The sequence below is a fragment of the Streptomyces sp. HUAS TT11 genome (assembly GCF_051553595.1).
In the GTDB taxonomy this organism is placed as follows: Bacteria; Actinomycetota; Actinomycetes; order Streptomycetales; family Streptomycetaceae; genus Streptomyces.
Window position 1 is genome coordinate 115,343 of the sequence record NZ_CP196187.1, and the last position, 47,076, is coordinate 162,418.

At 67.5% G+C, this 47,076-nt stretch carries 44 protein-coding genes, 1 tRNA gene and 3 pseudogenes (1 of these 48 running past the window's edge); 28 read left to right on the forward strand and 20 right to left on the reverse strand.

Annotated features, from left to right (window positions below):
* Positions 1 to 1,078, reverse strand: the 5' portion of a protein-coding gene (locus tag ACSHXN_RS47310; RefSeq protein WP_438307069.1) for a helix-turn-helix domain-containing protein. The gene continues 134 nt to the left of window position 1, outside the view; the window shows 1,078 of its 1,212 coding nt (coding positions 1-1,078); the start codon lies at positions 1,076 to 1,078; the stop codon falls past the left edge of the window.
* 113 nt (positions 1,079 to 1,191) lie between these two features.
* Here ACSHXN_RS47310 and ACSHXN_RS47315 point away from each other — a divergent pair, with 113 nt between their 5' ends.
* From ACSHXN_RS47315 to ACSHXN_RS47380, 14 genes are all read left to right on the forward strand, one after another.
* Positions 1,192 to 1,869, forward strand: a complete 678-nt coding sequence (locus tag ACSHXN_RS47315; protein WP_438307070.1) for an HAD family hydrolase — start codon at positions 1,192 to 1,194, stop codon at positions 1,867 to 1,869.
* A gap of 786 nt (positions 1,870 to 2,655) precedes the next feature.
* Complete coding sequence (locus tag ACSHXN_RS47320) at positions 2,656 to 3,258, forward strand: hypothetical protein (RefSeq protein ID WP_438307071.1); 603 nt, start codon at positions 2,656 to 2,658, stop codon at positions 3,256 to 3,258.
* Positions 3,255 to 4,103, forward strand: a complete 849-nt coding sequence (locus ACSHXN_RS47325) for an ATP/GTP-binding protein (protein WP_438307072.1) — start codon at positions 3,255 to 3,257, stop codon at positions 4,101 to 4,103. Before ACSHXN_RS47320 ends, ACSHXN_RS47325 begins: the two co-directional genes overlap by 4 nt.
* Positions 4,104 to 4,124: 21 nt before the next feature.
* Positions 4,125 to 4,829 carry an SAF domain-containing protein gene (locus ACSHXN_RS47330; RefSeq protein WP_438307073.1) on the forward strand — a complete coding sequence of 235 codons (705 nt, stop codon included), beginning with the start codon at positions 4,125 to 4,127 and terminating at the stop codon, positions 4,827 to 4,829.
* Positions 4,829 to 5,656: a hypothetical protein gene (locus tag ACSHXN_RS47335; RefSeq protein WP_438307074.1), complete on the forward strand. Its 828-nt coding sequence runs from the start codon at positions 4,829 to 4,831 to the stop codon at positions 5,654 to 5,656. The genes ACSHXN_RS47330 and ACSHXN_RS47335 overlap by 1 nt, the downstream gene beginning before the upstream one ends.
* On the forward strand, positions 5,646 to 7,115 hold the full coding sequence (locus ACSHXN_RS47340) for a CpaF family protein (RefSeq protein ID WP_438307075.1): 1,470 nt from the start codon (positions 5,646 to 5,648) through the stop codon (positions 7,113 to 7,115). The genes ACSHXN_RS47335 and ACSHXN_RS47340 overlap by 11 nt, the downstream gene beginning before the upstream one ends.
* Positions 7,112 to 8,065 carry a type II secretion system F family protein gene (locus tag ACSHXN_RS47345; RefSeq protein WP_438307076.1) on the forward strand — a complete coding sequence of 318 codons (954 nt, stop codon included), beginning with the start codon at positions 7,112 to 7,114 and terminating at the stop codon, positions 8,063 to 8,065. Before ACSHXN_RS47340 ends, ACSHXN_RS47345 begins: the two co-directional genes overlap by 4 nt.
* Positions 8,062 to 8,946, forward strand: coding sequence for a type II secretion system F family protein (locus tag ACSHXN_RS47350; RefSeq protein ID WP_438307077.1), 885 nt, complete (start codon positions 8,062 to 8,064; stop codon positions 8,944 to 8,946). The genes ACSHXN_RS47345 and ACSHXN_RS47350 overlap by 4 nt, the downstream gene beginning before the upstream one ends.
* A 40-nt stretch (positions 8,947 to 8,986) precedes the next feature.
* Positions 8,987 to 9,214: a hypothetical protein gene (locus tag ACSHXN_RS47355; protein WP_438307078.1), complete on the forward strand. Its 228-nt coding sequence runs from the start codon at positions 8,987 to 8,989 to the stop codon at positions 9,212 to 9,214.
* Positions 9,214 to 9,642, forward strand: coding sequence for a TadE family protein (locus ACSHXN_RS47360; protein ID WP_438307079.1), 429 nt, complete (start codon positions 9,214 to 9,216; stop codon positions 9,640 to 9,642). Before ACSHXN_RS47355 ends, ACSHXN_RS47360 begins: the two co-directional genes overlap by 1 nt.
* A 1-nt stretch (position 9,643) precedes the next feature.
* Complete coding sequence (locus ACSHXN_RS47365; protein ID WP_438307080.1) at positions 9,644 to 10,096, forward strand: TadE/TadG family type IV pilus assembly protein; 453 nt, start codon at positions 9,644 to 9,646, stop codon at positions 10,094 to 10,096.
* On the forward strand, positions 10,096 to 10,542 hold the full coding sequence (locus tag ACSHXN_RS47370) for a TadE/TadG family type IV pilus assembly protein (protein WP_438307081.1): 447 nt from the start codon (positions 10,096 to 10,098) through the stop codon (positions 10,540 to 10,542). Before ACSHXN_RS47365 ends, ACSHXN_RS47370 begins: the two co-directional genes overlap by 1 nt.
* On the forward strand, positions 10,542 to 14,018 hold the full coding sequence (locus tag ACSHXN_RS47375; protein ID WP_438307082.1) for a LysM peptidoglycan-binding domain-containing protein: 3,477 nt from the start codon (positions 10,542 to 10,544) through the stop codon (positions 14,016 to 14,018). The genes ACSHXN_RS47370 and ACSHXN_RS47375 overlap by 1 nt, the downstream gene beginning before the upstream one ends.
* Positions 14,019 to 14,158: 140 nt before the next feature.
* Complete coding sequence (locus tag ACSHXN_RS47380; protein WP_438307083.1) at positions 14,159 to 15,796, forward strand: DUF2637 domain-containing protein; 1,638 nt, start codon at positions 14,159 to 14,161, stop codon at positions 15,794 to 15,796.
* A 618-nt stretch (positions 15,797 to 16,414) separates the two neighbouring features.
* Here the strand turns inward: ACSHXN_RS47380 and ACSHXN_RS47385 are convergent.
* Complete coding sequence (locus ACSHXN_RS47385; RefSeq protein ID WP_438307084.1) at positions 16,415 to 16,843, reverse strand: MarR family winged helix-turn-helix transcriptional regulator; 429 nt, start codon at positions 16,841 to 16,843, stop codon at positions 16,415 to 16,417.
* 364 nt (positions 16,844 to 17,207) lie between these two features.
* Here ACSHXN_RS47385 and ACSHXN_RS47390 point away from each other — a divergent pair, with 364 nt between their 5' ends.
* The 6 genes from ACSHXN_RS47390 to ACSHXN_RS47415 all read left to right on the forward strand — a co-directional run bounded on the left by ACSHXN_RS47390 (position 17,208) and on the right by ACSHXN_RS47415 (position 22,340).
* Positions 17,208 to 18,101: an NmrA family NAD(P)-binding protein gene (locus ACSHXN_RS47390; protein ID WP_438307085.1), complete on the forward strand. Its 894-nt coding sequence runs from the start codon at positions 17,208 to 17,210 to the stop codon at positions 18,099 to 18,101.
* Between the two features lie 83 nt (positions 18,102 to 18,184).
* Positions 18,185 to 18,589 (forward strand): hypothetical protein, encoded by a 405-nt coding sequence (locus ACSHXN_RS47395; RefSeq protein WP_356297009.1) that lies wholly within the window; start codon positions 18,185 to 18,187, stop codon positions 18,587 to 18,589.
* Positions 18,492 to 18,833, forward strand: coding sequence for a hypothetical protein (locus ACSHXN_RS47400; RefSeq protein WP_438307086.1), 342 nt, complete (start codon positions 18,492 to 18,494; stop codon positions 18,831 to 18,833). The genes ACSHXN_RS47395 and ACSHXN_RS47400 overlap by 98 nt, the downstream gene beginning before the upstream one ends.
* Positions 18,834 to 19,135: 302 nt before the next feature.
* Entirely contained in the window at positions 19,136 to 20,131 is a 996-nt protein-coding gene (locus ACSHXN_RS47405; RefSeq protein WP_438307087.1) for an aldo/keto reductase, read from the forward strand.
* Between the two features lie 7 nt (positions 20,132 to 20,138).
* Positions 20,139 to 20,978, forward strand: a complete 840-nt coding sequence (locus ACSHXN_RS47410) for a helix-turn-helix transcriptional regulator (RefSeq protein ID WP_438307088.1) — start codon at positions 20,139 to 20,141, stop codon at positions 20,976 to 20,978.
* A 553-nt stretch (positions 20,979 to 21,531) separates the two neighbouring features.
* Positions 21,532 to 22,340, forward strand: a protein-coding gene (locus tag ACSHXN_RS47415; protein ID WP_438307089.1) for an IS5 family transposase whose coding sequence is annotated in 2 segments (ribosomal slippage) — positions 21,532 to 21,871 and positions 21,871 to 22,340 — 810 coding nt in all. Because the reading frame shifts where the segments join, the coding sequence is not laid out codon by codon here.
* Between the two features lie 5 nt (positions 22,341 to 22,345).
* On the opposite strand, the gene ACSHXN_RS47420 is transcribed toward ACSHXN_RS47415, so the two are convergent.
* The 5 genes from ACSHXN_RS47420 to ACSHXN_RS47440 all read right to left on the reverse strand — a co-directional run bounded on the left by ACSHXN_RS47420 (position 22,346) and on the right by ACSHXN_RS47440 (position 27,202).
* The gene (locus ACSHXN_RS47420) at positions 22,346 to 22,747 is read right to left on the reverse strand and encodes a DUF6896 domain-containing protein (RefSeq protein ID WP_059131993.1); all 402 of its coding nucleotides are present in this window, start codon (positions 22,745 to 22,747) and stop codon (positions 22,346 to 22,348) included.
* Positions 22,748 to 22,850: 103 nt separating this feature from the next.
* Positions 22,851 to 23,405: a hypothetical protein gene (locus tag ACSHXN_RS47425; RefSeq protein ID WP_438307090.1), complete on the reverse strand. Its 555-nt coding sequence runs from the start codon at positions 23,403 to 23,405 to the stop codon at positions 22,851 to 22,853.
* 287 nt (positions 23,406 to 23,692) lie between these two features.
* Positions 23,693 to 24,766 (reverse strand): PP2C family protein-serine/threonine phosphatase, encoded by a 1,074-nt coding sequence (locus ACSHXN_RS47430; RefSeq protein WP_355140523.1) that lies wholly within the window; start codon positions 24,764 to 24,766, stop codon positions 23,693 to 23,695.
* 250 nt (positions 24,767 to 25,016) lie between these two features.
* Positions 25,017 to 26,687, reverse strand: coding sequence for a SpoIIE family protein phosphatase (locus tag ACSHXN_RS47435; RefSeq protein ID WP_438307091.1), 1,671 nt, complete (start codon positions 26,685 to 26,687; stop codon positions 25,017 to 25,019).
* Positions 26,688 to 26,764: 77 nt separating this feature from the next.
* Positions 26,765 to 27,202, reverse strand: a complete 438-nt coding sequence (locus ACSHXN_RS47440; protein WP_356296993.1) for a Fur family transcriptional regulator — start codon at positions 27,200 to 27,202, stop codon at positions 26,765 to 26,767.
* A gap of 976 nt (positions 27,203 to 28,178) precedes the next feature.
* On the opposite strand from ACSHXN_RS47440, the pseudogene ACSHXN_RS47445 reads away from it, so the two are divergent.
* Positions 28,179 to 28,332 (forward strand): annotated as a pseudogene (locus tag ACSHXN_RS47445) (carbohydrate ABC transporter permease); the annotation flags it as partial.
* Positions 28,333 to 28,404: 72 nt separating this feature from the next.
* Here ACSHXN_RS47445 and ACSHXN_RS47450 read toward each other — a convergent pair.
* The 3 genes from ACSHXN_RS47450 to ACSHXN_RS47460 are packed head-to-tail and all read right to left on the reverse strand — an operon-like array spanning position 28,405 to position 33,124.
* Positions 28,405 to 31,098, reverse strand: a complete 2,694-nt coding sequence (locus ACSHXN_RS47450) for a hypothetical protein (protein ID WP_438307092.1) — start codon at positions 31,096 to 31,098, stop codon at positions 28,405 to 28,407.
* A complete protein-coding gene (locus ACSHXN_RS47455) occupies positions 31,095 to 31,271 on the reverse strand; it encodes a hypothetical protein (RefSeq protein WP_356296997.1) in 177 nt (58 codons plus the stop codon). Before ACSHXN_RS47455 ends, ACSHXN_RS47450 begins: the two co-directional genes overlap by 4 nt.
* Entirely contained in the window at positions 31,268 to 33,124 is a 1,857-nt protein-coding gene (locus ACSHXN_RS47460) for an amidase (protein WP_438307093.1), read from the reverse strand. The genes ACSHXN_RS47455 and ACSHXN_RS47460 overlap by 4 nt, the downstream gene beginning before the upstream one ends.
* Before the next feature lie 671 nt (positions 33,125 to 33,795).
* Here ACSHXN_RS47460 and ACSHXN_RS47465 point away from each other — a divergent pair.
* The gene (locus tag ACSHXN_RS47465; protein ID WP_438307094.1) at positions 33,796 to 34,062 is read left to right on the forward strand and encodes a hypothetical protein; all 267 of its coding nucleotides are present in this window, start codon (positions 33,796 to 33,798) and stop codon (positions 34,060 to 34,062) included.
* A 92-nt stretch (positions 34,063 to 34,154) separates the two neighbouring features.
* On the opposite strand, the gene ACSHXN_RS47470 is transcribed toward ACSHXN_RS47465, so the two are convergent.
* Positions 34,155 to 34,670 (reverse strand): hypothetical protein, encoded by a 516-nt coding sequence (locus ACSHXN_RS47470; protein WP_356297006.1) that lies wholly within the window; start codon positions 34,668 to 34,670, stop codon positions 34,155 to 34,157.
* 808 nt (positions 34,671 to 35,478) lie between these two features.
* Here ACSHXN_RS47470 and ACSHXN_RS47475 point away from each other — a divergent pair.
* Positions 35,479 to 36,210, forward strand: coding sequence for a hypothetical protein (locus ACSHXN_RS47475; RefSeq protein ID WP_438307095.1), 732 nt, complete (start codon positions 35,479 to 35,481; stop codon positions 36,208 to 36,210).
* On the opposite strand, the gene ACSHXN_RS47480 is transcribed toward ACSHXN_RS47475, so the two are convergent.
* The 6 genes from ACSHXN_RS47480 to ACSHXN_RS47505 form a co-directional block, all read right to left on the reverse strand.
* Entirely contained in the window at positions 36,119 to 36,454 is a 336-nt protein-coding gene (locus tag ACSHXN_RS47480; RefSeq protein WP_438307096.1) for a hypothetical protein, read from the reverse strand. The genes ACSHXN_RS47475 and ACSHXN_RS47480 overlap by 92 nt on opposite strands.
* A 24-nt stretch (positions 36,455 to 36,478) precedes the next feature.
* Positions 36,479 to 36,652: a hypothetical protein gene (locus ACSHXN_RS47485; RefSeq protein ID WP_438307097.1), complete on the reverse strand. Its 174-nt coding sequence runs from the start codon at positions 36,650 to 36,652 to the stop codon at positions 36,479 to 36,481.
* Positions 36,653 to 36,701: 49 nt separating this feature from the next.
* Positions 36,702 to 37,295, reverse strand: coding sequence for an Imm1 family immunity protein (locus ACSHXN_RS47490; RefSeq protein WP_438307099.1), 594 nt, complete (start codon positions 37,293 to 37,295; stop codon positions 36,702 to 36,704).
* Between the two features lie 307 nt (positions 37,296 to 37,602).
* Positions 37,603 to 38,055 (reverse strand): hypothetical protein, encoded by a 453-nt coding sequence (locus ACSHXN_RS47495; protein WP_359461628.1) that lies wholly within the window; start codon positions 38,053 to 38,055, stop codon positions 37,603 to 37,605.
* A 521-nt stretch (positions 38,056 to 38,576) separates the two neighbouring features.
* Positions 38,577 to 38,653, reverse strand: a tRNA-Asp gene (locus ACSHXN_RS47500).
* Positions 38,654 to 39,170: 517 nt separating this feature from the next.
* Positions 39,171 to 39,641, reverse strand: a complete 471-nt coding sequence (locus ACSHXN_RS47505; protein WP_438307100.1) for a zinc finger domain-containing protein — start codon at positions 39,639 to 39,641, stop codon at positions 39,171 to 39,173.
* A gap of 113 nt (positions 39,642 to 39,754) precedes the next feature.
* Here ACSHXN_RS47505 and ACSHXN_RS47510 point away from each other — a divergent pair.
* Positions 39,755 to 40,120: pseudogene (locus ACSHXN_RS47510) on the forward strand (NAD-dependent epimerase/dehydratase family protein); the annotation flags it as partial.
* Between the two features lie 203 nt (positions 40,121 to 40,323).
* On the opposite strand, the gene ACSHXN_RS47515 reads toward ACSHXN_RS47510, so the two are convergent.
* The 3 genes and pseudogenes from ACSHXN_RS47515 to ACSHXN_RS47525 all read right to left on the reverse strand — a co-directional run bounded on the left by ACSHXN_RS47515 (position 40,324) and on the right by ACSHXN_RS47525 (position 43,759).
* Positions 40,324 to 41,208 carry an aldo/keto reductase gene (locus ACSHXN_RS47515; RefSeq protein WP_438307101.1) on the reverse strand — a complete coding sequence of 295 codons (885 nt, stop codon included), beginning with the start codon at positions 41,206 to 41,208 and terminating at the stop codon, positions 40,324 to 40,326.
* The gene (locus ACSHXN_RS47520; protein ID WP_438307102.1) at positions 41,208 to 42,647 is read right to left on the reverse strand and encodes an MFS transporter; all 1,440 of its coding nucleotides are present in this window, start codon (positions 42,645 to 42,647) and stop codon (positions 41,208 to 41,210) included. Before ACSHXN_RS47520 ends, ACSHXN_RS47515 begins: the two co-directional genes overlap by 1 nt.
* 91 nt (positions 42,648 to 42,738) lie before the next feature.
* Positions 42,739 to 43,759 (reverse strand): annotated as a pseudogene (locus ACSHXN_RS47525) (alcohol dehydrogenase catalytic domain-containing protein).
* A 197-nt stretch (positions 43,760 to 43,956) separates the two neighbouring features.
* On the opposite strand from ACSHXN_RS47525, the gene ACSHXN_RS47530 reads away from it, so the two are divergent.
* From ACSHXN_RS47530 to ACSHXN_RS47545, 4 genes are read left to right on the forward strand one after another with little or no spacing between them, the layout of a single operon-like run.
* A complete protein-coding gene (locus ACSHXN_RS47530) occupies positions 43,957 to 44,280 on the forward strand; it encodes a carboxymuconolactone decarboxylase family protein (RefSeq protein WP_359461636.1) in 324 nt (107 codons plus the stop codon).
* Positions 44,281 to 44,282: 2 nt separating this feature from the next.
* Entirely contained in the window at positions 44,283 to 45,179 is an 897-nt protein-coding gene (locus ACSHXN_RS47535; protein ID WP_359461638.1) for a helix-turn-helix transcriptional regulator, read from the forward strand.
* A gap of 25 nt (positions 45,180 to 45,204) precedes the next feature.
* Positions 45,205 to 46,224, forward strand: coding sequence for an aldo/keto reductase (locus ACSHXN_RS47540; protein ID WP_355804409.1), 1,020 nt, complete (start codon positions 45,205 to 45,207; stop codon positions 46,222 to 46,224).
* A gap of 51 nt (positions 46,225 to 46,275) precedes the next feature.
* Positions 46,276 to 46,647, forward strand: coding sequence for a DUF2255 family protein (locus ACSHXN_RS47545; protein WP_438307103.1), 372 nt, complete (start codon positions 46,276 to 46,278; stop codon positions 46,645 to 46,647).
* The last annotated feature ends 429 nt before the right edge of the window (positions 46,648 to 47,076 follow it).

A 47,076-nucleotide genomic window follows, 5' to 3' on the forward strand; every position in this document is an offset into this window, starting at 1 on the left:
GGTCCAAGAGGTGCACAAGGACCGCAGCGTCGTCACGCCGCAGGTCGTAGCAACGAGCGAGTTCAAGGGTGAACGTAAACTGCCGTTCCCTGCTGGGCAGGCGGAAAGCGTCCACTTCATCGGCCAGACGAAGGCCTTCCGTACTGTCTCCCGCCAGCATCTCGATGCTCAGCGCATGCAGATGGATGTTCGTCGGGCCGAATACCGTCCAGTGGGTGTTGGACTCACCGACTCGTTCTCCAAGAGGGGTAGCCTGCTCAACAAGGCGCTTCCGGGCTTCCCACCAATCCTTACGCTGGGCGGCGGCCACGACTTGGACAAGCTCCAATGCGCCTTGCATCGCCAACTTCTCAGCACTATCGGGGAGATCTCGTAACTGCTCGGCTGCCTGCCGCGCTACCTCGCTGGCTTCCTGCGCCCCGCCTTCTTGGGAGAGGAGGCAGTGGCCCAGGTTCCAGTGGGCTGCTGCCAGGCGGATGGGATCGTCCGCATCCTCTGCAGCGCGGCGGGCTCGGTCAGCGACCATGAGCGCAAGATCGAGGCGCCCGGTACGTCGGCAGTAGGAGCGCAGCAGACCGTAGAGGTCAGCCGCTGCGCGCAGAACCTCACGGCGAGCCAGGGGATCCTCACTTGTGCGGAACGCCCGGACGGCGTGTTCGACATCCGCAATGAGAACTGGGAGAAGTGGCTCAACATCGGTGAATCGTTCCTCGCTTGTCTGCCAGGTACGCCAGGCGTCTTCGACGCGTTCGCGCAGTTCAAAAGGCGTCACAGCAGGATCGCCGCGGTCTGAGCCGCACCCCATCAAGGCTCGAGCGATGTCCGGCGCCGTAGCGAGCGAGATGGCTTCCTTGGCAGGTGGCTCATCGGCCAGAAGGGCAGCAACAGGAACACTCAGCTCGGCAGCCAGTCGGCTCAACAGCTCTGGTGAGGGAGTTCGCTTCCCGGTTTCGATCAGCGAGAGGTACCGCTCGGTAATACCGCATAGGCCCGCAATGGCAGCCTGCGATCGGTTACCGTGCTTGCGTCGGTAGTACCTGATCCGCGCCCCGATTGGCAGCTTTGGTGATTCGGACATCCATCCTCCCGTGTACTCCAGGGTAAGACGATGCACCAGCACCGCAGGGGGTTCTGCCACGATCGGGGGACTTGCTGCATCTGGATAGACACTCGGTTTCAGAAGGGCTCGGCATGCCTCACCTCGTTCTGTGGGACATCGACCACACGTTGATCGACACTCGGGGGGTCGGACGCGAGCTGTCCGCAGCGGCGTTCGAGGAAGTGACGGGGCAGCCGATGCAGCAGCAAGCGCAGATCGACGGCATCACGGAGGCTGTGATCTTCCGTGAAACCGCCAAGTTGCACGGCATCAACACCGATCGAACCGACTTCGAACGTTTCGCGGAGGCCCTCACCAGACAGCACGCCAAGCGCGCGGCCGAGCTGAAAAATCGGGGCCGTGCCCTCCCCGGTGCAGCTGTCGCGCTCGAGGCTCTCTCCACTGCGAGCGTACGACAGACCGTCGTCACCGGGAACGTCCGCGCCGTTGCAAGGATCAAATTGAGCGTCTTCGGCCTGGACATGCACATTCAATGGGAAGATGGAGCATACGGCGAGGACGCAGATCTCCGGCCAACCCTGGTCGAATTGGCCCTCAATCGGTCATCCGCGGCAGCATCAGACGTCGCACTGATCGGCGACACGCCCGCCGATGTTGAAGGCGGCAGGACAGCTGGCGTCCGGGTCATCGCTGTGGCGACGGGTCGCACTCCAGCAGAGGCGCTGCGTGATGCGGGCGCCGACGCCGTAATACAGGACCTCACCGACGTGAACGCACTTATCAAGCTCGTCGTTGCAGACCGCCTATAGACGCACGGTCGCTACTAGGTTCATCACCGCGGTAGAGAAGCCGTGCGGGCCTGGACGTCCGCTGCGCTACACATCGCTTGCCCGCTAGCCACTCTAAACTCGCCAACCTTGTCCTTCCGACTCCGGCACCGCGGCCTGGCCGCCAGACGCAGCTCGCTGGGGCCACGACGGGGGGATCTGAGGGAGATAGGCGAGCACTAACCTGCCGCGTCGCGGAGCTTGGCCTTGCAATGCCTCGCGAACGAGCGAGTGCGCAGGTGAGCGGTCGGCACGCAGCCGGCCGGGATCGACGCCGAGGACGTCGACTGACCTGGCCCGCGAGACGCTCCTGGACGACCTTGATAGGCGCGCGGCCCCACCTCCTGTCGTTCGGATTCCAACTAGCCGGCGACATGCCTCCTCCGCAGACGAAGCTGTGACACCACGTCAGCTGTGAAAGTGGTGGTCACAGCCTTGCGTCCGCGCCGCTGAGCGGCCTAGCTCTCATCGACCTCCCCAAAGAGCGCTGCTACGTGTTGCGCCAAGCAGCGGTACAAAGCCCTGAACGTTGCGGACGCGATGAGCGAAGACACAGAACGACAAATCGATATCTGGTTCCGAAAGTGACCGGGTAAGTCCCGAGTTATGCGAGCGAACTAAGTTATCGGGCTGGGAAGTTGCCTGGCATATGCGTAGTCTTACGATCACGCAAACGCATCACCGCAGCTGGACCAGGCTGCGGTCTCGGGTCGCCGCATTTCGGAGCGCGGGTGGCGGTCGGCCACGCCAGCCGTACGGGGAGACAACGTGACAGCTACACGTCGACGCCCATCAGGGCTCAACGCCGCTGCTATTCGCACAAGGAACCACGCCACCGCACTACTCCTCGCCGGAAGTCTGCTGGTCCTAGCCGGATGTAGTGACAGGGGCTCGGACACGTCGTCGTCTAAGCCCAGTAATGCCCCGCCTGCCGCGTCGACGTCCCCAAGTTCCACCGTCACTGCCCAGGACGCCGCTGTTCTCGTTGCGTACACCCGCTCATGGGACGCGAAGACAGAGGCCTACCAGCGGGCCTCTTCTGCGGGCACCGACGTGCGGAAGTACACGACTTTCAAGGCCCTGGCGGACATCGAGCGCAACCTTTCAGCCATGAAGAAAGCCGGGCAGGTGACAACCGGGAAGCCCGTGATCCACCCGAAGGTCGTCAAGGTGACCGATGCAAAGATCCCCAAGGCTACGGTCGCGGACTGCGTGGACACCACGCACTGGATGCTGATCGACAAGGCCAAGAAGAAGCCAGTCCCCCTGCCAACGGAACGACTCATCAAATACGTCAGCACCGCAACGCTTGAAAAGTGGGGGACGAAGTGGATGGTCACCGAGTGGACCGCTCAAGATCAAGCTTGTTGACCTGGCACCTCATCTTACTCGCTGGTGCCCTGGTCCTGGCCATAGCAAGCGTCGCGTACGCCGACAACAGTCCCAAGGTCGAAGCTGGCAAGTGCCACGTCGTCGAGTTTTGCGTCAGCGTCGGCGCCAGTGACGACACCGCTGGCAGTGCTGGGCAGGCCGACGTCTCACAAGGCGGTGCCGACGACAATCCCAGCAAGGTGAAGTGCACGTACACCAAGGTTGATCAGAAGCCTCCAGCCGATCATCCGGTCTGGAAGGGTACAGATCCGAAAAGGAACGACCTGTACTTCAGGTCCTGTTCTGATGGTGGTGAGGACAACCCGGCGGGTTTTGTCGTTGTCCCAATAGGCCAGCCTCCCGCTCCGCAGGTCGACCCGCAGGAGCTGGCGCAGCGCGCGGTTGACTCCATGACGCTGCTTGGGCCAACTGTCGCCAGTCCGCGCGCGGTCGGGAAGTACACCGTGGGTGTCCCGATGTGGATGTGGGTCCATCAGAGCGCCACGACCTACGGGCCGAATACCGCGACCGCATCGGCGGGCGGGGTCACGGTCACCGCGAGCGCGAAGGTGTCGAAGATCGTGTGGTCGATGGGTGACGGTGCCTCCGTGACGTGCAATGGCCCCGGCACGGCCTACACGTCGTCCGCAGGCATGGCCCAGTCGCCGACCTGCGGACACGTGTACTCCAAGACCTCGGCCGGGGCCCAGAACAGCAAGTTTCCAGTGACAGCGACCTCAACATGGACCATCAACTGGCAGGGCGGCGGACAGGCCGGCCAGCTTACCGAGGTGCGGCAGACCAATGTGCAGGTGGCAGTCGGTGAAGTACAGGTCGTCAGGTAACGCCGCCGGAAGGACAGAACGGTGAGCCAGACCCAAGAAAGTGCATACACAGCCTCCAACGGCGTTCCCTATCAGGGAGGCGTGGCTGCCCCGGTGGCGCCGCCTCGGGTGTCGGCTCGTAGGCGACGGCCAGGTGTCATTGCCCTGTCAGTCGCGCTGATCGCCGCCGGTGGTGCGGGGGTTGCCGTGCTGCTGCTCCAGGTGGGGGATCGCACGGATGTGGTGACCGTGGTCCGCGATGTCCAGGTTGGCCAGGTCCTTACGGAGGACGACCTGGGTAAGGCGTCCGTTGCCCTGGATCCTGCCGTCAAGGCGGTGCGCGCTGACGACTTGGAGTCGGTGGTGGGCAAGCGGGCGGCGGTGGAGCTGAAGCCCGGCTCCTTGCTCGCTCCGTCTCAGGTGACGAAGGACTCGCTGGTGAAGGCGGGCGAGCAGTTGGTGCCGATCGGTTTGGAGCCGAAGCAGATCCCGGCTACCGCTCTGGTGCCGGGCCAGAAGGTGGAGTTGGTGCAGGTCCCGGCTCAGGGCGCCGCTGACGCGGGCAAGGCGTCCGATGGGGCGCCGCAGACGATTGATGGTCGGGTGGTGAAGGCGTCCGAGGCTGCTCCTGGCACGGGGATCGTGGTCGTCGACGTCGCCACTGCTGCCGCCGACGGTCCCACGGCCGCCGCTTGGGAGGCGGCCGGCACGTTGCGTCTGGTCCTTGCTGCCCCGGGCGGTAACTGATGGCGGTGATCGCGCTTGCAGGCTGCAGCGGTGCGCCCGGTGTGACCACGAGCGCGCTGGCTCTGCTGTTGTCGTGGCCTCTGCAGGCGGGCCGGCGGATGATTCTGGCCGAGTGCGACCCGGACGGTGGAGCCGTGCTGCACGGGTTACTGCAGGCCTCGCTCGGCGACCGGTACGGGCTGCGGAACCTGTCGGTCGCTGCCCGCAAAGGCGAGTTCAGTGAGGCTTTCTGGCGGCAGCTGATCGACTTGAGTGGTGAGGACGGCGCGCGGGAGTCGCCGCGCGACCGGCTGCTGTTGCCGGGCATCACCGATCCCACGCAGGCGGCGAGTCTCGGCCCGGTGTGGAAGATCCTGGCGCAGATGTTCCGCGGCATCGATGCGGAGAGCGGCCACGATGTCCTGATCGACCTCGGCCGTCGCGGGGCCTACGGGTCTTCCGGGGTCCTGGCCGAGCAGGCCGACGCCGTAGTCGTGGTGGTGCGTAACACCTTGCGCTGCCTGCAGGCAGCGGAGAGCCGGGTGCGCGCACTGGAAGAACGGGTCGGCGACATCAGCGTGCTGCTGATCAACGAGGGCCCTTATCCCGCGGGCGAGGTGCAGCGCGTCCTTCAGGTGCCGGTGCTCGCCACGTTGCCGTACGCGCCGGACGACGCCCGCGTGCTGTCCGACGGCGCGGAACAGCCTCGCCGGTTCACCAATTCGCCGCTGATGAAGGCCGCCCGCACGAGTAGCTCGCTGCTCTTCCAGCGGGCCGCCATGCGGCGGGCCCGCCTCGATCCACGCGGCCTGCACACCGCGGGTGGGGAGGTGACCCATGCACGCTAGGCCCCTCCACCCCGACCCCACGGTGGCCCCGTTGCCTCAGGAGCGGGCGCACCAGACAGCCGGTGCTGCGTCCAGTACACGGATGCTGGGTACGGCGGCCCCGCACATCAGCCTCGACTACCGGGTGGCGCGGGAGATCGCGTCCCAGGTCGCCAAACAGCGCGAGGAACTCCTCAAGACCAAGCCCGGCATGGACCGGGCCGGCGAGGAGCAGCGCTGCCTGAACTGGATCGCTGAGGCGGTCGCGCTGTGGTCGGACGCCCAGGCGATGTCGCCGCAGGAAGATGAGGCGCTGCGGCGCGCCGTGTACGACTTGCTGTTCCGGGCCGGCCGGTTGCAGCCGTATCTGGACGACGAGCGGGTCGAGGACATCATCATCCAGGGCCCGCACGAGGTGTGGCTGGACTACGGCGACGGTCAGCGCCGCCGGGTCGGCCCGATAGCGGACTCCGAGGAGGAACTGCTGGAGTTGCTGCGGGAGTTGGCCCGGGGATCTGGGCACAGCGAGCGCACCATCTCCACCGCCAACCCGACCCTCGCCCTGTCCTTACAGGACGGCTCCCGCCTTCAGGCGATCACCGGGCTCGGCCCGATGACGTATGCCGTGATCCGCCGGCACCGGGTATCCCACTCTGATCTCGACGACCTGGTACGGCTGGGCACCATCGACCCGATCCTGCGCGCGTTCCTCGGGGCGTGCGTGCGCGCCGAGAAGAACATCATGATCGCGGGGAAGCAGAAGGCCGGGAAGACCACGCTGATGCGGGCGATGCTGAAGGAGTTCGACCCGGAGTGCCGCTTCGCCACCATCCAGACCGAGGATGAGCTGTTCGCCCACACCAACGGCTACCACAAGCAGGTCGTGTCCCTGGTGGGGCGCGAGTCCAACGGGGAGAAGGACGTCACCGGGCGCGGCGCCGGTGAGGTCACGCTCCTGGATCTGATGCACCCTGCGCTGCGGATGTCGCTGGAGCGGATTGTGGTCGGCGAGGTCCGCGGCCCGGAAGTCGTCGCGATGATGCAGGCGTTGACGAACGGCTCGGGCGGCAATCTGTGCACCATCCACGCGCGTCGTCCGGACATCGTCTTCGACCGGATCGCCGAGTTGTACGCGCTCGCTCAGAAGAACCTGTCCGAGCAGCTCGCCTACCGGCAGACCGCCAACGGCCTGGATTTCGTGGTGTTCGTCGACATGACGGACGAGACGCAGATCGGTGGCCGCCGCCACCGCTACGTCTCTCACGTTCTGGAACTGACCGGGATCGGAGAGAACGGCCGGCCCGCCACGAACGCGGTCTTCTCCCCCGGAGCTGAGTGGGGGGAGCTGCGGGCGGTGCCGAGGATGGATCCTGCCTGCATCGACGACCTGCGCCGCGTCGGCTTCGACTCGTCCCTGCTGCAACAGCCCTACGGGGCCTGGCCCACGCCGCTGCCGTTGAAGGTGGGAATGAGTCGATGATTATGCTGTTCGGGCTGCTCAGCGGCATGGCCGTCGTCGGCGGGCTGATCGGTACCGTGGCAGGTCTCGTGGGCACCCCTGCCCCCCGCCGGGCCCCGCTACGCAAGCGCTGGCAGGTAGCCGTGCGCGGCCAGAAGCACCCCAGCGAGGACGTCCGGGTGCGGCGGTGGACCCTCCTGGTCGCAGCAGTCGTGGTCTTCGTGACGGTGTGGCTGGTCTCGGGGAACTTCGTCGGTGGTGCACTGCTGGGTGCGGCCGTCATCGGTGTGCCCTGGCTGGTCACTCCGGCGCAGATGGCGCAGGAACGCATCGGTCAGCTGGAGGCGCTCAGCGAGTGGACCCAGCGGCTGGCCGGCCTGCTGCGGCTGGGCATGGGCCTGGAACAGGCGATGATCACCGGCCGTCAGGGGGCACCGGACGAACTCGCCCCGCAGATCATCAACCTGTCCGACCGGCTGCGCCTGGGCTGGCGGCCGCAGGGAGCGCTCCGCGCGTTCGCCGATGAACTGGACGATGTCACCTCGGACAAGGTGGTCGCCGCGCTCATCCTGTCCGTCAACGACCGCGGCCCGGGCCTGGCCCAGGCGCTGGAGGACCTGTCGGGTACCGTCCGCGAGGAAGTCGCCAAGAAGCGCGCCATCGAGGCGGACCGGGCGAAGCCGCGCACCACCGTGCGGTGGATGAGCATCATCACCGTGGGGGTCGTGGTGGCCGGGTTCTTCGTGCCCAGCTATACCAGGCCGTACTCCACGCTTCTGGGCCAGCTCGTGCTCGCCTTCCTGGCAGCCGGGTTCGTCGGTGTCCTCGCCTTGATGCGGCAGTTCGGCTCGTTCCGCCGCATCCCGCGCTTTCTCATCTGCGATCCGACCAGCACCGTCCGGCTGCCCGCAGCCACGTCGGAGCCGGGCCTGCCGATCACCCCCCGCGAGCCGGAAGGGGCCACCCCGTGAACCTGATTCCTGTCGTTGTGTCCGGCGGCACGGTCGGCGCCGGCCTCGCACTGCTGATTCGGGAACTCCTGCAGCCGCTGCCCGCGTTGGGGCCGGCTCTGAAGCGCAGCGCCCCAGCTTCCTTGACGATGCCCGAACCGGACTTGGACCGGGAGGAGGTGTGGGGCCGGTGGCTGCAGGCCCGCCTCGAGCGGCTTCCCGGCGTCCGGATCCCCACCACCAACCTGGCTCTGCTCGGGCTGGGGCCGGGCCAGTTCATGCTCAAGAAGACCGCGCTCGCCGCGCTGGGGCTGCTCTGCCCGGTCATCGCAACCATCCCGTGGATCATCGCCGGCGTGAGCCTGCCCTTCTACGTGCCCACCGGCGTCGGGATTGTCGTCGCGGCCCTGCTGTTCATCACGCCCGATCTCTCCGTGCGGGACCAGGCCAAGCGGGCACGGGAGGAGTTCGCACACGCCCTGTCCGCCTACCTCGACCTGGTCGCGCTCAAGCGGGCCGCCGACGCCGGCCCCGCCGAAGCCCTGGAGAAAGCGGCCGAGGTCGGTGAGGGATGGCCCTTCCTCTACCTGCAAAGCGCCCTGCGCCGCGCCCGGCTGGAGAAAATCCCGCCGTATCAGGCCCTCGCGGAACTGTCGGCCGAGTACGACCTGCCCGTCCTCACCGACGTCGCCGACATCATGCGCGGGTCAGCCACCGACGGCACGGCCGTCTACAAGGCGCTGCGGGCCCGCACCGCGGCGCTGAACGCCGAACTGCTGGCCGATCAGGCCGCCGAGGCGAACGCGGCCAGCGAGAAGATGACCGCCCCGGGAGCCCTCTTGGCGATCTTGGTGATGCTGTTGATGGCCTTCCCCGCCGTGATCCGCATGCTGACCGTCTGAACACCACAGACTCGTTCAACATTGAAGAGAGGTATGGAACATGAAGCACACCGCAGCCCGCACCAGGGTGCTCGCGAATCGTGCCCTCCTCCGGTTGACCACCAGAGTTCAGGAGGGCCTCGAGGAAGCCGGCCGCCGACCGGACCGCGGTGACATCTCCACTACGACGGTCATCATCTGGGTGGCTGCGGTCACCGGTGCCGTCCTGATCGCGGGGACCATCGCCGTCGTGATCTCCAAGTACAACGGCAAGCTCAACGGCCTGTGATGCATCGTCCCGAGCGGCTGAAAGGCTGGTGGCAGGGGCAGAGATGGCGGGACGACCGCGGGGACACCTCCATCCAGATGGCGATCATCTTCCCGTTCGTGCTGCTCGCCACGGTCGCCGTCATCCAGGCATCCATGTGGTACTACGCCCGGCAGATCGCGCTGACCGCTGCCCGCGAAGGCCTCACGGCGGCCCGCGCCTACCAGTCGAGTCCGGCCGCTGGTGAGTCCCAGGCGCGTGGCGTGCTGGAGCGCACCGCGGGCGACAGCCTGCGCGGCTACAGCGTCTTTGTCAGCAGCAACGGGCAGCGTGTGCGGGTCCAGGTATCCGGCACGGCCCTGTCGATGATCCCCGGAGTGCCGGGGCTGCAGGTCAGCCAGTCGGCGTCCGGCCCCCAGGAGCGCTGGGTGAACCCGGGGAGTGAATGACATGCGGAACGTGGCCGGTTGGGCCCGCAGGGTCCGTAGCGATGACGGCAGTGCCGCGATCGAGGCGGCCATCATCCTCCCGGCGCTGATCATGTTTTTGTGCATGGCGATCGCCGGGGGCAGGATCGTCACCTCCGGCGCAAAAATCGACTCTGCGGCCCAGGACGCGGCGCGGGAAGCATCCATCCACCGCACCGCGGCGGCCGCCCAGAGTGCCGCCCGGTCCGCGGCCGCCGACTCCCTCAACGACCAGGGCATCACGTGCGCATCCACCACCGTCGCCATCAACACCGGCGGTCTCAGCGTGCCGGTGGGACAAGTCGGCACCGTCACCGCCACCGTGACCTGCACAGTCAATCTGTCCGACCTCCTCCTTCCAGGCGTACCGGGCACCAAGACCCTCACGTCGACGGCAACCTCCGTAGTGGACCAGTACAGGCAGCGAGGCAACTGATGATCTTGCGTCGGAGGCTACGGACCCGGTGCGATGATCGGGGCGGCATCACCGTGTTCGTCGCCGTGTGCGTCTTCGCGCTGATCGGCATCATCGGCCTCGCCGTGGACGGCGGCAGCAAGATGCGCGCCACCGAGCGCGCCGACTACATCGCCGGCGAGGCCGCCCGCGCCGGCGGACAGGCCATCGACCCCGCGGACGCCATCACCGGCACCGCGCTCGTCGTCGATCCGCAGGCGGCGGCCGCCGCCGCGCAGACCTACCTGAACTCCGCCGGCGCCACCGGCACCGTCAGCGTCTCCGAAGACGGCAAGACCCTGACCGTCACGGTCACCGGCTCGTACGACACGAAGTTCCTGTCGGTGGTCGGGATCGGCTCGCTGCCGGTGACCGGCCATGGCAAAGCCACCCTCCTGCACGGTGTCACCGCCCCAGAAGGAAGCTGATGCACACCACCCCCCACTCCCCTGCCGCGACGGCCGACCGCACCCTGGCACGGATCATCAAGGCCGTCCTGAGCCTGACCGTCCTGGCCGCCGCCGTCGCCGGGCTGCCCCTGCTGCTGGTCTGGGCAACGCCGGTCCTTTGGGCTGCCACCCACGAGGACCTCACCCACCTGCTGGACCGGCAGGACACAGGTGGCGCATTTTTGCTGCTGCTCGTCGCGGTGGGATGGATCGGATGGGCACAGTTCACGGTCTGTGCCGTACGCGAGCTGATTGCACAACTGCGGGGCCGGACGTGGCACGCACCTCAAGGAATGGGTGCCTCGCAGCGCGCCGCGGCCCTGCTGATCGGCAGCATCCTGGTGCTGCTGCCCACCAGCTCGGCCCTGGCCTCCGATGCACAGGCCGCACCCGCCGCCGCGGCGGCCCTCACCCCCGGCCACACCGCGCAGCCCGCCGTTGACCAAGCCGTACCAACGTCCTCCGCGAACACACCGACCTCGCGTACATACACCGTCCGCGAGACCCGGCCGGCGGACAGCCTGTGGGCCATCGCCGAGCGGGAGCTGGGCAACGGCGAGCGGTGGCGGGAGATCGCCGACCTGAACGAGGGCCGGACCATGACCAACGGCACAGTCTTCCGCGCGAACAGCTTCCTGCAACCCGGCTGGCAGCTTCAGATGCCCGACACAAGCACGTCCGAAGCAGAAGTCCGCACGCAGCTGGGTCCTGGCGCGCCCACTACCGACGAGAGGGATGAGCACGTCGTCACCGTCCACTCCGGCGACTACCTATCGAAGATCGCGGAGAAAGAACTCGGCGACGGCAACGCATGGCCGAAGCTGTTCGAGGCCAGCCAGGGCGAGCCACAACCCCAAGGCCTGCCCAAGATCACCGACCCGGACATGATCTTCGCGGGTCAGCAAGTCCGGGTACCCGCGGCACACTCCGCCCGGCCGCCTCAAGATCGCGACCTGGGTGAAGAGCCTGGCGGTCAGGAGACCACTCCCCCGGGCACCCAGAATCCCGACGGCAAGCAGAAACCGGACGACGGCACGGGAGATGCACAGGCACCCGTACCCCACCAGCCCACGCCCCCAGCACCAGAGTCGCCGGCCCCCAGCGCACCATCCGATCGGCCTGCCGAGCAGCCCGGGCGGGATCAATTCTCTCCGTCCGCAGCAACGTCCTCCACACCTGAACCCAGCACCACCGCCTCGCCGTCTGCCGCATCTCCACCGGTGTCGGCGTCGGCCTCGACCGGCTCCACGGCCTCCTCCCCCGCCAGCCCCGGGCTCGAGACCCCGGCGACGGCCCCGACCGGCAGCAGCCCGCTGAACTTGCGCATCGTGCTCGGCGCCGGCGCGCTGCTGGCAGCCGCCATCACCGGCGCCCTCGCCCTGCGCAGGACACTGCAGCGCCACCGCCGCCAGCCCGGCGAGAAGATCGCCATCGCACCCGAAACCTCCACAGCCGAGGCCCAGCTGGCCGCGGCCGCCCAGCCAAGCGGCGCTGCACACCTCGACGTGGCGCTGCGGACCCTGGCCCACCACATGGCCCAGCAGAAGGACACCGCGGCCCTGCCGCCGCTACGGGCCGCCCGGGTCGGTACCCGCACGATCGAGGTGCTCCCCGAGGACCTGGCCCAGGATCCGGTGCCGCCCTTCACCACAGGACAGGGCGGCTGGTGGGCCCTGCCCACTGACACTGCCCTCCTGGACGAGGAAGAGGCCCGCGAGGTGCCGGCGCCCTATCCGGGGCTGGTCACGATCGGCAGCACCGAGGTGGGCGATCTTCTACTACTCAACCTCGCCCAACTGCCCGCCCTGCTGCTGGACGGCAACCCGGTCCACATCACCGAAGTGTGCACCTCGCTCGCCCTGGAGCTCGGGATGAGTCCGTGGGCGGCCGAAGTCGAGATCATCACCGTAGGATTCGGCGAAGATTTGCCTCAGTTGCTACCGACCGCGCGGATCGCCCACATGCGCCAGGCCGCGCACGCACTGCGCGATCTGAGCGAACGCCTGCTGGAAGCACGCCAGATGCCTCAAACCCAGCATCAGCCGTATCTGCTGCTGTGCGCGGCCTCCCTGGACGAGGACACGGCCTGGCGGTTCGCCGACGTCATCGACCGGGCAGGGACGGTGCCCGTCACGCTGATCGCCCCGGCAAGCACGGCAGCCGTGCACTTCCCCGAGGCGGAAGTCCTCAACGCTTCCCTCAATGGCCTGCAAACCCTCGACTACACCGGCACCGACATCACGGTGCAGCGCCTGGAACACGCGGCCTACCAGCAGATCACCACAGCGCTGAAAGTATCCGGGCAGCCGCCCCACCCGGCCGAGGGGCCCTGGCAGGACGTCCCCGACGAGCTCGACAGCACACGGCAGCCCGCGCATGAATCGCCGGAGGAGTTCATCGTGCCCGCCGCTGCCTCGGTCCCGTCGACGGCAGCGAACGTGAGCGGCGAGGTCTTCCCCGCTCTGCTCGCCGCCAGCGCCCATCCGTCAGGACTCCGTCTCCTCTCCCCCTCCACGCCCTCGACCCACCACAACGAGGAAGGGACCGCCGTCACCGACACGACGGTGTCTTCGGCCCCAGCGTCAGCTGACGCAGACTCCCCCCAAACGGCGCAACCTGCGCAGGCTTGGGGACAGGCAACCGCCCTCGAGGAGCCCGGGACACAGGGGGCTGAAGAGTGCGAGGAGCACGATCTGCACGCCCCGGAAATCCGGGTCCTGGGGCCGGTCGAGGTGACAGGCGTTCACAACACTGGCCACGGACCGAGGATGGCCCAACTCGCTGCCCTGCTGTATTTCCGGCCCGGCCGGAGCGCGGATGTCCTGTGTGCCGACATGGATCCCGTCAGGCCCTGGTCAACGAGCACCCTCAACGCACGAATGCAGGGCCTGCGCAGCTCCCTGGGCAACGACCCGGCCGGCGACCCCTACGTACCGCGCCGCAAGGCGGGCGAGGACCCCTACCAGCTCGCTGCCAGTGTCCGATGCGACTGGAGCCGCTTCCTCCAGCTCGCCGAACACGCCCTGCCACTGGGCCCGTCCGGCCTGAGCGACTTGGAGAAAGCCCTGACGTTGGTGCGGGGCAAGCCGTTCGGGGGCCGACCACTGCCCTGGGCCGAGCCCTGCCAACAGGAAATGACCACACGGATCATCGACGTCGCGCACACCGTGGCCACCCGCCGCATCCCGTCAGGCCCCGACCACGACCTCAATGCTGCGCGCCGGGCAGTCGCGACCGGCCTCGACGCCGACGACACGGCAGAGCTGTTGTACAGGGACTGGATGCGGATCGAAGCTGCATGTGGGAATCGCTCAGGGCTGCACACCGCCATCGCTCGCGTGCAGCAGGTCAACCGGGCACTGGATGTCTCGCTCGAGATCGAGACCGAGCAACTCATCAATGAACTCCTCGGCAAACACACGCACACACCGCACGTTGAGGCCGAGACGCCATGACCCCCATCGAGCCGACACGCTCCACCCTGCCCCGGCGCAACGGGCCAGATACCGGGAATGCGGCGCAGGGCAGTACGTCCCAGCAAGGAAAGGGCACGACGTCATCGGCCTCACCGTTGGCGCTCCCTGGGCTCACCGGCGTGCAGCGCCTGCTGATCGCCGTGGTCGTGTCAGGGGCCGTCATCATCGCCGGGATCGGCTTCGCGGGCTCCTACGCGGCCGTACGCGAGCTGGCCATCAAGAAGGGCTTCGGGAACTTCGCCTACGTCTTCCCGATCGGTATCGACGCGGGCATCTGCGTCCTGCTGGCCCTGGACCTGCTGCTGACCTGGATCCGCATCCCCTTCCCGCTCCTGCGCCAGACGGCGTGGCTGCTGACGGCGGCGACGATCGCGTTCAACGGCGCGGCGGCCTGGCCGGACCCGCTGGGCGTGGGCATGCACGCGGTGATCCCCGTGCTGTTCGTGGTCGCCGTCGAGGCGGCCCGCCACGCGATCGGCCGGATCGCGGACATCACGGCGGACAAGCACATGGAGGGCGTCCGCCTGACCCGCTGGCTGCTCTCCCCCATACCCACCCTCCTGCTCTGGCGCCGGATGAAACTGTGGGAGCTCCGCTCCTACGACCAGGTCATCAAGCTGGAACAGGAACGTCTCGTCTACCAGGCCCGCCTGCGCTCCCGCTTCGGCCGCGCCTGGCGCCGCAAGGCACCGGTGGAGTCGCTCACGCCGCTTCGGCTGGCGAAGTACGGCGTCCCACTGATGGACACCACCCCAGCAAGCCTGGCGGCAGCAGGTATCACGCCCGCGTCAGTGCCAGACACTGCACCACCGGTCCACACCCTCGCGCCAAAACAACGGGGGGGACCTGAGGCGGCTGGCACCGGATCCTCGCAAGCTGGGGCACAGTCACGTAGTGACGACCTGCAGTCAACGTCCGTCTCAACTCGTGTGCCTGATGACCTATCAATCTCGGGGCAAATACACGAGGAGGAGGCCGAGGAGTTTGCCGGCGGCTACAGCGCTCATACTCATAGCCACCCCCATCAACTCGGTCTAGCTGACGCCGCGTACGAGCAAGGCCACAACGCGGCTGCAAACGCACCACCTGTAGCGGACAAGAACGAGACGCTCGTTGCGGATTCCGAGGAACGCGTAGCGAACACCGGCATAGCTTCGTCGACCGCGCAGGCCACCACCGACCCTGCCGTGCAGGCACTGCACAAGTACGGCGCCGCCGAGGAACGCCCGGTGCCCATCCCTGCCGCTCCCGGCGCACACGCCAACCAGGAAAAGCGTCCCCCACAGGTGAAGGCCACGATCGACGACCTTTCACCGCACACGTCGGCTGAAGGAGGGCGCCTCACCCTCGTCGACCGCTACTACCTCGCGTGGCAGGAGTACCGGACGCAGCACGGCGACGAACCCACCGGCCAGAAGCTGTCCGCCTATCTCGCCGAGAGGGGCCTGCACAGTCGAAGCGGAAAACCCGTCAGCCCGTCCACCCTGCGCCGCTACTCGCTCCCCTTCCGGATCTACACCGTCTGGGCAAAATACCGTGAAGTCAGCAGCACACCGGCATTGGACGCCATCGCCCACGACTGCGCAGCCCGCGAGATCACCGGCCAGTACAACAGGCCCCTCACCATCCACGACATCAGCGAGCACATCGCCGACTTCGAACGGCGCTGGAAATGCCTCTCCCAACACCACGCCAACTCTCATCCATCAGTGACGCGACGACGAGTACTGCGACAACGACATCGCAAACACCTCTGAATCACACCAATCTCGGAGCGGCATCGCGAGGTCGGGTCCACCTGGGGGTGGGATGACGACGGCCTGGCCGGCTCCATCGGAAAGGAACTGACCGACGACTGGCCGCTCCTGCGGGCCGGAGCCTTCAAGGGGAGCCTCGGACACGCGCAGATGGTCCGCGCCAAACTCGTCGACTGGAAGAACAAGCACGCTCAGCGGAGCTGATGCCACCGCCCAGCCAGTCCCGCCCACGACGCGGCCTGGGACCGGCTGGGCCGCAGTGGCCCGGAACATGGTGGCGCTGCCGACTTCCACTCGCTGCACTGGCCTGAAGCGTTGCCGTCCACAGCATCAGCCTCGCCACTGCTCCTTTCAGATCCCGGAGGCAGGTGCAGCCGCCTGGTGAGCGTGTGCTGTCACATACAGCGCGGCCAGGAGCACAAGTGCCACCGTCTGAGGGGCCGTCTCCGTGTCAGACAGATCATGGAGTTCGCTGTTGCGGAGGTTGAGTCCTCCGTCGCTGTCGACGAGCAGGAGACGAAGAAATGCCTGCCAATCGGCGTGCATGCCGGCGTCCGTCCGAGGGGCCACTGTCCTCCTTCATCCCCAGCATCCGGATGGCAGACGCCGATGAGGGGGTCAGAGGCCCTTTTCGGGAACGAGTCTGGGCAGAATTGCAAGCAGCGACTGCCGCTCGGCCGGGGCGAGGACGGAGAGGAATTCGTCCTCCATCTCACGGATCGCCGCCTGAGTTGTCGCGTGGAGTACGCGGCCCTGGTCGGTGATCGAGACCGTCTGGGACCGGCGGTCCGCCGCGTCGCGCTTCCGGACGATCAGCTCACGCTTCTGGAGCCGGTCGAGCAGCGTGATCAGTCGCGTCTTGTCGTGCTTGATCTCACGCGCCAGCGTCAACTGGTTCGGCGCGGCGCCGCGGGAGAGTCGGTCGAGGACGATGTATTCCCACATCGTCAGCTCGTTTGCGGCCAGCAGTGGCGCCTCCGCCTCAACCAATCGGTCAGTGACCCAGGCGAACAGCGCACCCAAATCTGCGCGATCTGAATCTGGCATGCAGCGAGTCTACCGCTGCTTGAGATTATCTCTGATGTAGATGATCTGACGGTCCTTACTATCCAGGTATCCCCGTCGCCGGAACGGCTGAAGCACTCGCGCGGGATGTGCCGCCGACGCGGGAGTTGACGCCCGCCAGGGAGCTCGACCCCGGGTGCCGCGAAGGGCGACTGCCGCAACGGGCGGCGGGGCGCCGTGCAGGCAGGGTCGATACGGACACCCCAGTGAGTCTGGGCCTGCGTGTGGCGCCGCGCGCGACGCCCTCATCTCATCAAAGCCGCGCACGCCCGGCATGCCGCCACTATGGGCTGCATCCATAGACTGTCTCATTGACGGATGATCTGCTTCTGCTTACCGTACAAGCATGAATACCATCACGGTTTTCGGAGCCACGGGTCACATCGGGTCTGCCACCGTCCGTCGCCTCGGCGAGTCGGGCGCGACTGTGCGGGCGGTGGTGTGGCGAACGCCCGCTGACACGCGGATCGAGGGAGCGGCCGCCGTGGTGCGGGCCGATCTGCTCGATCCCCAAGCCATCGCCGCCGCCGTCGAGGGATGTGACAGCGTGCAGGTGATCTTCCCCTTGTCCCCGGTCGCGAAGGACCCGGACGGGGTGACAGCGGCCCTCGCCGAGTCGCTGGTCCAGGGCCTGTCTGCCTTCCCCTCGCTCCCGATCCTGGTCATCTCGGACTACGGAGCCCAGACCCCCTCCGGCACCGGCATCCCGGCCCTCTTCCATCAGATCGAGGTGCGCCTGAGCGAGCTGCCGAACCCGCTGACGTTCGTGCGTTCGGCCGAGCACATGCACAACTGGGCACGCCAGGTGCCGGTGGCGCTGAAGACGGGGACGCTCGCGAGCCCGCACCAGCCGCTGGACAGGCCGTTGCCGATGGTCCACGCCGCGGATGTCGGCGCGATCACCGCCGACATCCTGCTCTCAGCTTCGCCGCAGGCCGGATCGCCGCGAGTCGTCCATGTGGAGGGGCCGCGCCGCTACACCGCGCGGGAGGTCGCCGCCGCGCTGGCCGCGGCCACCGGCACCGACATCACCCCCCTGGAGCTCCCGCGCGAGGAGTGGGAACCCACCGTAACTGCGGCAGGTGCGGCACCGGCGTTCGCCAAGCTGAACGCGGAATTCTTCGACGCCCACAACAAGGGGCTCGTCGAGCCGCCGGCCGGAGCGGACGTCCGCCACGGAAGCACCTCGCTCAACGACGCCCTGGCCTTCGCGATCAAGAACTCCGGGGCCGGCCGATAACCCACACGGTGCCGAGGACTCCCAACCCGTGAGAGATCCAGCTCGCTCCCGTCACCGGCGGGAACCGCGGTCTGGGCCGCTCGATCGTCGAGGCCCTCGCGGACGACGGCGTCGATGTGGTCTTCACATACCGCTCCCACGAGAAGGAGGCGAGGGAGGTCGTAGAAGCCGTGGCCGCCCGCGGCCGTCACGCGAGGGCTCTGCGGCTCGACACCACCGAGATCACCGCCTTCGCCGACTTCACGCCACCCTGCGTTCGACACTGCGGGAGGAATGGAACCCGGAGAGCTTCGACATCTTGGTCAACAACGCCGGCTTCGGCGCCCACACCTTCCTCGGGCCCACCGACGGGCCGAGCTGATCCGTTTAGGGATCGACACCACGATCGTGGTGCCCGGCGCCTACCCGTCGGGCATCAACCACTTCGCCCACGCTGCTACGCCCGCCGACACCGAACGCGCGGCCGACTACGAGGGCCTCTACGGTGAGGCCATCCGAACCGTTCCCGACCGCCTGGCCTCGTTCTTCCCCAAGGACGCCTCCGTCCAGGAAGTCGCCGACGCCATCGTCAAGGCCGTCGCCGCACCCCCAGGTGCCCGCCCCTGGCGGGTCCACATCGACCCTAGCCACGACGGCAGCGAGGTCGTCTGGGCCCTCGGAGACCGTATCCGCGCCGAATTCCTCGCCAACTCCGGCCTGGGCGACCTTCTCGTCCCCAACAGCCACCACTGACCAGCCCCGCGGCGCTCACCGGGCGGTGAGCCCGGTACCAGGGAACGCCCTCGGACGGCTGTCGCTTCTCCTCCGGCGCGAGCACCGCCACACTTCCACGCGACGTGCAAGGAGGTGTTCGCGGATGTGGTGGAACAGCAGAGCGTGAGCGGGTTTGCGTCGCCCGGCACGGCCGGTCCGGCAGACGGTGCGTGAGGTGTCTGCAGGGTCGTCCTGGCAGGACGAGGGAACGCACGCAGAACTGGCAGATCCTCTTCTCAAGGCCGCCGAACGACGTCGGCCGATCACGGCAGGAGAACTACATGAGCATGAACAAGCACGCGGTCGGCAACCAGGGCCTGGTGACCTCGGTCGAGGGTCTGGGCACCATGGGCATGACGGCGATGTACGGCACTCGGGACGACGAGGAGTCGACGAAGACCCTGCACCGGGCGGTCGAACTCGGCGTCACACTGTTCGACACCTCGGACTTCTACGGTCCCTTCACCGGTGAGGAACTGGTCGGGCGTGCCCTGGCGCCGCACCGGGACCAGATCGTGCTGGCCACGAAGTTCGGCGGGGTCACCCTGGACGACGACGGGAACATCGTCGGCGGACCCAACGGCAGGCCCGACTACATCCGGCGTTCGTTGGAGGGGTCGCTGCGCAGGCTCGGCACGGACCGCATCGACCTTTACTACCAGCACCGCGTCGACCCCAACGTGCCCGCGGCGGAGACCTTCGGCGCCCTGGGCGAGCTCGTTGCCGAGGGCAAGGTGCGCTACCTGGGCATCAGCGAGGCGTCCGCCGAGACCATCCGCGCGGCCCACGCCGCGGCCCCGCTCTCCGCGGTGCAGACCGAGTACTCGCTGTTCACCCGGACCGTGGAGACCAACGGTGTGCTCGATACGGTGCGCGAGCTGGGCATCGGCTTCGTCGGGTACTCGCCTCTGGGCCGCGGGATGCTGACCGGCACCCTGCGCTCGGTGGCCGACCTGCCTGCGGACGATTTCCGCCGCACCGCTCCCCGCTTCAGCGAGGAGCACTTCAACCACAACCTCGTCCTGGCCGACCGCGTCCGCGCCATTGCCGAAAAGGCCGGTGTCACCCCCGGACAGCTGGCCCTGGCCTGGGTGCTCGCCCAGGGCGCCACCGCAATCCCCGGCACCAAGCGGCGCCCCTACCTTGAGGAGAACGCCGCTGCCGCATCGATCGTCCTGGACGACGCTACGCTGGCTTTGCTCAACGAGGCCATCCCGGCCGACGAGGTGGCCGGCGCACGCTACGTCCCGCAGGCCATGCAGGCCGTCCAGGAGTGACGATCCGATGAACCAGGGTGAACTGGGCCGCTTCCTGCGGGCCCGGCGGGAGGCGCTCCTGCCGGCCGACGTCGGGCTCGTCGCCGGTGGCCGGCGCCGCGCCAGGGGTCTTCGGCGGACTGAGGTCGCGCTGCTGGCCGACGTCTCGACGGATTACTACGAGCGCCTGGAGCAGGGGCGCAACGCGCACCCCTCCGAGTCGATGGTGGGCTCCCTCGCCCGGGCACTGCGCCTGTCGGTGGACGAACGGGACCACCTGTACCGACTTGCCGGGTACGCACCGCCGGCACGCGGCGCGGGAAGCGGCTACGTCGATCCGGCGATGATGTTCCTGCTGGACTCCTTGACCACAGTGCCCGCACACGTCACCGACGACCTCAACACCATGCTGGCGCAGAACCGGCTCAGCCGGGCCCTGGTCGGCTCCTGGGAGGCGGGCAACGACAGGGACGGGAACGTCACCTGGCGATGGTTCACCGACCCCGCCTCCCGAGCGCTCAACGTCCCCGAGGAACACGAGGCGATCGGCCGCGGCTACGTGGCCGACCTCCGGGCGAGCATCGGACGGCGCGGCGAGGACGCCTCGGCCGCGCGCCTGGTGGGTGACCTGCTGCGCGACAGCGAGGAGTTCACCCACTACTGGAACGAGATGGCCGTCGAGGCGCTCCAGTCCACCCGCAAACAACTGAACCACCCGGACGCCGGCTCGCTGGACGTGCAGTGCGACGTCGTCCTCAGCAACACCACGGGCCACCGGATGGTGATCTTTCGCCCGCAACCCGGGTCCACCACCGCGGAGAGCTTCGCCTTCCTCGGCGTACTCGGCACCCAGGAATTCACCATCTGACGCCCCATCACTGATGCGGCACGGCCGAGGAAACCGGCTGACGCTCCAGGGACCACAAGACCGTCGCCACCCCACCCGAGGCGCACTCCGGGGATCGCCAGTCCTCCGGCAAGCAGCCTCCACACCCGACATCCGGTGACGAGGCATCAACCCCACCGAAGTCAGCCCTCCACCATTCAAGGGCAACTACCCAGAGTCCCTGAATGGACGCAGTAGGTGCCTTCACCTTCGTCTTGCGCGCCCTGAGTTCGCCTGAAAGGGCTCACTTTCTGCGTGAAGGCTATCGGTTGACTCCGCCCAAACCGAAACCGCGAGGTGAGTCATCGGTATGACGGGTGCGCTTGTGGCTCTCGGCAACCCCATGGCCGCACATGCCGACTTCCAGCCGACCCCGGTATTCAGTGATCCGCCAGGCCTGTTCACTGAGGCCACCATCAATTGACGGTCACCGGGTCCGTCGCACCCACGGACTTCAACCCACTTACTGATCGTTTCAGAATGAGTTGAGCTGCGGGTCTTGTGCTCGACGATCTTGGTCGGCAGGGTGTCTGGGGTGCGTGCTGATCTTGTTCCGGACGACCTGTGGGAGCGGGTGGCCCCGCTGCTGCCGTCCGCTCCTGAGCGGCGCCGTCGCTATCCCGGGCGGTTGCGTGTTCCTGACCGAGTGGCCCTCGCCGGAGTCCTGTTCGTGCTGCGAACGGGTATCGCGTGGCGTGATGTTCCCGCGGAGACGGTGGGCTGTTCCGGTGTGACGGCCTGGCGGCGGCTGCGGGACTGGACCGAGGCCGGCGTGTGGCCGCGCCTGCATGCTGCCTTGCTGACCGAGCTGCGCCGCGCCCGTCTGCTGGACTTGGACGACTGCGCCGTGGACGGGTCGCACGTCCGGGCTCTCAAAGGGGGGATCATGTCGGCCCTTCGCCCGTCGACCGTGCCCGCCCCGGATCCAAGCACCACCTGATTGTCGACCGTCACGGAACCCCGCTCGCCGTCACGCTCACCGGCGGCAATCGGCACGACGTCACCCAGCTCCTGCCGCTACTGGACGCCGTTCCGTCGATCCGGGGTCTCCGGGGACGTCCCCGCCGCAAGCCCCGGCGCCTGTATGCGGACCGGGGCTACGACTTTGACAAGTATCGCCGCCTGCTGTGGAAGCGGGGCATCAAGCCGTTGATCGCGCGACGCGGCGTCGGCCACGGTTCCGGGCTGGGCAAGGTGCGCTGGGTCGTCGAGCGAGCCTTCGCCTGGCTGCACCAGTTCAAACGGCTCCGCACCCGCTACGAGCGACGGGCCGATCTCCATCAGGGCCTGCTCGAACTGGCCTGCAGCCTCATATGCCTGCGCCGCCTGCGAACCTCATCCTGAAGCGATCAGTTGGCCACGCTGAACCACCCCGGCTGCACCTCGGTCAGAAGCGGTTGCAGGGACCGCACTGCGGCCTGCAGGTCCTGATCCGTGACGTCAAGAGGCTCCGGCAGGCTCTGCCCGTACCAGCGCAGCCGCCAAAGGTCGAAGACTTCGCTCCCGTCGGCTGCGAAGTCCACATCGACTTCAGCGCCGTTGTCGCACTCGAAGCGGCACCCTGCCCCATGAACCGAGTAGGAGTAGGTGCCGACGTGGCCACTCCGGCTGATCCGGCGCGAACGGGCCAGGCCGAGGAAATCTGCCAGTCGCTCCAGCGAGGGAATCGCCACCCTCATGGCCTCGTTGATCGCGTTTAGATCGTGGACGTAGCCGAGTACAAGGTCCCGTGCAGCCCCAACACGCTCCATACGGCGTCATCCCCCCTGAGCCCGTGGCTGATGGGATTGTTCCATGAGGCCGCCTGCATCTCCGCAGGATGGCATTCTGAAACGATCAGTTACTGGTTCGACATCACCGAATGTTCCACTCATCGGCCGGAACGCAGTCGTGCACTGTGTTGGCCCAATCCTGGAAGTAGGCGACGAAGAAGACCCTCGACAGGAGGATGTCGCCGGCTCTCTGGGCCCGTACCAGCAGTCCGAGCTCTTCCGATATTGCATCGCCATCGACGAAGCACGTGTCCGCCATGCCACGGTCCTCCGCATATCCATGGAGCCGTTCCGAAAGTTCAGACGGCACCCGGCCGATCAGGCGGATCCCGTCGAGAGAGACTTGCGGACCACGCAAGGCGTCAACTGCGACAGCGGCCAGTGCACCAGACTTCGTGCAGTAGGCCGTGACGGCCTCCTCGCCCAGGTACAGCGGTGCATCCTTGGATTGAAAGCAGGCATCCTGCGCCAGAGCACCGTGCGGCCGGCCCATGTAGGAATAAGAGCTGACGAAGCCTTGTGCATCCATCACTTTGGCCACTTCCTCAATGCCCATGCCGAACCGAAGCGGTCCGACCGCCTCGAACGGTACAAAGCTCCACTGAGCTCGCTCGGCGTCGTCGACGATGGACCACATCTGTGCGCACCCCTCCAAGCCCCACACAACCGCCCCTCGCGGCGCGCTGATCAGCGACGACTGTACAACTACGCCCCGCCGGGGGTCTGAAGCCCTGATCTACCAAAGGAAACGGTGAACGCGCGGCCTCATCTGGTCACGACCGCCCAGGCCGGGCCCGGTTCCGGCCTTCTGCTCCGATACGTGCACGAGTGGACTGCCCACGCTGGGTCGCGCGGCCACCATGTCCTGGATGGCCTTCGGCGCCCGCACTCCAGGTTCGCCACCGTCCTCGCAGCTCGCGAGCCTCAGGTGTCCGGTGCGGCACGATGGGCGACCAGGGCCGTGAGGTCGTCGTCGAGGGCGCCTGAGACGTAGGCGCTCAAGTCTTGGTGGAGGTGGGCGAGGAGCTGGCGGGGAGTCGCCAAGGACCATCGGCGGATGCGCTGGCTGAGGGGATAGAAGGTCCCGGTGAGGTCGCGACTCTCACTGACGCCGTCGGTGTAGAGCAGCAGCCGATCGCCAACGGTGAAGGGGACGACGTCGATCTGGTACTGGGCGCCGAGCAGGGCAGCCATGTTGACGGGCGGTGACGGCGCGCTGGGTTCCACCTCGCGCACTTCTCCGTCGTGCAGCAGCAGCGGAGGGGGGTGCCCACAGGTGACCAGGCGCGCGATGGACTGCCCAGCGGGGATCTCGACCAGCAGGGTGGTGACGAAGCACTCCATCGCGTCCTCACTGGGAAGGTCCTCGCAGTATTCGTTCATGCTGGTCTCCAGCCGGGCTGCCAGGTCCGCCAGATCGGGTGCGTCGCGCACGTTCACCCGGAACGAGCTGAGCACCACGGAGGCGGCCTCGACGGCTGGAAGTCCCTTGCCGCGCACGTCGCCGATGATCAGTCGCACCCCGTGCTGGGTCTGGCGTGCTTCGTAGAAGTCTCCGCCGATCCGGGCGTGCGGGGCAGCGGCCTGGTAGAGGAGTTCGATGTCGACGTGCCCGAGGTGGGGCGGTAGCGGACGTAGCAGCACCTGCTGCGCGGTCTCCGCTACGGTGCGGACGTCGGCGAGGGTGCGCTCCCGGTGCTGGCGTACCCGGCTGGCGTAGGCGGCGGCCAGGGTGATGGCCGTGATCGCCAGCACCGTGAACAGGCTGGATGTCCCGCCCAGGTCGTGGTTGTAGGTGGCCGCGAGCCCGATGGCGGCGACGATGGCCAGCAGTCCGATGATCAGCGTGCCGGCCAGTGGCCAGGTGGCGGCGGCCAATGCCGGCGCCGCCCCCAGCAATCGGTTGAACTGCAGGTGGGGCGTGAGGGTATCCGCCACCACGGTCAGCGCTATCAACAGCAGTGGGGCAAGGCGGATCCACTCGAACGGCTGGTCCACTTGCCGAATCCGCCGGAGGTGCCGGTTCGGGCCGATGCGCTGCCGCAGGGGCCGAAGGGGGATCCTCCGGGATGCCGTGGGCTCCTTGAGCCGCGCACTCATGCCTGGGCTCCTGGGACGGGAATGGGATGTACATGCGCGTGTCCGTGGAGCGAGTACATGTCGTGCCGCGGTGGGCCCGACTTCGACGCCCGCTGCGGCCGGCGGCCGACGGGCTCTTGAAGGGGGTGGCGGCTTTCGGGATGGCGGCTCATGTCGGAAGGTCTTGTTCAGTCCAGACGGTCTTGCCGGAAGCGGTGTAGCGAGTCCCCTGATGCTGTGCGAGGTGCGCCACGATGAACAGGCCGCGGCCGCTCTCATCGCAGCGCTCTGGCTCTCGGAGATGGGGAGCCGTGCTGCTGGTGTCGGAGACCTCGCAGATGAGTGTGCGGTCGTCATTGATCAGGCGGAGTTCCACCGGCCCCGTGGAGTAGCGAATGGCGTTGGTCACGAGTTCGCTGACGATCAAGGCGGTGGGGTAGGCGAGTTCGTTGAGCATCCACCTCGCCAACTGCCGGCCGGTCCACCTGCGGGCGGCGGCGACAGCGGCGGCGTGAGGCGGCAGGCTCCGGGTCGCTACGTTGTCGGTGTCGAACGCGCGAGTGCGGGTCACCAGCACAGCTGGCTCGTGTCCGGGAGACACGTCCCAACGGACAGCCTCAAGGATCTCCTGTGCATCTGGTCCGGATCGGCTCAACACCTCGTGGAGACGTTCTGCCGTCGTCTGTGCATCGGAAAGCGGGGCGTTATCACCGCCGCTGTTCAAGAGCAGGATGCTGCCCGAGTGTACGTCGATCTCGGTGGCCTCGAAGGGCTGGCCACCGGCGCCCAGTGGTGGATGGGAGGCCAGGACGGGGGAGTTGACGGTGCCGTCCGGGTGGACGACCACGAGGTCGGCATCGCCCGCCCGGGACAGGGAGCAGTGCGCGGTGACGGGGTCGTAGACCACGCATATGCAGCTGGAACCGACGTACTTCAGGCCGAAGGGGTGCTGAAGGTGAGCCTCGTGTTCTCGGTCCAGGCGGCTCACCACCTCGTCCAGGCACGAGAGTATTTCGTCGGGCGCCAGGTCTTGCAGGGCGAGCGTGAGGATCATGGCTCTCAGCTGGCTCATGCCCAGCGCGGTGTCGGCGCCCTCCCCTTCCGTTGCGCCTACCACCAGAGCCACCCGCGCGCCGGACAGAGGGATGATGTCGAGCCACTCGCCGCCGGAGCCTTCCACCGGGACGTGGCTACGGGCAGCCTCAAGTGCGCTGAGGGATGGAAGCGCCTCAGGAAGCAGGGCTCGTTGCAGGAGCCGGGCGCGGGCCCGCTCTTGGATGCGGCGTCGGACGAGGTCGATACACAACGCAGCACGTTCCGCGAAGGTGGCGGCCGCTTGAAGGTCGCCCGCGTCGTAGGGAGCCGAGTCGGCCTGTCGATACAAGGCAACCAGGCCGAGGACGGCGCCTTGCACAACGAGGGGCACCACCATGAGGGAGTTCACCCGCGCCTCCCGCATCACGCGGGCGCGCGCTGAATCGCGGGTGAGCCATAGGCTGTCGTCGTTCAGCTCGCGGATGAGACGTGGGCGCAGATGGGCAAGGGTTTGCCGGTAGGGGGTCGTCGGCGGGTTCGGGATCATGTCCCCGACCGCATAGGCGGGCCGGGCGCCACTGGCTCCCCGCAGAGACCGGAAGGCGGCGCGCCGCAACGGCGTACTTCCGCAAAGGGCACCGGGTGGGGGCACCTCGCCACGCAGGGTCAGCTCCAGCAGCTCCACGGTGACGATGTCGCCCAGCTCGGGCACTGCGGCCTCGGCGAGATTCTCGGCAGTGCGGAACATGTCCGTGCCAGTGTCGCTCGCCAAATTCTCCAGTTCTGAAGGGGTGCGGGCAATCACGGTGATGGTCCTATACGCAGGGGCAATCTCTGAGGCTGAACGTCGCGAGGCTGGATGGGCGCCGTGTCGCGAGACGATCAGCCGTGCTCGGCGGGGGCGCAGCGCGGGCACGCGCCCCAGAAGGTCACCGCAGCCTCGTCCACCCGATAGGACTCGGGCAGGTCGGCCACAAGACACGGAGCCTCGCCGATAACGCAATCCACATCGATGATGTCGGCACAAAGCCGGCACACGAAGTGGTGATGATTGTTGTGCCGCTCGGCCTCGTACCGGGCCTGCTGGCCGGTGATCTGCGTACAGCGGACCAGGCCGACATCCGTGAGAACGCGCAAGACGTTGTAGGTGGCCTGCAGGGACAGCCCGCCTGTGACCTCTTGCGCCCGACCCCGTACGGCCTCGGCATCGGGGTGGCCGCCCAATTCCTCGATGGCGGTGAGCACCGCCATGCGCTGCACGGTCACCCGAAGCTGCGTCTCGCGCAAGCGCGCCGCGGCTCGAGCCATGGGGTCGTGCACATCTCGATCCTTGCCTGCTGTCCCGGCCCGATGGGCGCCCTGATGCACAAGACCCGAGCTTGCTCGAAACTTGGCCATCGTTCCTCTTCTGGGTGAGTTACGAGCCCGACGGCCTCTCCGCACCGGCTTCGAAGCCGCTCAAAGTCGCGAGGTCGTGATCTCGGAGGCGTCTTGCCCCCCGGGCCACCTTGGGCCGTTCGGCTTGTTTCCATTCACCCTAGAGTCTTGAGTCATTCAAGACAATAGAGTCAATCCACTCTTACCACTTATATTACCTTTAACGGAACCAATCCACCGTCGTGCCACTCCGGCCCGAACGAACAGGACACCTCGGCCCCTCGATCCCTCGCCGGAACCTGGCCACGGCACCGCTGATCCTCAGCGGCGGTTTGGGTTGTTGGTCTAGAAGATGGTTCTTGTCCGTATACCTCGGCGGTGCGCACCGCCATATATTCGAATGCGTGCACGATTCCCCGTCCCGTCTTGAGCTGCTGCGGTTTGCGCGGCGCGTCGTCGTCCAGCAGGCGACGGCTTCTCTGGCGCAGATCGACGGCTGGATCGCGATCGAGGAGCGGCGGGGGCGGAGCGCCGCCGCGGCGACGAGATGCGGCTGCCTCCGCCTGAGTGGGTGGTCGAACGCGGCCTGCAGAAGACGAACATGGTCGCCGTGCACCAGGGGCGACCGCTGGACGGTAAAGAAGAGCACCAGGTGCGTCGGCGTCACGCGGGACGCCGTCGCCTTGAGGCGGCAGTCACGAAGGATCTTCCAGCTCTTTATGCGTGCGAAGACGTGGTCAACACGAGCCCTGACCTAGCTTCCTGGAAGCGATGGGCCGCGTCTGCTCGGCTCCGCCTGGGGCGACGGTGGACGGGATGGGAGCCCACCACGCTCGCCACGCCGGTGGAGCGGGCGTCGGCCCAACTGCCGGTCTCGTCGGAGGTGGCGGGGTGACCTTCTCCAGTCCGCCTCCTCCACCCCTCCTTCAACCCGGTCGCCAGCGCGGGCCTGAACATCACCATCCCCGAACTCTCGTTGGCGATCACCGTCGTCGTTCTCCGCGCTCGTCCTCTCCCTCTTCTCCCAGCGCACCCTGGTCTCCGGCATGCTGGCCGGCGCGACCAAGGAATGACGCGACGCCGCCCCGCCGGGTGGGTGGGGCGGCGTCGGTGTCGTAGGGGCAGAAGGTCAGTGGGTCAGTGGCTCAGTGATGGGTCGGGATGCGGTGGGGGGCGCAGACGTCACCCTGCGGGCCCACCGGAGGGGTCGGCGGAGTCGTGCCGGTCGTGCCGTCGTCCTCGCGGATGGTGATCGTCGCGAAGTCGTTCGCGCCGAGGACCGCGTTGGTCGAGACGGAGACCGCCGTCTTGAAGGCGGTGCTCGGGGCGGCGCCGGGGAGGGTGTCGCCGGTGATCGGGAACGGCACCGCCACACAGGTGCTGCCCGGATGGAAGGTGACCTGGGACATCACCGGGCCCAGCGCGCCGGTCGTGGCGCCCAGCACGGTCAGGTAGGTCGTGACCGGGACCGTGCTCGGCCGGGACAGGTAGACCGCGACCTTTGCCGTGGACGGACCCGAACCCTCCTCCGCCGACATCGAGTCGACGTTCACCGTGGGGCGGGGGTGGGAGTGCGGGGTGCCCATCGACGGGGTGTCGAAGGACAGGTCCGACAGGTACGTGCCGCCGGCCGCCCCGACGGGTGTGAAGCGGACAGACGCCAGCCGGTGCAGGTCGAGGCCCGCGCGGCGCAGCGTGGAGGTCGGGACGTGCACCTGCTGGAGCACGATCTTGCCCAGCCTGTTGGACGTGCTGGCCGGCATCCGGGTGACCGCCCACGGGTTGAGGGCGGAGACCGGCTGGCTCCAGTGCCGGCCCGACGTGTCGGTGACGGTGAGCGTCATGTCGGTGGCCGAGGCGACGCTCTCGTCCGGTGACATGTCGAAGGTCATCTCGTCGTAGCGTGACACGTCCCGCTGACGGGCCGGCACGGAGACGGCGACCCCGCCGCCGGTCCTGGTCCACGTCACGTGCGTCATCGGGTTGAGCGGCACGTTGGGCGCGTAGTTCGCCGGGGTCCAGTACGGCACCTGCTGGTTGGTCAGCGTGCTGCCCGGGAGGGTGCAGTCCGGCAGCGGCTCCGGCACCGTGCGCCCGTACTTGTTCGCGCACACCGTCGCCGTGACGTCACCGGTGGCGGTGACCTGCGGTGAGGCGGACTGGAAGGTCGTGATGTCGCTGCGGGTGGAGGCCGGCTGCTGCGCGACCGTACGGACGTCCGCGTAGCCCGCCACGGACGGCGGTTCGGTGCCCGAACCGTCGAACATGCCCTGGAAGGCGGCCTGGTGGCCCAGAGAGGACTCGAAGAAGCCGGCGATGTAGGCGGATCCGACCTGGTACTGCTGCGCGGCCGTCAGCCGGATGTTCTGGCCCGAGGCCAGCGCCGTGGCGCTGGTGCCGCACACCGGGTCGTCGGCCTGCGACCAGTCGTCGGATGCGCCCGGATACGGCGGTGTCCACGAGGTGTTGTAGAAGTCGTGGTCGGTGCCCATCACCCAGATGTCGGACCGCTGCACGTCGTCGGCGAACGTACCGTCGCGCGAGTCGGCGTAGAAGTGCTGGCCCTGCTGGTCGGACACGTCGCCATCGCAGTACGGCAGCAGCGTGGTGGTGATGACGTCCGGCAGCGTGACGCGGGTGAAGTCGATCGGCGCGAGCGCGAAGACCGACTTGATGGCCCACGGGTGCGGCAGGCCCTCGTTGAGCGTGGCCGCGGTGACCACGCCCTCGCCGCCGCGCGAGTGGCCCATCAGCCCGATGCTGTTGAAGTCCAACGAGCCGGCGAACTGCCGTGCGGTCATCGTGCCTTCGGGGTACGTCGAGCGTCCCGCCGCCAGCGCCTGGTCGAAGTCGACGTCCTGGCCCGTGACGTCGTCGTGGTAGCTGACGGAGTGGCCGGCGTTGACCGCCTTGAGCATCGTCAGCGTGTCCAGCACGAGCTGGCCGCGGGTGCCGGCTCCGTCGTCGGGGGAGCGCTGGTTGTCGTTCGCGTTGATCGCGTTCGCCGAGATCGACACCACCGTGTAGCCCGCCGCGGCGAGCGCCTCGCCGGCGCCGTCGTAACCGGCGTAGCTGAGGATGGGCGCGGTGCCGGCCGGGCAGGGCCAGCCGCTGGCGCCCTTGAGCGTGGTGGTGTTGTAGCAGGAGCTGTGCCGGCCGTGCAGGAAGATCACCAGCGGATGCGGGCGGTGGTCGGTGGGGACGTAGATGCGCCCCTCCAACTCCCCGCGGATCCCGCCGATGTCGGCCAGCGCGATGGACTGCGCGCCGAAGTCGTAGTCGGCGACGGTGTAGGAGCCGTGGCCCACCGTCGTCGGGTCGGCGGGCGTGTTGCCGTTGCCGCCGGGGTGGTACGGCGACGGGTGGCCGTCCTTGCCGCCCTTGGCCAGGGTGCGGCGCTGGGCCGCGAGCTGGTCGGCGGCGGAGGGCAGCGAGGTGGGGCCGGTGGCGGTGCTCGAACCGCCGGTGGACCACTGCCACGCGATCGACGACGCCTTGGCGACGGCCGGATCGGTGGTGGTCGCGGTCAGCGTGCGGCCGTCGGCGGACTCCGCGGCGGGGCCCAGGTCGAGCCCGTCCGCGACGAGTTCGGGCATGTCGTCGCGTATCGGCAGCGGGCTGCCGAGCCGCAGCGAGACGGTGTAGCCGGCGGCGCCGCGCGTCACCGTCCAGCCCTCGCCGGACGCCACCTGGGCGGAGGCCGTCTCCGTGCCCGGCGACGCGGCGGACGCCGGTCCCGCGGCGCCGAGCACCGCCGTCACCAGGGCGCCGGCCGCGGCCAGCGCGACCACGGGTCTGGGTATGCGCGTACCTGTGCGTACGCGTGTTCGCGCGCTCACGGCCGTACCATCTCTTCCCCGGCTTCGGGATCGTCGTCGGGATAGGGGTAGAAGGCAGTACCGAGCTTCGGCAGCCAGCCCACCCTCGCCACCGGCGACGCGTCGTCCCCCGGGTGCTGCGGCGGGAGCCCGGCGTTGATCACCGGCTCCCAGCCCACGGTCAGGAAGCTCATCGCAGCGCCTCCTCGGCCACCAGCGGGTCGTTGGACAGCTCCGGCGGCGTCGCCGGCTCGACCGAACGCAGCACGCGCGGCGCTACCTTGGGCGTGTCGGCGACCGGGTCCGGCGGCGCGGCGTTGTGGTACTGCGGGAAGTGCTCCTGGTAGTCGATCGCGGCCTGCACGATCTCCGGCTCGCTGAACCGCGGGCCCCAGAACTGCGCAGCGATCGGCAGCCCGACGGTGCTGTCGTAGCCGACCGGGAAGGAGACCATCGGCCAGGCGAGGGCGTTGGGCAGCTGGTAGTAGGCCCGGTAGACCGGGAAGCCGCCGCCGGTCCGCAGGCCGATCTGCGCGCCGAGCGAGAAGACAAGCATGAAGTCCACGCCCGCCTTGTCCAGCGCCGCCTGGTAGTTGGCCTGGAGCTGCCGGCGCCGCTTCTCGCCCTCGACGCGCACCGACGCCGGGATCATCCCGCCCAGGCGGGTGGCCGACTCGAAGGACGCCGACGTCTCGCCGGGCGCCTTGCGGCCGTACTGCGCCAGCAGCGCGGCGGCCTGGTCGGCGGGGCGGGTGGCAGCGAAGTCCTTGACCGCGTCCCAGTAGCGGATCTCGTAGCGGTTGGGGCTGAGCACCGCCGACGACGGGGAGATGTTGGAGCCGTCGACGGTCGCCAGCACGTCGCTGCTGGAGAAGTACGGGTCGTTGGCCGGGTCGGTGACGTCCAGGCCCGGGAACTCCTTGACCGTGGCGCCCAGCGACGTCAGCTGCTGCTTGAGCCGGTTGAAGGCGGCCAGGTGGTCGGCGTCGTAGGTGCCCTGCGGGGAGGTGCTGGCCTGGATGCCGCGGCTGGTGCGCATCCAGTCGGTCTGCGGGATACCGATGGTGACACCGGCCAGCGGGCGGCGGCCCTTGCGGGCGCTCAGCGGCATCGCCGGGAACGGTTCGGGCGCTGACAGCGTCAGCGGGTCGTTCGCCGGGTCGGGGCCGAGGACGATCGACAGCACCAGCGAAGCGTCGCGCACCGAGCGGCAGATAGGGCCGAGCACGTCGTAGCCGGGAGAGAGTGGCATCAGGCCGGCGACCGACGTGGTGCCCAGCGACGGCTTGATGCCGCTCGCGCCGTTGGCCGCCGACGGCATCATGATGGAGCCGCCGGTCTCCTCGCCGATGCACGCCGCCGCGAGCCGGGCTACCGGCGCGACGCCCGAGCCCTGGCTCGAACCGCCGGGCACGTAGTCCTTGTTCCAGGCGTTGCCGGCGAACGTGCCGGTGATGGAGCCGGAAAAGGCCGAGGCGACGGTATGGCCGAGGATCACCGCGCCCGCCTCACGCAGCCGGTGCACCACGGTGGCGTCCCGCAGCGCGGTGTTGCCGTCGAAGGCGTGGCTGCCGTCCTTGGCGTCGAGGCCCTTGACGGCGACGGAGTCCTTGATGCCGAACGGAATGCCCAGCAGCGGCGGCAGTTCCTCGTGGGTGTGCCGGGCGCGGGCGAACCGCGTGTCGGCGGCGGCCGCCGCGGCGAGCGCGCCCGCCCGGTCGATCCGGACGAAGGCGTTGTAGAGGCCGTTGTCGCCGTAGGTCTCGAAGGGACCGTTGAAACGGTCGATACGGTCCAGGTACGCCTTGGTCACCTGGGTGGCGGTGACCTTGCCGGCCCGCAACAGCGAGGCGAGCTCGACCACTTCGTAGTCGACGAGCCGGGAGCGCTTCTTGATGCCGGAGGCCGCCGGGAGTGCGGCGAAAAGCCGGGCGGTCGATGAGGCGGCGCCGCCGGAGGTCGCCGAGGCCGGGGTGGCGACGGCCGCGGAGACCGCGACGGCACCCGTCACGGCGGCGGCGCCGCCGAGCACGGCGCGCCGGCTCATACCGCCTGCGGGAGCGGATTCAGCGAGGGAGGAATCGGTAGTGCGCGGGTTACGGGTAGGCATGGAACGATCTGCCGTCATGTACAGCTTTCCTGTCCTCTGCGGTGGAGAAAGAAAGGACCAGCGCGAAGTACTCGCGTCCCGCGAGGAGACTTTAGGTCGCGAATATGGTGCGCGGAAGCCGTCTGACCTGGCGTTTCATGCACCGTGAATACAGTTGGGCACTTTATTTCGCACGGGTGTCGCGGGCGTGAAAATCGGCGCCGCCGGAAACGTGCGGGAATCGGGCGCAAACGACCGCCGGGGTGCCGCTGATCAGCTGATTGACCACCCGAGGAGAGGTTGATGAAACTTAAATTAAACCTGACGGTTCGACAGCCATCGCGTGCCGGAGGGCTTTGCAGCGGCCGGTGTGACGAATACGCGGAGGGCGCCCCCGTCGGTCAAGACCGCCGCCCGCGCGCGCCTGCTTCAGGCCGCCCGCGCTGGACGGGAACCCGACCCCGAACGGGCCCGGCTGGCACGGGTGGTGGAGTACGAAGTCGAAGACCGCGGCAACGCAACCGTGGTTCGCCCGTAAAGCTGAACGGGAACGGCCTGGCGCAGCCCTGTGCAAGCCGCAGCGACAGGTCATCGAACAGATTGTCAGTGCTGTCCGGCACGATGCCCTCATGCCGTCCTTGGATGACCTTCCCCCATACCGCCTGGCGAAGTTGATGTGGGAGTTCGCCCACCTCGGCGAACACGGAGTTGAGCAGATGATTCGGGAGCGGGCGGGCCAGCCGTGCCACCTGTCCGGCATGCCCAAATCCTCCTCGCCCCGAGTTGCCTTTCTCGGTAAAGACGGCCGCTTCCACCTGATGAGCGACGGCCTGCTGCTCTGCGCCAAAGGCCGCGCCGAGCAGGGATGGGAGCACCGGCAGATCTGCTCCATGTGAGCCCCTGTGACAGCGGACGGGCCGGGCGAGCAATGCGCACTACCGTCGGGACATCCGGCTGTGTGGCCTGGATGTCCCGACGGTTGGCGGGGTCAGCCGATTCCGGTGACCTGCAGGGCGGTGGTCCAGTTGTTCTTGATGGCACTGCGAGCGGCGGACAGGGTGATGGTGCCGGCGCAGACGGCGTTCTTCAGCTTCGTCTCCACCCCGTCCTTGGAGTGCGCGGTCTGGGAGCCGGAGTAGGGCTCGGGCCACAGGTTCCCGGTGGCCCGGGGCGCGCCGCCGAGTTCGAGGGGGACGAGGTGGTCTTCCTCGTAGTCGGCCATGTTGGTGTCGGAGTAGCCGTAGTCGATGATGCCCTGGGCCTTGAGGGGGTTGGTGTAGGACGTCGGGGGGCGGACGGTGGCGGTCCACCCGGAGACGCAGATGGTGCTGTGGATGTTGGACTGGGTGACGTCCGAGTTGTAGGCACCGGGCGTGCACGAGGAGTCGGGCAGCGGCAGGCGGGCATGGGAACAGGTCGACGCCTGGGCGGTACCGGCCGAAACGGCGATCAGACCGGCGGCCCCGAGGGCCAGGGCGCAGGTGGTGGCGGTGAAGCGACGCATATGGGTTCTCCCGCAGGGTCGGCCCGGACAGTGGGGTGCCGGGCGGCTGACGGCATGACACCACCACCCGCATCTATGCGGGTAGATCCGCGGGGTGAACAAGAAGCGACCTGCGCAATCCTTACCCACGCCTGACCAAGCCTTTCCGAAGCTCCGTGTTTCACCTCGGAGTTAGGCCTCATCCCGCGCCTCGTTTGGCGAAAGGCCCAGCAGCCCCCTTCAGTTGCCACTTCCAGGCGTCGCATATCCATCGGGACGCCGCCTTGACCAGGCTTGACCAACGCAACGCACTCCTGTCGTTCCGCGGCATGCGACGGGTACAACACACTGCGGGGACCCGGGAGGTCTCGGCGCTTTGAGGTCAGGCAGTACGACGCAACTGGGCGCGCAAGAGACAAAAGAGGCGCTGCTTCTGCTGCACGGACCTGGGGTTTTGCATCGTGCAGTCTCTTTTCCGGCGCAACTCAGAGTTGATCTCGAAGTGACCTGTTCTCTGGGGTTCAAGCCGTCTGGCCCAGGACTCCACCTTTGAGAGGTCGTCATGCTTCCTGTACGCCTTACCCATCGAGACCGCGTCCGGTTGATCAGCGCCGCGCTCTCCGGAGCCGCTTCTGGCAGTTTCCGGGCCCTCGTTGCCTGGCTGGTCGAGCAGTGCAGGTAGCGGTGGTGCATGGTGCCGGCCAACCGTGGTTGTCGACTGGCGGGGGCATCTGTGCGCAAAAGGAGTCATGATGTACTGATGGGGAACGGGGGCAGTGGATCGAAGCGGTCGCGTCCGATACAAGCGCCGCAGGTGGGTCCCGGTCCCTTGCGTGAGCTCAAGTGCGCTTTGTATGAGTCCTATTTGGCTGCTGGCGCTCCGACGCTCGACGACATCGCTGCCGACATCGCGGAAGATGGTGAGCTTGAGGGGGCTCCCAGCCGGGACACCATCCGGCGATGTCTCAGTAGCTCGGATGTGCCGGGTCAGCAGGCTGACGCTGCTGCCGTAGCGATCGTTCTGGCTCGCCGCGCCGCGTGGAATGAGGAGGAGTTCGCTCTTCTGATCAGGAGTCTGTGGGTCAAGGCGCGGATGGCTGCTCCACTGGGTCAGCCCCTTGATACCTTCACTGACCCCTTCGCCCTGGAAGTACACCGAGCCATCGACAGCAGTGCGGGGGCCTTCTCCGAGGAACTGCCACCGCTACCGGAGTACGTCGAACGAGATCACGATGAGGAACTGCGCCAGAAAGTTGCGCGGGCCGTCAAAGGGATCAGCACCCTGGCCGTGCTGATCGGCGGCTCCTCCACGGGAAAGACCCGCGCCTGCTGGGAGGCTGTCCATACCCTTCCCGAGGGATGGAGGCTATGGCATCCCATCGTGCCCGGCCGCGCCGAAGCAGCGTTGACGGGCATCGGCGGCATCGGGCCACGCGCGGTTGTATGGCTGAACGACACCCAGCACTACCTCAACACCGCGGTGGTGCGCAGCGCACTGTCGTCCTTCTCCTCCCGGGCCGCGGTGCCGCCGGTGGTCGTGGTGCCGGGGCGGGAAGGTTGAGGCGGCGGCGCAGGTCGGTGTCGGTGAGGGTGGGCACCACGATCCGGTAGTCCGCCGCCCGGCCGTCGGCGACCGCGGTCGCCAGCGGGTACTCGACGACCTTCTTCCCGTACACGGCCTCGTTGTCCACGGAGTTGGCGAACGCGTCCACCTCCTCGTCTGCCGGGCACCGGCGGCGCGGGCGGGTGAGGTCGGCGGACTCCGCCAGCTCCGGGGCGGCGAAGATCCGGGGCGTGGCGGTCATGTAGAGACGGCGGTCGGCGTGGATTCACTGGGCGTCGTTAACAATCGCCCACTTCTTGTCGGCCCGGCCGGCGATCCGGTGCGCCTCGTCCATGACCGCCAGGTCGAACGGCGGCACCGCGTACCCGGTGTTCTGGGTCTGTGCCTTGGTCGGTGGGGCCGTCGTTGATGATGGCGCCCTGCCCCGACCGAGCAGCACGAGGCGGGTCAGTAGACAGGATGGAAAAGCCTCACTGCTGATAAATTCGTCAGTGGCGCGGGTGGCCGGGCTCTACAATATCACACCACGGGTCGTCGCAGTAGGCAGCAGAAATCTTTGAATCGGGAACGTCAAGACGTCTACCACTGAGATCACCGGGAGTCCAGTGGATACACGATGGTCGCATTCCAGTGCCAGCTCGACAGAACTCCTCCGTTGCAGCTCGAACTGCAGAAATGGGCAATGTACTACGCGGGTGATGGTAGCGCGGTAGGTCTGGGTCCGAAATTACATGTGGATCCATTTCAGGCGGTGTAGGATTATCGGAAATCCACACATGCTTGGCGATGGCGGCGTCGATCGAAACGGTAGAGTCTGAAGAAAACAACCACTTCAGGGCTCCATATCCGGTCCGATGATTGATGGCGACATGTAGATAGCTATCAAAATTCCGCAATGCCTCGATTCCGTTCAGTCGACTTCTGGATAGCGTGAACTCGACAGCCGCACGCTCGCCCGTCAGGTTCGTGGCCGAATCGTCGACCCCCTGCAGCTTCCCAAAAACCTCATCGATGATTCGTCGAGTAATTGGCCATTCTGCAGAATAGTACGTTTGACCGCTGATGAATATATTCAGATTCAATTCTGGCTCCTTGGGGCCGCACGCCTCACGGCAAGGGATACATGACAGAAGAGCGTTAGAAACGCTCCAGTGGCGCATAACACAATATCACCTAGCCTGCGTGTCTGAGCGCTGGGGCGACCCTCGTGATGCCGATGCCACCTCCAGAAAAATTTGCTTATCAGATGACCGACGAAACCGGGTCCCCTTTCTTGGGAAAGGGGACCCGGAATGACGCATTAATCGCGACTATCGAGGCTTTATTGCCAGGCGGATCCAGCGAGGAGCGCGCCAGGCGGATGTCACCTCTCGTCATGCAAGATCAAAACTACGGCCGCAGCGTAGAGGTGTACTGGTGCCTGCTGTCTGCCAGGAAATTACTGTCGTAGGCGCCCTTGCGGGTGAGCAACGAGTAGGCAGTCACCATCGGCTCGAAGTGCCACTGACCCGTGTGCGCGGTCTTGCCGAACTTGACCCGCACGTAGACGTGGCCGACCTTGCCCGAAGCGAGCTTCACCGTGGAGCTGGCGGGGAGCTCAAAGCCGAACAACCCGTTCGACTCAGCGTAGCTGGGCTTTTCCCAGCGATGGCGCACCGGGTTCCACCACCTGGCCGAGATCCCACGCAACTGTCCCTCGCCCGGGGCGGAGAAGTTCCACAGGGACAACCCGAAGCCGAGCGGAACCAGCGTATCCGGCGACTTCTGCGTGTAGTACATCGTGAGATAGAGGGTGTTACCCCGGCGGTAAGACTTGTGGATGCCGGAACCCCACTCCTTCATCGTCCCGATCTGATGGGCCGCCGACGTGCGCGCAGCGTACGGCTGCGCAGACGCAGCGCCGGCACCTATCGGAAGCAGCCCCACTATTGCTGCAGCTGCGGCTGCGGCAGCACGTATACGCATTCTCATGCAATCCCCTCCCACTGTTCTGCCAGTCCCGCATCTTAGCTCGACTCGTTTGACGGCTGTGCCCCGTCATGGCGGGCGGCAATCCATCTCGTGTCTGCATCCGATGGGACCATCTGAGCCGGAGCGGGCGCGTTTCGACGCAAGAGTGGACCGTCCTCCAGCAGGGCACGTCTGGAGGAGGTCAGCGCAACGGTCGCGAGCGAAACACATTGCCAACAGTCGCGCCGAGGGCCGCGCCCATTCAACGCCTGCTATTAACTTGTGCGCCGCGGCGTCCCCACCAACCCACGGCAAATCAGGGCACGGTAGCGCTGGACCTGACGAATCCCACCGCACGGCTACCGGTCTGCCCCACGTCACCGTGCGGCCGTTCAAGCCATAGAAGGGACAAGCGACCCTGACGGGATTTGAACCCGCGAATCTCAACCTTGACAGGGTGGCGAGGACGGCCAGACTCCTCTACAGGGCCAAGACGTTACTCTGCCGCAAGTGGCCCTTGCGACACCTTTTATAGTGCAGCGGCTGATGTGGACTGCAATCACGTCCACCCAGCTCGGCGCCAGACAGGTCGGTACCAGGCGCCGACGTACCCGGCGCCACGCAGGCGCACGAGCAAGCCCTGAACCTGTACCGGCAACTCCGCAACCGCCACGGCCAGGCCAACGCCCTGAACAACCTCGGCAGGTACGGCGCCTGGCCGACGACTACCCCGGCGCCACGCAGGCGCGAGCAGGCGCTGGACCCGTACCGGCAGCTCGGCGACCGCCTGGGCGAAGCCAACGCCCTGCACAACCCCAGCGTGGCGCGTAAGAACAGGGGGACATTCCAGGCGCTCATGACGCGTTCGATCAGGCTGGGCGGCTCAGAAGCGAGCGCCACGCGAATTAGCCTCGCGCCTTCACGAGATGGGCTGTCCGACCGGTATATCGAGCTCCGCAGTCGAGTTGGCGCGGCCTACCAACTCGGGCGCTCAGCCACAGCCAGGATTACGACTGCATCGCCGCTTGGAGCTCTCTTCGGGCGGCCTGTTGGCGCTCGATATGGAACGCGGACCGACCGTTGCGCAACCACGCGGAACATGGCTCACCCGCCGGAGCACGGCACGCCGGACACCGCAGCGCCAAGACCCGATGAGGTGTGACGGCGCGCGTGTTAAGCGACTTGTACGGATTCCCCTTGCTGTCCTTGCTTCGGTTGGCGGTCTTGGCGGCCGCAGACTGCGCAGCCCGCTTGGCACGCTGTTCAGGGGGCATCTTGCGCGCGGCTCGCTTCTCTTCCCGAACCTCTACGCCTTTCTGCACGGCCGCCCTGACCTGCTCGGGACTGCTGCGTTGCCCGGTCACCGCCCGATAGAGCTCAACTCGCGCCCGGTGGCCCTGGCGGATCGTGCACAGCTGTCCGGTGCCGCGGCCGCAAGCGGGGCAGTCGACCGTCAGGAGCTGCTTCATGGTGGGCATGGGTAACGGCTTCATCGGTCCCGCCGGTTTCTTGCGTCGCTGCTTGGGCTCGTCGCGCACAGCCCTTTGTGGCGCCTGCACCTCCACCGTGCCATCCGGGCGGGCAATGGTTCGGGCGGCTCCCCTTCGTCTACGGCGAGGGCGACCCGCACCTCGCCAACTCCTTGCATTGGGCTGCCCGTTGGGCGCCGCACCAGCGCCTGCAGATGGCCCACCACACGGACGTCGCCCAGGGCCTGATGCGTCTGCTGTACGCGCCGGGTATCGCCGGCCGGATCTACAACATCGCCGATGACGCTCCCGTCACGACGGTCGAGCTGTACCAGCTCAACGGCGTCGAAGTGCCCGCCGGGATCCACGAGCTCACGGACCCCGACCCGTGGTTCGGGATCACGTCCAACCAGCGGATCCGCCGGGAACTCGGCTTCCGGCCGATCTACCCGAGCGTCTGGACGGCACGGGACGCCGGAGCCCTGTGACGGTCACTGCGCCAGGTCAGTCCACCCCTGCGACCCGCCCACCCAACATCTGGCTGCGGGACGCAGAGGCGGTGACATCGGCTCTGCTCCGCCTGCTGCTGGTGACAGGTCGCGCGCCGTATCGGTGACATCCACTGTGCTTCGCCCGACTGAAGCCGCAGTTCAGCGGATGCCGGTGGTGACACCTTGGGGTTGTTGTGTGCTCAGGCTTCGGGGATGGCGCGACCGTAGGCGGCGAGCGTGACCGTCTCGGGCTCGGGGCCGCCGCGCCGGCCGGTCTCGAGTGCGTCGAGGGCGGCGAGTTCGTTGGCGGTGAGCTCGAAGTCGAAGACGTCGAGGTTCTCGGCGATCCGCTCATGTCGGGTGGACTTGGGGATGACCGAGCGGCCGTGCTGGAGGCCCCAGCGGAGCAGCACCTGGGCCGGGCTCTTGCCGTGGGCCTCGGCGATGCGCGTGACGGCCGGGTCCTCAAGGACGCTCTTGCGGTCCTCGCCGTATCCCGGGTAGAAGGTGATCCCCCCGATGGGGGACCACGCCTGGTTGAGGATGCCGTGCTGGTCGTCGAAGTCGAGCACGGCACGCTGCTGGAAGTAGGGGTGGATCTCCACCTGGTTGACCGCGGGTACGACGGAAGTCGCATCGAGCAGCGCGGTCAGATGGTCGACCATGAAGTTGCTAACGCCGATGGCGCGGACCCTGCCGTCGGCCAGAAGTTTCTCCAGGGCGCGGTAGGCCGCGACGGTCCGGTCGAAGTCCGACGGCAGGGCCTGGTGCAGGATCAGCAGATCGATCTGGTCGACCCCGAGCTTTGCGGCGCTCTTGTCGAAGCCGTGCAGGGTCGCGTCGTACCCGTAGTCGCTGATCCAGATCTTGGTCTCGATGAAGATGTCGTGGCGGGGCACCTTAGAGTCGCGGATAGCCTCGCCGACCTCGCGCTCGTTGCCGTAGGCGGCTGCGGTGTCGATGTGCCGGTAGCCGAGTTCGAGGGCGGTGGTGACGGCGGCCCGGGTCTCCTGGGGCGGGGTCTGGAAGACGCCCAGTCCGAGGGCGGGCATCTGGACGCCGTTGTTGAGGGTGAGGGTCTGCATCAGAGAGACCTTTCGTTGCGGGTGGCCTGTGAGGGCACGATGAGCGTGACGACGGCCACGACGGCCAGTGCCAGCAGTACGGCGGAGCCGGTGAGGGCGGTGCCCGAGCGGGCTGCGATGTCGGCGGCCTCGTGGCCGGTGGAGACGGCGGCGGCCACAGCGGTGAGGATGCTCAGGCTCAGCGCGCTACCGATCTGGTGGACGGTGTTGGCCAGCCCCGCCCCGGCCCCCGCGTCCGCCGGAGCGACGCCGTCGACCCCGCTGGAGGTCAGCGGGGCCAGCGCCAGCCCCTGGCCGGCTCCGATGAGCACCATCGGCAGCCCTACTCCCGTCAGGTAGGACGTGTGCAGGCCGAGGCAACTGAGCCACACCATCCCCGCCGTGGTCAGGGCGACCCCCGTCAGGAGTACCAGCGGCTTGCGAGCCCTCTCCAGCAGCCGCGGCACTTGGACGGCGAAGACGAAGTTGACCAGCGTCATCGGCAGGAAGGAGAGCCCGGCCTGCAGCGGCGTCCAGTGGTAGACGCTCTGCACGAACTGCGCGGTGAAGAAGAAACTCATCATCGCGCCCATGTAGAGCATTCGGGTGATGTAGGCGCCGCTGCGTTCCCGGCTGGCGAAGAGCCGCAGCGGCACGATCGGCTGCGCGGCCCGCCGCTCCACCCGGACGAACAGCCCCAGCATCACCGCACCGGCCAGCAGTGGGATCAGGGTGAGGGGTGCGGTCCAGCCGAAGTCGGCCGCGTTCACGATGCCGAGGACCAGGGCGGTCGAGCCCAGCGTCGCCAGCAACGCCCCGGTGACATCGAAGCGGCCTCGTCGGCGGTCGGTCTCGGGCAGGAACCGCACCGCCAGTACGACCATCACGATGCCGATCGGCACGTTGAGGAAGAATCCGGCCCGCCACGACACCAAGTCGGCGACCAATCCGCCGACGACCAGGCCGACGGCAGCGCCGAGACCGGCGACAGCGCTGTACGCGGCCATCGCCCGGTTGCGTGCGCGGCCCTCGGCGAAGCTGCGGGTGAGCAGGGACAGGGCGGAGGGGGCCAGCACCGCGGCCCCGATGCCCTGAAGCGCTCGGGCGCTGATCAGCCACCACTGACTCTGGGCGGCCCCCACCAGAAGCGAGGTGAGCGAGAAGACGACCAGGGAGGACAGGAACACCCGGCGGTGTCCGAACAGGTCACCCGCCCGGGCCCCCAGGAGCAGCAGCCCGCCGAAGACCAGAACGTAGGCATTGGTGATCCAGGACAGGCCGGTCTCGGAGAACCCCAGGTCCGACCGGATCTGCGGCAGCCCGGTGAAGACGATCGAGTTGTCGAGGATGACCATGAAATAGCTGATGCAGATGATCGCGAGGATCAGCATCGCGTAGGCCGGGTCCCCCTTCGGCTTCTCTGTGGCGGGCGCTGACACGCGCTGTGCGATGGTGGTCATCGCGTCGCCCGGTTCCCGGCGTCAGCGCTGGTGAACGACGCGTCGTTGAGGCGCACCAGAACGGCCGCCCTGTTGGCCTCAGACCGTCTGTTCACGGCCGTACCAGCACCTTCAGGGCCGTCCGCGCGTCCATGGCCCGATAACCCTCAGCAACGTCGTCGAGACCGACGGTGCGGTCGAAGACCCGGCCGGGCTCGATACGGCCTTCCAGGACGTCGGGCAGGAGCTGGTCGATGTAGGCGCGGGCCGGGGCGGGGCCTCCGGTCAGGGTGATGTTGCCGCCGAAGAGGCTGCCGAAGCCGATCGGAGCCTCCTCGTACTGGGGCACGCCCACGCGGCTGATGGTGCCGCCCGGGCGGACCACTCCGTATGCCTGCTCGTAGGCGGGCCGGTGTCCGACCGCTTCGAGGACAATCTGGCTGCCGCCGCCGGTGAGCTCGCGCACCTTCTCGATGCCCCCGGCGCCGCGCTCGGCAACCACGTCTGTGGCTCCGAATTCACGGCCGAGGTCGGTTCGGGCGGTGTGTCGGCCCATGAGGACGATCTGCTCGGCGCCGAGCCGCTGCGAGGCGAGCACGGCCAGCAGGCCGACGGCGCCGTCCCCGATCACGGTGACGGTGCTGCCGCGCCGCACTCCGCCGCGGACGGGCGGCATGGTGGCCGGTGCCGAGGACGTCGGAGAGGGTCAGGAGGGAGGGGACGAGCGCGTCGTCGGCGCCGACCGGGAGCTTGACCAGGGTCCCGTCGGCCAGCGGTACGCGGGCCGCCTCCCCTTGGCCGCCGTCGATGCCGTTCCTGGCCCAGAAGCCACCGTGGACGCAGGAGGTGTGCAGCCCGGCCCGGCAGTATTCGCAGGTGCCGTCCGAGTAGGCGAACGGGGCGACGACCAGGTCGCCCTTCTTCATGGTGCTGACCTCTCTACCGATCTCCTCGACGACTCCGATGAACTCGTGCCCCATCCGGACCGGGCCGTCAGAAGGAGACATCGAGTGGTAGGGGTGCAGGTCGCTGCCGCAGACGCAGGCCGTGGTGATGCGGACCAGTGCGTCGGTGGGTTCCTGGAGGCTCGGGTCGGCGACATGCCCGACGCGGACATCGCCGACTCCGTACATGAGTGCTGCGCGCACAGTGTTCCTTCAGCTGGGTGTCGGACTTCAAAGTCCCTGACCTCTTCCATGGAACGCGGTTCCCGTGTGCACGTGAGAGTCACTGCTCTTCCAGGTAATAGCAGTACCTCTCAGGGAGGTCATCGGCGGTTTTACGGTGAAGTGGCCGACGCACGTTTCACGGCAACCAGAAGGAGCCACCCGTGACCCAGGACACTCACACGACAGCAGCCCAGCGGCTCATCGGGGAGGCATCACCCAAACTGCTCTCGCTCACCGACGAGGTCCTCTTCGGCGACGTATGGGCGCGGCCCGAGTTGAGTCCACGCGACCGCAGTATGATCACCGTCGCCGCGCTGGTGACGGGTGGCAACATCGAGCAGCTGCGTGGCCACCTCGTCCGGGCGCGCGACAACGGCTGCACCGTGGACGAGCTCGTCGAAGCCATCACTCACCTGGCGTTCTACGCCGGCTGGCCCAAGGCCATGTCCGCCATCAGCGTCGCCAAGGAAGTCTTCAGGATCTGACCATGTCCGCCACGAGTAAGAAGGGCCTGGCCGCCGAGGTCCGCGAGTTCCTGAGCACCCGACGGGCGCGGATCACCCCGGAGCAGGCGGGGCTGCCCATCTACGGCGGCAATCGCCGCGTCGCAGGACTTCGCCGTGAGGAGGTCGCCCTGCTCGCGGGAATGAGTGTGGACTACTACGTCCGCCTTGAACGTGGGAACCTCAGCGGCGCCTCGGAATCGGTGCTCGACGCCCTCGCCCACGCATTGCAGCTTGATGAGGCCGAGCGCACCTACCTCTACGATCTGGCCCGTGCGGCGACTCCGGCGGGTCGGCGGCCGGCGGTGACCACCTCCCGCGTGCGGCCCACGATCCTACGGATGCTCGACTCGATGACCGGCGTGCCGGCGTATGTGCGCAACGGACGGTTCGACATCCTGGCCGCCAACATGCTGGGCCGAGCGCTGTACGCTCCGGTCTTCGACTCCCCGCTGTTCGTCCAGCGCGGGCCGGTCAACACCGCCCGCTTTCTGTTCCTGGACTCCGCGGGCCAGGACTTCTGGGCGGATTGGGACAAGGGGGCCGACGACTCGGTCGCCTTCCTGCGCACTGAGACAGGTCGAGCGCCCCACGACAAGGCGCTGACCGACCTGATCGGAGAACTCACGACCAAGAGCGACGAGTTCGCACGCCGGTGGGCCCGCCACGACGTGAAGTTCCACCGTTCCGGCGTGAAACGCCTTCGGCACCCACTGGTTGGCGAGCTCGCGCTGCCCTACGAGGCGATGGAGCTGCCGGCCGATCCCGGCCTCCGTATCAACATCTACACCCCCGAACCTGACTCGCGTGAGCAGGAGGCCCTCGGTCTCCTCGCCAGTTGGGCGAGCGCTGACGCCGTTGCGCCCTCGCGGGACGACTGACGACACAACGAGGAGAACAGCTTTCATGCACTACCGACCGCTCGGCCGCACCGGCGTCCAGGTCAGCCCGCTCTGTCTGGGAGCGATGATGTTCGGCCCCTGGGGCAACGAGGACGAGGCCGACTCGGTGCGGATCATCCACCGCGCCCTGGACGCAGGCATCAACTTCGTCGACACCGCGGATGTCTACTCCGGTGGTGTCTCGGAGGAGATCGTCGGCAAGGCCCTCAAGAACCGTCGCGAGGACGTGTTCCTCGCGACCAAGTTCTTCATGCCGATGAGCCAGGACGACCCCAACAGTCGGGGGGGCTCGCGGCGCTGGATCATTCGCGAGGTCGAGAACTCCCTGCGGCGGCTCGGCACCGACTACATCGACCTTTACCAGGTCCACCGGCCCAGCCCGGACACCGACGTCTCCGAGACTCTCGGCGCTCTCTCCGACCTCGTGCATCAGGGCAAGGTCCGTTACCTCGGCTCCTCGTCGTACTCCGGCTCCCAGATCGTCGAGGCCCAGTGGGCCTCCCGGGAGCGCCGCCTGGAGCGGTTCGTGACCGAGCAGCCGCCGTACTCGATCCTGGTGCGCGGCATCGAGGAGGACGTGCTCCCCACCGTGCGCCGTCACGGCATGGGCACGCTGACCTACAGCCCGCTCGCCGGCGGCTGGCTCTCGGGCCGCTACCGCAAGGACGCCTCCTCCGGCCCGGCCTCCGCGGCGCGCCCCCCGGCCCGCTTCGACATGAGCACCTCGGCCAACCAGCGCAAGCTCGACGCCGTCGAACAGCTCGTGCTCCTCGCCGAGAAGGCCGGTCTCACGCTGATCGAGCTGGCCGTCGCGTTCGTGATCAACCACCCCGGCGTCACCTCGGCGATCATCGGGCCGCGCACCATGGAGCAGCTCGAAGCGTTCCTGCCCGCCGCCGACGTCACGCTCTCAACCGACGTACTCGACCGCATCGACGAGATCGTGGCTCCCGGTGTGACGGTCAACCCCGCCGACAACAGCTACGGCGATTTCGAGCTACGCCCCGACCAGCGGCGCCGCTGACACGAGCTGGCCTCGCCAAACCAGACTTTGACGGCTCGGAAGGAAACGACGATGACACACTGGAACGGCACAGATCTGGAGAAAATCGGCGCGGCGGAGGAACTGGACCTGCAGTCCACGCGGGTCGACGGCACCCTGCGCGATCCGGTGACGATGTGGGTGGTCAGCGCCGGTGGCCGCCTCTACGTGCGCTCCGTCAAGGGCACCGCCGGTTCCTGGTACCGGGGAACGCAGTCCCGTCGCCAGGGGCGCATCGAGGCCGGCGGTGTAACACGGGATGTCACCTTCCATGAGGCCGCGCCCGGCGAGTACGCCGATGTGGATGCCGCCTACCGCGACAAGTACGGGCGCTACACCACCATCGTCGAACACGTCCTGACCGGCCAGGCCCGCACCTCCACGCTCTGCTTGGAGCCGCGCTGAAGCTCCTGCTGGACACACCGGCACCGCCGACCGCGCCCCATCTGGTCTTCACCTTTACCGTGTTCGCCACCTGCGAGCCTCATTCTGAATGATCAGCCACACTCACGAGGCGACTACGGTTATGTAATGCCTGGGGCACCACCCTCCAACACATCCTTCATGCCGGGGATCGAGGCGCAGAAGGCCTTCAACTCATGCGTTTCTTCTTCGACGAACTCGCCGGACAACTGCGCGACGGTCGCAAGCAGAAGGACAAACTCAAAATCTCGGCATACCAACCATCGCGGCATCTCGTTGACCCGAGGCCTGCCGGATCGTCACCGCACCAACAAAGCCGGCGAACGGGCCATTCGTGGGCGCGCGCCTCGCGAGACGAAGGCGGGTGCCTATCGCATTGCTCTGTCTTGGTTCTAGGGGATCGGTGCGGCA

Coding starts and splice junctions, on each gene's coding strand:
- ACSHXN_RS47315 (WP_438307070.1), top strand. CDS start 1,192: ATGCCTCACCTCGTTCTGTGGGACATCGACCACACGTTGATCGACACT.
- ACSHXN_RS47335 (WP_438307074.1), top strand. CDS start 4,829: ATGGCGGTGATCGCGCTTGCAGGCTGCAGCGGTGCGCCCGGTGTGACC.
- ACSHXN_RS47340 (WP_438307075.1), top strand. CDS start 5,646: ATGCACGCTAGGCCCCTCCACCCCGACCCCACGGTGGCCCCGTTGCCT.
- ACSHXN_RS47345 (WP_438307076.1), top strand. CDS start 7,112: ATGATTATGCTGTTCGGGCTGCTCAGCGGCATGGCCGTCGTCGGCGGG.
- ACSHXN_RS47355 (WP_438307078.1), top strand. CDS start 8,987: ATGAAGCACACCGCAGCCCGCACCAGGGTGCTCGCGAATCGTGCCCTC.
- ACSHXN_RS47360 (WP_438307079.1), top strand. CDS start 9,214: ATGCATCGTCCCGAGCGGCTGAAAGGCTGGTGGCAGGGGCAGAGATGG.
- ACSHXN_RS47365 (WP_438307080.1), top strand. CDS start 9,644: ATGCGGAACGTGGCCGGTTGGGCCCGCAGGGTCCGTAGCGATGACGGC.
- ACSHXN_RS47370 (WP_438307081.1), top strand. CDS start 10,096: ATGATCTTGCGTCGGAGGCTACGGACCCGGTGCGATGATCGGGGCGGC.
- ACSHXN_RS47375 (WP_438307082.1), top strand. CDS start 10,542: ATGCACACCACCCCCCACTCCCCTGCCGCGACGGCCGACCGCACCCTG.
- ACSHXN_RS47385 (WP_438307084.1), bottom strand. CDS start 16,843: ATGCCAGATTCAGATCGCGCAGATTTGGGTGCGCTGTTCGCCTGGGTC.
- ACSHXN_RS47390 (WP_438307085.1), top strand. CDS start 17,208: ATGAATACCATCACGGTTTTCGGAGCCACGGGTCACATCGGGTCTGCC.
- ACSHXN_RS47405 (WP_438307087.1), top strand. CDS start 19,136: ATGAGCATGAACAAGCACGCGGTCGGCAACCAGGGCCTGGTGACCTCG.
- ACSHXN_RS47410 (WP_438307088.1), top strand. CDS start 20,139: ATGAACCAGGGTGAACTGGGCCGCTTCCTGCGGGCCCGGCGGGAGGCG.
- ACSHXN_RS47420 (WP_059131993.1), bottom strand. CDS start 22,747: ATGGAGCGTGTTGGGGCTGCACGGGACCTTGTACTCGGCTACGTCCAC.
- ACSHXN_RS47425 (WP_438307090.1), bottom strand. CDS start 23,405: ATGTGGTCCATCGTCGACGACGCCGAGCGAGCTCAGTGGAGCTTTGTA.
- ACSHXN_RS47455 (WP_356296997.1), bottom strand. CDS start 31,271: ATGAGCTTCCTGACCGTGGGCTGGGAGCCGGTGATCAACGCCGGGCTC.
- ACSHXN_RS47460 (WP_438307093.1), bottom strand. CDS start 33,124: ATGAGCCGGCGCGCCGTGCTCGGCGGCGCCGCCGCCGTGACGGGTGCC.
- ACSHXN_RS47465 (WP_438307094.1), top strand. CDS start 33,796: ATGCCGTCCTTGGATGACCTTCCCCCATACCGCCTGGCGAAGTTGATG.
- ACSHXN_RS47470 (WP_356297006.1), bottom strand. CDS start 34,670: ATGCGTCGCTTCACCGCCACCACCTGCGCCCTGGCCCTCGGGGCCGCC.
- ACSHXN_RS47480 (WP_438307096.1), bottom strand. CDS start 36,454: ATGACCGCCACGCCCCGGATCTTCGCCGCCCCGGAGCTGGCGGAGTCC.
- ACSHXN_RS47495 (WP_359461628.1), bottom strand. CDS start 38,055: ATGAAGGAGTGGGGTTCCGGCATCCACAAGTCTTACCGCCGGGGTAAC.
- ACSHXN_RS47505 (WP_438307100.1), bottom strand. CDS start 39,641: ATGCCCACCATGAAGCAGCTCCTGACGGTCGACTGCCCCGCTTGCGGC.
- ACSHXN_RS47515 (WP_438307101.1), bottom strand. CDS start 41,208: ATGCAGACCCTCACCCTCAACAACGGCGTCCAGATGCCCGCCCTCGGA.
- ACSHXN_RS47520 (WP_438307102.1), bottom strand. CDS start 42,647: ATGACCACCATCGCACAGCGCGTGTCAGCGCCCGCCACAGAGAAGCCG.
- ACSHXN_RS47535 (WP_359461638.1), top strand. CDS start 44,283: ATGTCCGCCACGAGTAAGAAGGGCCTGGCCGCCGAGGTCCGCGAGTTC.
- ACSHXN_RS47540 (WP_355804409.1), top strand. CDS start 45,205: ATGCACTACCGACCGCTCGGCCGCACCGGCGTCCAGGTCAGCCCGCTC.
- ACSHXN_RS47545 (WP_438307103.1), top strand. CDS start 46,276: ATGACACACTGGAACGGCACAGATCTGGAGAAAATCGGCGCGGCGGAG.